General features: G+C 69.2%; 44 protein-coding genes and 1 tRNA gene (2 of these 45 cut by a window edge). 20 read left to right on the forward strand and 25 right to left on the reverse strand.

Going from position 1 to position 57671, the window contains the following annotated elements; all coding sequences use genetic code 11:
- Positions 1–187: the beginning of an aminoglycoside phosphotransferase family protein gene (locus tag IF11_RS0121860; RefSeq protein ID WP_037728261.1), read on the reverse strand. Its footprint begins 740 nt before the window's first position; the window shows 187 of its 927 coding nt (coding positions 1–187); it begins with the start codon at positions 185–187; the stop codon falls past the left edge of the window.
- Between IF11_RS0121860 and IF11_RS0121865 the strand changes: the two genes are divergently transcribed.
- The 3 genes from IF11_RS0121865 (at position 186) to IF11_RS0121875 (ending at position 3552) form a co-directional block, all read left to right on the forward strand.
- Positions 186–923, forward strand: a complete 738-nt coding sequence (locus IF11_RS0121865; RefSeq protein WP_240627498.1) for a rhomboid-like protein — start codon at positions 186–188, stop codon at positions 921–923. The two genes, IF11_RS0121860 and IF11_RS0121865, sit on opposite strands and share 2 nt — an antisense overlap.
- Entirely contained in the window at positions 920–2374 is a 1455-nt protein-coding gene (locus tag IF11_RS0121870; RefSeq protein ID WP_051746123.1) for an NAD(P)/FAD-dependent oxidoreductase, read from the forward strand. Before IF11_RS0121865 ends, IF11_RS0121870 begins: the two co-directional genes overlap by 4 nt.
- 155 nt (positions 2375–2529) lie before the next feature.
- Positions 2530–3552, forward strand: a complete 1023-nt coding sequence (locus IF11_RS0121875; RefSeq protein ID WP_030353372.1) for an alcohol dehydrogenase — start codon at positions 2530–2532, stop codon at positions 3550–3552.
- Between the two features lie 48 nt (positions 3553–3600).
- Here IF11_RS0121875 and IF11_RS0121880 read toward each other — a convergent pair whose 3' ends face one another.
- From IF11_RS0121880 to IF11_RS0121905, 6 genes are all read right to left on the reverse strand, one after another.
- A complete protein-coding gene (locus tag IF11_RS0121880; protein WP_030353373.1) occupies positions 3601–4794 on the reverse strand; it encodes a cytochrome P450 in 1194 nt (397 codons plus the stop codon).
- Positions 4748–6481 carry a phytoene desaturase family protein gene (locus IF11_RS0121885; RefSeq protein WP_420894549.1) on the reverse strand — a complete coding sequence of 578 codons (1734 nt, stop codon included), beginning with the start codon at positions 6479–6481 and terminating at the stop codon, positions 4748–4750. Before IF11_RS0121885 ends, IF11_RS0121880 begins: the two co-directional genes overlap by 47 nt.
- A 14-nt stretch (positions 6482–6495) precedes the next feature.
- Positions 6496–8157, reverse strand: coding sequence for a phytoene desaturase family protein (locus tag IF11_RS0121890; RefSeq protein WP_030353375.1), 1662 nt, complete (start codon positions 8155–8157; stop codon positions 6496–6498).
- Positions 8147–17638, reverse strand: coding sequence for a non-ribosomal peptide synthetase/type I polyketide synthase (locus IF11_RS36865; protein ID WP_051746124.1), 9492 nt, complete (start codon positions 17636–17638; stop codon positions 8147–8149). The genes IF11_RS0121890 and IF11_RS36865 overlap by 11 nt, the downstream gene beginning before the upstream one ends.
- Before the next feature lie 117 nt (positions 17639–17755).
- The gene (locus IF11_RS0121900; RefSeq protein WP_030353377.1) at positions 17756–18583 is read right to left on the reverse strand and encodes a sterol desaturase family protein; all 828 of its coding nucleotides are present in this window, start codon (positions 18581–18583) and stop codon (positions 17756–17758) included.
- A 389-nt stretch (positions 18584–18972) separates the two neighbouring features.
- Positions 18973–19046, reverse strand: a tRNA-Thr gene (locus IF11_RS0121905).
- Positions 19047–19251: 205 nt separating this feature from the next.
- Here IF11_RS0121905 and IF11_RS0121910 point away from each other — a divergent pair.
- From IF11_RS0121910 to IF11_RS0121920, 3 genes are all read left to right on the forward strand, one after another.
- The gene (locus IF11_RS0121910) at positions 19252–20376 is read left to right on the forward strand and encodes an ABC transporter ATP-binding protein (RefSeq protein ID WP_030353378.1); all 1125 of its coding nucleotides are present in this window, start codon (positions 19252–19254) and stop codon (positions 20374–20376) included.
- A 233-nt stretch (positions 20377–20609) separates the two neighbouring features.
- Positions 20610–21032, forward strand: a complete 423-nt coding sequence (locus tag IF11_RS0121915; RefSeq protein WP_030353379.1) for a hypothetical protein — start codon at positions 20610–20612, stop codon at positions 21030–21032.
- Between the two features lie 38 nt (positions 21033–21070).
- Positions 21071–21814, forward strand: a complete 744-nt coding sequence (locus tag IF11_RS0121920) for a nucleotidyltransferase family protein (protein WP_030353380.1) — start codon at positions 21071–21073, stop codon at positions 21812–21814.
- A gap of 133 nt (positions 21815–21947) precedes the next feature.
- On the opposite strand, the gene IF11_RS0121925 is transcribed toward IF11_RS0121920, so the two are convergent.
- The 7 genes from IF11_RS0121925 to IF11_RS0121955 all read right to left on the reverse strand — a co-directional run bounded on the left by IF11_RS0121925 (position 21948) and on the right by IF11_RS0121955 (position 29077).
- Positions 21948–23738, reverse strand: a complete 1791-nt coding sequence (locus IF11_RS0121925; RefSeq protein ID WP_030353381.1) for a DoxX family protein — start codon at positions 23736–23738, stop codon at positions 21948–21950.
- A 103-nt stretch (positions 23739–23841) separates the two neighbouring features.
- Positions 23842–24792 carry a 23S rRNA (guanosine(2251)-2'-O)-methyltransferase RlmB gene (gene rlmB / locus IF11_RS0121930; RefSeq protein ID WP_030353382.1) on the reverse strand — a complete coding sequence of 317 codons (951 nt, stop codon included), beginning with the start codon at positions 24790–24792 and terminating at the stop codon, positions 23842–23844.
- Positions 24793–24925: 133 nt separating this feature from the next.
- Entirely contained in the window at positions 24926–26341 is a 1416-nt protein-coding gene (gene cysS, locus IF11_RS0121935) for a cysteine--tRNA ligase (RefSeq protein WP_030353383.1), read from the reverse strand.
- A gap of 122 nt (positions 26342–26463) precedes the next feature.
- Complete coding sequence (locus tag IF11_RS0121940; protein ID WP_030353384.1) at positions 26464–26868, reverse strand: PPOX class F420-dependent oxidoreductase; 405 nt, start codon at positions 26866–26868, stop codon at positions 26464–26466.
- Positions 26869–27037: 169 nt separating this feature from the next.
- Positions 27038–27547 carry a 2-C-methyl-D-erythritol 2,4-cyclodiphosphate synthase gene (ispF, locus tag IF11_RS0121945; RefSeq protein ID WP_030353385.1) on the reverse strand — a complete coding sequence of 170 codons (510 nt, stop codon included), beginning with the start codon at positions 27545–27547 and terminating at the stop codon, positions 27038–27040.
- Positions 27537–28283, reverse strand: coding sequence for a 2-C-methyl-D-erythritol 4-phosphate cytidylyltransferase (gene ispD / locus IF11_RS0121950; protein ID WP_030353386.1), 747 nt, complete (start codon positions 28281–28283; stop codon positions 27537–27539). The genes ispF and ispD overlap by 11 nt, the downstream gene beginning before the upstream one ends.
- 311 nt (positions 28284–28594) lie before the next feature.
- A complete protein-coding gene (locus tag IF11_RS0121955) occupies positions 28595–29077 on the reverse strand; it encodes a CarD family transcriptional regulator (protein WP_003953493.1) in 483 nt (160 codons plus the stop codon).
- A 691-nt stretch (positions 29078–29768) separates the two neighbouring features.
- On the opposite strand from IF11_RS0121955, the gene IF11_RS0121960 reads away from it, so the two are divergent.
- A complete protein-coding gene (locus IF11_RS0121960) occupies positions 29769–30422 on the forward strand; it encodes a copper chaperone PCu(A)C domain-containing protein (RefSeq protein WP_030353387.1) in 654 nt (217 codons plus the stop codon).
- Positions 30423–30598: 176 nt separating this feature from the next.
- Here the strand turns inward: IF11_RS0121960 and phoP are convergent, their stop codons facing one another.
- Together phoP and phoR are read right to left on the reverse strand one after the other, a co-directional pair.
- Positions 30599–31270: a two-component system response regulator PhoP gene (gene phoP / locus IF11_RS0121965; RefSeq protein ID WP_023540733.1), complete on the reverse strand. Its 672-nt coding sequence runs from the start codon at positions 31268–31270 to the stop codon at positions 30599–30601.
- Positions 31271–31275: 5 nt separating this feature from the next.
- Positions 31276–32538: a two-component system sensor histidine kinase PhoR gene (gene phoR / locus IF11_RS0121970; RefSeq protein ID WP_030353389.1), complete on the reverse strand. Its 1263-nt coding sequence runs from the start codon at positions 32536–32538 to the stop codon at positions 31276–31278.
- 206 nt (positions 32539–32744) lie between these two features.
- Between phoR and phoU the strand changes: the two genes are divergently transcribed.
- Positions 32745–33425 (forward strand): phosphate signaling complex protein PhoU, encoded by a 681-nt coding sequence (phoU, locus tag IF11_RS0121975; protein WP_030353390.1) that lies wholly within the window; start codon positions 32745–32747, stop codon positions 33423–33425.
- A 504-nt stretch (positions 33426–33929) separates the two neighbouring features.
- Here the strand turns inward: phoU and IF11_RS0121980 are convergent.
- Positions 33930–34691, reverse strand: coding sequence for a phosphoglyceromutase (locus tag IF11_RS0121980; RefSeq protein ID WP_030353391.1), 762 nt, complete (start codon positions 34689–34691; stop codon positions 33930–33932).
- 155 nt (positions 34692–34846) lie between these two features.
- Here IF11_RS0121980 and IF11_RS0121985 point away from each other — a divergent pair, with 155 nt between their 5' ends.
- Entirely contained in the window at positions 34847–36226 is a 1380-nt protein-coding gene (locus IF11_RS0121985) for an MDR family MFS transporter (RefSeq protein ID WP_051746125.1), read from the forward strand.
- An 18-nt stretch (positions 36227–36244) separates the two neighbouring features.
- Here the strand turns inward: IF11_RS0121985 and IF11_RS0121990 are convergent, their stop codons facing one another.
- The 4 genes from IF11_RS0121990 to mshA form a co-directional block, all read right to left on the reverse strand.
- The gene (locus IF11_RS0121990; protein WP_240627497.1) at positions 36245–37948 is read right to left on the reverse strand and encodes a N,N-dimethylformamidase beta subunit family domain-containing protein; all 1704 of its coding nucleotides are present in this window, start codon (positions 37946–37948) and stop codon (positions 36245–36247) included.
- Positions 37949–38051: 103 nt separating this feature from the next.
- Positions 38052–39755, reverse strand: coding sequence for a glycosyl hydrolase family 28-related protein (locus IF11_RS0121995; RefSeq protein WP_030353394.1), 1704 nt, complete (start codon positions 39753–39755; stop codon positions 38052–38054).
- 132 nt (positions 39756–39887) lie between these two features.
- Positions 39888–40451 (reverse strand): type III secretion system chaperone family protein, encoded by a 564-nt coding sequence (locus IF11_RS0122000; protein WP_051746126.1) that lies wholly within the window; start codon positions 40449–40451, stop codon positions 39888–39890.
- A gap of 94 nt (positions 40452–40545) precedes the next feature.
- Entirely contained in the window at positions 40546–41889 is a 1344-nt protein-coding gene (gene mshA / locus IF11_RS0122005; RefSeq protein ID WP_030353396.1) for a D-inositol-3-phosphate glycosyltransferase, read from the reverse strand.
- Between the two features lie 189 nt (positions 41890–42078).
- Here mshA and IF11_RS0122010 point away from each other — a divergent pair, with 189 nt between their 5' ends.
- From IF11_RS0122010 to IF11_RS0122020, 3 genes are all read left to right on the forward strand, one after another.
- Positions 42079–43005, forward strand: coding sequence for a class I SAM-dependent methyltransferase (locus IF11_RS0122010; protein WP_244888239.1), 927 nt, complete (start codon positions 42079–42081; stop codon positions 43003–43005).
- A gap of 186 nt (positions 43006–43191) precedes the next feature.
- The gene (locus IF11_RS0122015) at positions 43192–44337 is read left to right on the forward strand and encodes a C40 family peptidase (RefSeq protein ID WP_030353398.1); all 1146 of its coding nucleotides are present in this window, start codon (positions 43192–43194) and stop codon (positions 44335–44337) included.
- A 267-nt stretch (positions 44338–44604) separates the two neighbouring features.
- A complete protein-coding gene (locus IF11_RS0122020) occupies positions 44605–45873 on the forward strand; it encodes a PP2C family protein-serine/threonine phosphatase (protein WP_037728266.1) in 1269 nt (422 codons plus the stop codon).
- Here the strand turns inward: IF11_RS0122020 and IF11_RS0122025 are convergent.
- The 3 genes from IF11_RS0122025 to IF11_RS36870 form a co-directional block, all read right to left on the reverse strand.
- The gene (locus IF11_RS0122025) at positions 45870–46211 is read right to left on the reverse strand and encodes a DUF2516 family protein (RefSeq protein ID WP_030353400.1); all 342 of its coding nucleotides are present in this window, start codon (positions 46209–46211) and stop codon (positions 45870–45872) included. The two genes, IF11_RS0122020 and IF11_RS0122025, sit on opposite strands and share 4 nt — an antisense overlap.
- A gap of 124 nt (positions 46212–46335) precedes the next feature.
- Complete coding sequence (locus IF11_RS0122030) at positions 46336–46992, reverse strand: hypothetical protein (RefSeq protein ID WP_030353401.1); 657 nt, start codon at positions 46990–46992, stop codon at positions 46336–46338.
- Positions 46993–47010: 18 nt separating this feature from the next.
- Positions 47011–47523 (reverse strand): helix-turn-helix domain-containing protein, encoded by a 513-nt coding sequence (locus IF11_RS36870; protein WP_051746127.1) that lies wholly within the window; start codon positions 47521–47523, stop codon positions 47011–47013.
- Positions 47524–48228: 705 nt separating this feature from the next.
- Here IF11_RS36870 and IF11_RS0122045 point away from each other — a divergent pair.
- From IF11_RS0122045 to IF11_RS0122075, 6 genes are all read left to right on the forward strand, one after another.
- Entirely contained in the window at positions 48229–49413 is a 1185-nt protein-coding gene (locus IF11_RS0122045) for an outer membrane protein assembly factor BamB family protein (protein WP_030353403.1), read from the forward strand.
- A 123-nt stretch (positions 49414–49536) separates the two neighbouring features.
- Entirely contained in the window at positions 49537–50280 is a 744-nt protein-coding gene (locus IF11_RS40985) for a hypothetical protein (protein WP_133243304.1), read from the forward strand.
- Between the two features lie 326 nt (positions 50281–50606).
- Positions 50607–51383 (forward strand): TnsA-like heteromeric transposase endonuclease subunit, encoded by a 777-nt coding sequence (locus tag IF11_RS0122060; protein ID WP_030353406.1) that lies wholly within the window; start codon positions 50607–50609, stop codon positions 51381–51383.
- Entirely contained in the window at positions 51349–53463 is a 2115-nt protein-coding gene (locus tag IF11_RS0122065) for a Mu transposase C-terminal domain-containing protein (protein ID WP_030353407.1), read from the forward strand. Before IF11_RS0122060 ends, IF11_RS0122065 begins: the two co-directional genes overlap by 35 nt.
- A gap of 95 nt (positions 53464–53558) precedes the next feature.
- Positions 53559–54440 carry a TniB family NTP-binding protein gene (locus tag IF11_RS36875; protein WP_240627841.1) on the forward strand — a complete coding sequence of 294 codons (882 nt, stop codon included), beginning with the start codon at positions 53559–53561 and terminating at the stop codon, positions 54438–54440.
- 63 nt (positions 54441–54503) lie between these two features.
- On the forward strand, positions 54504–55442 hold the full coding sequence (locus tag IF11_RS0122075) for a hypothetical protein (protein WP_133243305.1): 939 nt from the start codon (positions 54504–54506) through the stop codon (positions 55440–55442).
- A gap of 29 nt (positions 55443–55471) precedes the next feature.
- On the opposite strand, the gene IF11_RS42735 is transcribed toward IF11_RS0122075, so the two are convergent.
- A complete protein-coding gene (locus IF11_RS42735; protein WP_276311363.1) occupies positions 55472–55606 on the reverse strand; it encodes a hypothetical protein in 135 nt (44 codons plus the stop codon).
- Between the two features lie 277 nt (positions 55607–55883).
- Here IF11_RS42735 and IF11_RS37880 point away from each other — a divergent pair, with 277 nt between their 5' ends.
- Entirely contained in the window at positions 55884–57554 is a 1671-nt protein-coding gene (locus IF11_RS37880) for a CBS domain-containing protein (RefSeq protein WP_133243306.1), read from the forward strand.
- Between the two features lie 85 nt (positions 57555–57639).
- Positions 57640–57671, forward strand: partial view of a hypothetical protein gene (locus tag IF11_RS0122090; protein WP_240627843.1) — the 5' portion only. The gene runs 985 nt beyond the window's last position; the window shows 32 of its 1017 coding nt (coding positions 1–32); its start codon is at positions 57640–57642; the stop codon falls past the right edge of the window.

Raw genomic sequence — 57671 nt, forward strand, 5'->3', positions numbered from 1 at the left:
ACATGCCGTACATCGAGGGGCCGGTACGGCGCAGCTCCCACCGCTCCAGGAAGTCCGCCGCCCGGCCCGGCAGCGCCGCGATGAAGGCGCGGCCCGCCTCGCCCAGGAACTTCGACTGTGTTTCCGCCAACTCCACCGGAATGTCAATCACGTCACCGATCCTACGGGCGTGGGTGAATCGGCCCATGCGCCGTTTCCTCCCCCGGGCACACCAGGCACACCAGGCACCCCGGGCACCCCGGGCCCGCCGCCAGGCCCGCCGCGCGGTCCGCGCCGGAATCGTCTGGATCACGAGCGCCCCCGGCACCTATCTCTGGCTGGCGGCCCTCTTCGTCACCACCGTCGCCCTGCACCGCATGTCACCGGGGTTCGAAGAGGACTTCCTGCGCCAGCGCTCCACCAACATCCATGAGCTGTCCACCGACCCGGTGCGGGTCCTCATCGCCAGCGCCTTCTGGATCGACGGCGGCCGGTGGGCCCCGTACGCCGTGCTCTACACGGTCTTCCACGCCCCGGCGGAACACTGGCTCGGCACGGCGCGCTGGCTGGCCGTCGTCGCCCTCGCGCATGTCGGCGCGACGCTGATCAGCGAGGGCGTCCTGGCCTGGGCCATCCGCCATGGTCACGCCCCGCAGTCCGCCGTGAACACGCTGGATGTCGGGGTCAGCTACGCGCTCGCCGGCGTCGTCGCCGTCCTCACGTACCGCGTCCCGAAGCCCTGGAATCTGCCCTATCTGGGCGCTGTCCTCATCTTCTTCGGCACTCCCCTGATCGCCGACCGCAGCTTCACGGACCTCGGCCACTTCGCCGCTGCCCTGATCGGCCTCGCCTGCTACCCGCTCGCCCGGGGCCGGGGCCGGAACCGGGGCCGCCGCCGAAACCTGGACAGACGTACGGACAGCGGTGTACGAACACCCTCATGACCAGCGCGAACAACGGCGGCAGCGGCAGACGCGGCGGCGACGCCCCAAGCCATGACTCCACGAGCAACGGCGGCATCTCCTTCTGGTACGCGAGGGACGGCATCCCCGCCCCCCGCGAGCCGCTCCCCGGCGACGCGAGCGCCGACGTCTGCGTCGTCGGCGGCGGCTACACCGGCCTGTGGACGGCGTACTACCTCAAGAAGGCCGTCCCGTTCCTCAACATCACGGTCCTGGAAGGCAAGTTCTGCGGCTACGGAGCCTCCGGACGCAACGGCGGCTGGCTCTACAACGGCGTCGCGGGCCGTGACCGCTACGCCAAGCTGCACGGCCACGAGTCCGCCGTACGCCTCCAGCAGGCCATGAACGACACCGTCGCCGAGGTCATACGCGTCGCCGACGAGGAGAAGATCGACGCCGACATCCACCGGGGTGGCGTCCTTGAAGTCGCCCGTACGCCCGCGCAGCTCGCCCGCCTCAAGGCGTTCCACGCCGTCGAGCTCGCGTTCGGCGAGACCGACCGCACGCTCCACGGCGCCCGCGAGACCGCCGAGCGCGTCCGGGTCACCGGAGCCGTCGGCTCCAGCTGGACGCCGCACGGCGCCCGGCTGCACCCCGTCAAACTGGTCAAGGGCCTCGCCGCGGCCGTCGAGGCGCTCGGCGTCACGATCCACGAGTCGACGCCGGTCACCGAGATCAAGCCGAAGCACGCCATCACCCCGTACGGCACGGTCCGCGCGCCCTACATCCTGCGCTGCACCGAAGGCTTCACCGCGACCCTCAAGGGCGCCCGCCGCGCCTGGCTCCCGATGAACTCCTCGATGATCGCCACCGAACCGCTCCCCGCCGAGATCTGGGACACCCTCGGCTGGGACGGCCGCGAAACCCTCGGTGACATGGCCCACACGTACATGTACGCGCAGCGCACCGCCGACGACCGCATCGCCCTCGGCGGCCGCGGCCACCCGTACCGCTACGCCTCCAAGGCGGCCCGCCTCGGCCACCCTTCCCGCACGGAGCCCGCCACCATCGAGGCCCTCCGCGACATCCTGGTCGACTTCTTCCCCACCACCGCGGGCGTCCGCATCGACCACGCCTGGTCCGGTGTCCTCGGCGTCCCCCGCGACTGGTGCGCCACCGTCGCCCTCGACCGCACCACGGGCCTCGGCTGGGCCGGCGGCTACGTAGGCTCCGGCGTGGCCACCACCAACCTCGCGGCCCGCACCCTCCGCGACCTGATCCAACAGGACTCCGGCCAGTCGGGCCCCACGGACCTGACCACCCTCCCCTGGGTCAACCACAAGGTCCGCAAATGGGAACCGGAACCCTTCCGCTGGCTCGGCGTCCACAGCATGTACGCGGCCTACCGCACGGCCGACCGCGAGGAATCCACCACCTCCGCCCCGGAAAGCCACCCCATAGCGCGCGTGGCCAACCGCGTCTCGGGCCGCTGATCGCGAGATACCGCCGGCCGATTCGACGGCCGATTCGACGGCCGATCCCGCACTGACCTGCCCAACGCGCGGGATCGGTCCGGAGCTGGTCCCCTGGAAGGAGGGGGTTGTCGTTATTCCAGTACCCGTCGGCACGCCAGAACCCGGGGAGCGAGATGAGCACCTATCGAGTCGCGCAGGTGGCCGCCGCGGGCGGGCCCTTCGAGATCACCGAGCGCGAGACAGCACGGCCGGGCCCGGGCCACGTACGGATCGCCGTGGACGCGTGCGGGATCTGCCACAGCGACGCCATGTTCGTCGACGGCCTGCTGCCGGGCGTCCGGTTTCCGCTGGTTCCCGGGCATGAGATCGCCGGGCGCATCGACGAGCTGGGCGCGGGGACGGAGAACGCCTGGCAGGTGGGCGACCGGGTCGCGGTGGGCTGGTTCGGTGGCAGCTGCCACCACTGCACGCCCTGCAGACAGGGCGACTTCATGGTGTGCGACAACCTGAAGGTCCCCGGTTGGACCTACGACGGCGGCTTCGCCGAGTCGACGATCGCCCCCGCCGACGCCCTGGCCCGGATCCCCGACGCCCTGGCGGCGACCGACGCGGGACCCATGGCCTGCGCGGGGGTCACCACGTACAACGGACTGCGCCGCAGCTCCGCCCGGCCCGGCGACCTGGTCGCCGTACTCGGCATCGGCGGCCTGGGGCATCTGGGGGTGCGCTACGCGGTCGCCATGGGCTTCGAGACCGTGGCCATCGCCCGCGGGGCCGACAAGGCCGATTTCGCCAAGCAGCTCGGCGCCCACCACTACATCGACAGCACGGCGGACACCACCGTCGCCGAGGCGCTCCAGTCGCTCGGCGGCGCCAAGGTCGTCCTGGCCACCGCGGCCAACTCCGACGCCATCACGGCGACCGTGGAGGGCCTGTCCCACCGCGGCGAACTGGTGGTCATCGGCGCGTCCGCCGAACCGCTGGGAATCACCCCGGCCCAGCTGCTCATGCGCGGCAAGATCATCCGCGGCCACCCGTCCGGCACCGCGCAGGACGTGCAGGACACCATGGCGTTCAGCGCCCTGCACGGCATCCGCCCGATGACCGAGACGGTCCCGCTGGACAGCGCCACCGAGGCATACCAACGCATGCTCTCCGGCGCCGCCCGCTTCCGCATGGTGCTCACCCCGCACTGAGTCCGGCGGGGGTCAGGCAGGTGAGGGGCGGCCGGCCCACACGGCCGGCTACCAGTCGACCGGCAGCTCGTGGAGGCCCTTGAGCATCGCCTCTGTCTTCCAGCGCAGCTCGCCGTCGGACACGGTCAGTTTCAGCGCGGGCATGCGGTCCAACAGAGTTCCGAGTGCGACTTCGAGCTCCAGCCGTGCCAACCGCGCTCCGACGCAGAAGTGCGCGCCGTGCCCGAAGATCAGGTGCGGGGCCTCCGGCACTCGGTCCAGAACGAGCGTCTCGGCGTCGCGGAAGACCGCCGGATCCCGGTTGGCCGCCGACAGGTCGACCAGTACCGGTTCCCCCGCGCGGACGAGGACTCCACCGACTTCGACGTCCTCCGTCGCGTACCGGGGGAAGCCGAGGCCGTTGGGCATCGGTACGTACCGCAGCATCTCCTCGACTGCCGCCGGGATGTCCGAAGGGTGCTCACGCAATCGCGACAGCCACTCGGGACGACGCAACAGCAGATAGCAGAAGTTGGGGATCTGGTTGTAGGTGGTGACGAACCCCCCGGTGAGCAGCTCGACGGCGAGCTTGACCACCTCGTCGTAGGAGAGCCGCCCCTCGTCGTGCGCGCGCACGAGGCAGGTGAGCAAGTCATCTCTCGGCTCACGGCGGCGCAACTCCACCAGATCGGTCAGGTAGGCGAAATACGCTCCCGATTCGGAGGCGAGCTCCTCTGTGTCCACGACGTGGGCCAGCATGACTTCGAGCCACTTCCGGATGCGATGGCGATCCTCTACCGGGACGCCGAGCAGATCGCAGATCATGGCGATCGAGAGCGGGAAGGCGAAGTCCTGCACGAGGTCGCCCGGTGGTCCCGACTCCTGCAACCGGTCCAACAGCCCCTCTGCGACCTCGCGCACCTGGACCCGCATCTGGTCGATACGGCGCGCGCTGAAGTGCCGGGCCACCACACCGCGCAGCCGGAGGTGCTCGGGCCCGTCGGTGGAGAGCAGCCCGTCGCCGCCCGGTGCGAGTGCCCTCATCCGGGGCTGGTCCCGTTCCACTCCGGCGGCCAGACTGAACCGTGGGTCGGAGAGGACGAACCGCGCGTCGGCGTACCGGGTGACCAGCCAGGCGTCCTCTCCATAGGGCAGCCGGACCTTCGGCGGCGGCCCGGTCCGCAGTTCGGTGTAGAGCGGTGAGAGCTCCAGGGGCTCAGCGGACGTGAACGGATACGGGAGCGGCTCCGGTTGTGTGCTCATCAGGGTTTCCATCCTTCCCATGGGGTCCTACGGGGATGACGACGTGGGTCGGGGGTGGCCCCGTCTCGTCGTTATGGGCGGTGAACGTTCTGCCGTCGTCGCGGCAGACGAACTGCATGACGTGCCGGCCCGCGGCTGCCGCGCGGATAAGGCCACCGGTGGTGGCCCAGACACCGGAGATATAGAAGTTCTCCAGGCCCGGGAGGGTCGGCCCGTACTTCTTGACGGCCTTTTCCATTGCTTCGCCGCCCTCCACGAACGGCTGCCAGCCGAGAACGGTCCCGTCGTAGTTCCCGGTGTAACGGACCTGGGTGAGCGGGGTCGACAGGTCCCGCACCGCGACGGAATCCCTCAGTCCGGTGAACCGCCGGTCCAGGAAGCGCAGCAGCGCATCGCGCACCTGGTGCTTGGCGTCGTAGTACGCCCGCCCGCGCCGCACTGGCAGGGTGTGCAGTTCTTTTCCGCCACGGCTGCGGGTGTGCTGTTCAGGGCCGGCGCTCAGCGCGCGCCAGGGATCGATGTCGCTGAAGTAGGTGGCGTAGATGACGGTCGTCCGCTGCGGCGACAGCTCCGGGTAGTGCTGGCTGCGGAACTGGACGTTGATGCTCGGATGGCGGATGCCCACGAACTGAGCTGCCTCCTCTTCGGTCAGCAGATAGGTCGTGCACGGATCGCCTTCGGGAAAGGGGTGCCGCAGCCCGAGGAAGAGGGCGACGTAGCCGGGGAAGACCATGCCTGGCTCGTCGATGACCGTGGTGTAGAGCCGCCGGTACTCGTCGTTGAGGTAGCGGCCTCCCAGGAGCTTCATCGTGGTGGCGTGCCCGTCGCACGCCGAGACCACGATGTCGGAGCGGAACTCCTGCCCATCGGTGAGCCGTACGCCCACAGCCCGGTCGCCCTCGACGAGGATCTCCTCCACCTTCGCGTTGTACGTGACCTCGCCGCCGAGCCGCAGATAGCGCTGCTCGATCGAGGTCGCCAGCCCGAGTGACCCGCCCTCCGGCACCCCGGCCGAGAGATTGGCATGCGCGGCCAGCTGGAAGTAGAACGGCAGTACAGGAAAGGCGGAATGCTTCTCGTAGAGGACGAAATTGAACGCCTCACGCAGCAGCGGGTCACTGAACTCCGCGGAATAGTCGGTCATGAGGGTACTGATCGACTTACGGATGACGTTGAAGTAGGGGACGAAGGATGCCAGCATGCGCCAGCGCTCGGCGTGCCCCATCAACCCGACCGGTTTGAGGAAGGGATACGAGGCCAGGCACTTACGGAATTTCCGTAACCCCGAGCAGAATTGGCGAATCAGCTTGGCGTCGGCCGGAGAGATCTCCAGCAGATGGGCTTCGAGCCGGTCGGGGTCGGAGTAGAAATAGACCGCTCTGCCGTCCCGCCCGCGCACGATGTTGAAGACGTCGAAATGGCGCATCTGCTTGCCTTGGAGCGCGCCGAGCTCCAGCCAGATCTGGTGCATCTCATTGCCGGGCCCGTTGCCGAGCAGCCAGCTGACGCAGCAGTCGAAGGTGAAGTCTCCGCGGTCCCACGCGGTGCAGCAGCCGCCCGGGGTTTCGTGCATCTCGAAGATCTGGGTCCGGTAGCCGTTCATCTGCGCGTAGCAGCCGGTGGACAGCCCGCCCAGACCGGCCCCGATGATGATCATCGTCTCCCGGTCGCGGCCCTTTCGCGGCATCGTCACGCCCCTCCTCACGTCATGCTCTTGTCGAGCTGGGGCAGCGGGCCCAGCTTCCCGGGGTGCCACGCCTCGCCGTCCGTGCTCTCCCACGCCCTGAACTCCAGGCCCAACTCCTCGCAGATGTACTGGGTCACGAATCGACCGCCGACGGCCACACGAATCAAGCTGCCGCCTGTGAACCACTGACCTGCCAGGGAGAAGCCGTCGAGTCCCGGCAGCCGCAGACGGTCTTCGTTGATCAACCCCTGCAGCAGGCTGTCGGCGTCGGTGAAGGACTTCCAGGCGATGATGCTGCCGTGCAGATTGCCCGTGTAGCGCTCGGTGGTCACGGGGGTGGCGACGTCAACGACCTCGATGCGGTCGGCGATCCCCGGATGGCACCGCTCAAGGAATTCCCGGACGAACTCCCCGACCTCTCGTTTGCGCTCCCAGTACTTCCTGCGGTCGGTGCGGCGCAGCGTCTTCCAGGAGGCGTAGTCGCTGAAGTAGTTGCAGTAGATCACCGACTTGCCGGCCGGTGCGACCTCCCCGGAGTAGCGGGAGCGCAGCTGCACCACCAGGCTGTTCTGCATGACTCCTGGCAGCCGGGCGCTGTCGGCCTCGGAGAGGAGATGGGTCGTGCTGTGGGGGACGTCCGGCTCGACGTCCCCCTTGTAGCCGACGAACACCGACACCACGCCCGGGTGGACCACCTCAGACGTGTCCAGCACCAGCTTGAAGAGCTCCTTGACCTTGGGGCTGGAGTAGCGGCCGTCCAGCAAGCGCTCCATGGTCGCGGCGCCGTCGCAGGCCGACACGATGTGGTCGGCGTAATGCCGCTCGCCGTTGCGTAGCTCCACGCCGACAGCGCGGTCGTCCTCGATCAGGATCCGTTCCACCCGGGCGCGATAGTCGATCCGGCCGCCGAGGGCGGTGTAGCGCTCCTCGATCGAGCGGGCCAGACCCAGCGACCCGCCTTGCGGGAACCCGGCGTTGGACCGGCGGGCCCCTGCCATGTGCAAGAGAAAGGGCAACAGCGGGAAGTCGTGGTCCTGGTAGAAGATGAACGGCAGCGCGCGGCGCAGCAGCGGGTCCTGGAAGCGTGCGGCGAAGGATGCCATGGAGGTCCCGACGGTGCGCTGGAGCAGTTCCTGCACAGGCAGCGTCTTCCGCAGGGCCGCCGTCCTCTCTTCCGCCGTCTGCAAGGGCGCGGGCTTCAGGGACGGCTCAAGATTGACGTCGGCGAACCGCCGGAGATCACGGCAGAACGAGCGGATCACCGGCGCGTCCACCGGTGAGAGACGCAGCAGGTGCCGCTCCAGTCGGTCGGGATCGTTGTAGAAGGCCACCGAGCGGCCGTCTTCGCCGGCGACCGTGTTGAACATGTCGAAGTTCTGGACGGTCTTTCCGTTGAGGGCGCCCAGCTCGCGCCAGATCTGGTTGGCGTTGTTGCCGGGGGCGGTGCCGGTCAGCCATTCGATGCAGTAGTCGAAGATGTAGCCGTCGCGAGACCACGATGTGCAGCAGCCCCCGGGCAGGACGTGTTTCTCGAAGATGCGGGTTTCCATGCCGCTCATCTGGCCGTAACAGCCGGTGGACAGCCCGCCGAGACCTGCTCCGACGATGATGACGCGCGGTGCGGACCCGGAGAGGCGTTCTCGGGCACTCCACTGCGCCCTGGCACTACGCCCCATGTGGGGCTCCTTCCATCGCGGGGGAGCGCGTCAGGACACCGCGCACCAGCTGGGCGTTGTGCTCGATACGTCCTGGGTCGAGCATGTCGGCGTGGACGCCGGCGCCGCGGAGCACCTCGTTACGGGTGGTCGAGGCACCGTGCCAGCTCCCGCTCTCGCCCGCGGCGTAGAAGGCGGCCTTCTGTTCGTCGGAGATAACGGCAACAAGTGCGTCCACCGTCCCGAGGTTGGGGGTGCGGCCGCAGAAGTCGAGGTAGTCCTTGGCCTGGTCGAGGGTCTCCTGAGCGACGGTGTCGGACCCGGTGTGCTTGTGCAGGTGCTCACGGAGCTCCCGCCCGAAGGCCTCAAGGTGCTCGGCGCCCGGGGTGTAGGAGGCCTGGTTGCGGTAGGAGTCGACGATGACGACATCGCTCACCTCCCGCCCGCGCCGTTCGAGTTCCTTGGCGACCTCGAAGGCGAGGTTGCCGCCGAGGGAGTAGCCGAGCAGCGCGCAGGCCCCCTCGGGCCGGAGCGAGCCGATCAGGTCGGCATAGCGGGCGACCTTGTCGTCCCCGGCGACGTAGTTGAACGCCACGAGCTCGCACTCCGGCAGGTGCTCGGCGAACCGCCGGTAGATCAGGCCGTGTCCGCCTGCGGGCGGGAAGCAGAAGACCGTTGGTCCCGCCCCGCGGTTGAAGCGGAGGTACGGCTGAGAGCCCGGCAGGCGGCCGGTGATGATGTGCTCGACCGTCCTCGCCATCCCGTGCAGCGTCGTGACCTTGAAGAGCTGGCTGACCGGGATGCTGATGTTGAACTCGCTCTGCAGTCCGTGGATCAGCTCGATCAGCTTGATCGAGCTGCCGCCGATCTCGAAGAAGTCGTGCTGGAGACTGACCTCTTCCACACCGAGCAAGGTCGCCCAGTGGTCGGCCATCCGCGTCTCGTAGATCGTCACCGGAGGCTCGTATGCTTCCTGGCCGGCCGCGAATCGCGGCTCGGGCAGTGCGGCGACGTCGACCTTGCCGCTGGGAGTGAGAGGCAGTTCCCGCAGTTCGGTGAAGGAGGCGGGAATGAGATACGTCGGCAGGTGCTCGCCGAGGAATCGACGTAGCTCTCGCCAGTCGAGCGTCGCACGTGGTCCTGCGACGCCGTACGCGCAGAGCGTTTTGTTGCCGCGACCGTCCGGCCGGGCGACGACGACCGCCTGGGCGAGGTCGGGCCATTGGGCCAGCTGCGCTTCGATCTCACCGACCTCCACCCGATGGCCACTCACCTTGACCTGGGAGTCGGCGCGGCCGAGAAGCTGGACCCGGCCGACGGCGTCCCAGCGGGCCAGGTCTCCGGTCCGGTAGAGGCGTACGGGTGCTGCGCCGCCGTCACCACCGAGGGTGCGGCTGATGAAGCGCTCGGCGGTGTGCTCGGGTTCGGAGAGGTAACCAGTGGTGACCCCGGTGCCGCCGATCCACAGCTCGCCCGAGACGCCCGGCGGTACCGGTTCGCCGTACTGGTCGAGGATGTATACCTCGGTGCCGGGGAACGGTCGTCCGATCGGCACCATGCGGCCCGGTTCCAGATCGTCGGTCGGACCTTCGAAGTAGGTGCTGTCGATGGTGGCCTCGGTGAGGCCGTAGGAGTTGACCAGACGGGTGTCCGGGCCGCAGAGGACGCGCAGCCGGTCGTACTCCTCGACCTTCCAGGTGTCCGAGCCGACGACCAGCAGGCGCATGAAGTCGAGGCGGGCATCGCCGCGCTCACAGTGGGCCATCAGGCCGCGGACGACGGAGGGCACGAACTCGGCGCAGTCGACGCGTTCGGCGCGCATCGTCTCGTACAGCCGAGCCGTGTTGAACAGCAGCTCGCGGCCGATCAGCACCAGGGTCCCGCCCGAGCACAGGGCACGGACCAGGTCGCCGGTGAAGACGTCGAACGACGGGCTCGCCAGCTGCAGATGGACGCGGACATCGGTGTCGAGGCGGTACTCCGCACGCCAGGCAAGGTTGGCGGACGCGATGTTGCGATGGCTGACCCGCACAGCCTTGGGACGGCCGGTGGACCCTGAGGTGTAGATGACATAGGCCGGGCCGTCCATGTCAACCCTCGGCTCGGTCGCCTCGGGCGGTTCAGTCGCCGTGTCGGACAGCTCCGCCAGGGTGAGCACGCCCGGGTGCGCGGCGAAGCGCTCGCGGCCGGGGCCGTCGACGACGACGTGCGCGGCCTCGGCGTGGGCGACCATGTATGCCAGCCGGTCGGCCGGGTTGTCGGGATCGAGCGGCAGATACGCGCCGCCCGCCCTGAGGACCGCGAGCAGCGTGACGATCAGCTCGGTCGACTTCTCCATGCAGACGGCGACCACCGAACCGTCGCGGACGCCCAGCTCCCGAAACCGCCGCGCGCGGGTGCGGCTTCGGTGTTCGAGCTCGGCGTAGGTCATGCGCCGAGTCGCACCGTGCTCGGTGGGGACGCGGACGGCGGTCGCCTCGGGATGCGCGGAGGCGACTCTGCTGATCAGCTCGTGCACCGGCACGTCGGGATCAACGACCTGGCGTGCGGCGCCGCTCCAGTCGCCGAGAATCCGCCGGCGTTCCCGGGCGCCCAGCAGCTCCAGTCGGTCGGCCGGGGAGGTGGCGGGCACGCGCGTCAGGGCGTCGAGGAGGGAGACGTAGTGCGCGGACAACCGCCGCATCGTCTCAGGGAGGAAGAGGTCGGTGTTGTACTTGAAGACGCAGTGGAATCGCTGGTCCGCCTCGTCCTCGTACACCGACAGCGTGAGGTCGAACTGGCCCTCCTCCTCGGGCAGCTCGATGTACTCCAGACGGTATCCGTGGTTCTCGGTGGCCACCTTGTGGGTGAGCAGGATGAACATGGCCTGAAAGACCGCGGACCGGCTCGGGTCGTGCTGGAGGCCCAGCTCCTCCACGAGCAGCACGAACGGGTACTCCTGGTTGTCCAGGCCGCCGAGCACGGCGTCGCGGACGCGGGCGAGGAGCTGCTCCACCGACGGCTCGTCGCCCAGGTTCACGTGAAGCGGCAGCGGGTTGACGAAGTAGCCGTAGACGGAGGCGAACTCCTCCTGGGTGCGGCCCATCACCGGGCTGCCGACGACGATGTCGTCCTGCCCGGAGTAGCGGTGGAGCAGGACGTAGTAGGCGCTGAGCAGCACCATGAAGACGGTCACGTTGTGCTCGCGGGCCACATCGTGGACGCGGGCGCTGAGCTCGGTGTCGAGCACGAAGAACTCGGACGCGCCGTTGTGCGTCTGGACAGCTGGGCGGGGCTTGTCGGTGGGCAGGTCCAACACCGGGACATCGGCCGGCAGATGGGCCTTCCAGTAGTCGAGCATTCTGCGCGCCTCGGGCCCGGCGAGGAACTGGTTCTGCCAGTTGAGGAAGTCGAGGTAGCGCGCGGGGACGGGCGGCAGCTGGGCGGCGCGGCCCTGGCGCAGCGCCTCGTAGACCGCGAGCAGCTCCTTGATGAAGGTGAAGGTCGAGATCGCGTCGGAGACGATGTGGTGGACGGCCTTCATCAGCACCCAGCGGTCGGGGGCGCGCTGGAAGAGCCGCAGCCGGACCAGCGGATCGCGCTCAAGATCGTACGGCTTGCGGTATTCGCGCACGATCATCGAGTGGACGACATCCCACTCCACGCCCTGGACGTCGAAGTGGGCGACATCCTGCCGCAGAGCGGCGTCGGCGGCGGGAGCGACCTTCTGCACCGGCTGCCCGCCCTCGTGGGTGAAGTTGGCGCGGAGGCTCGGGTGGCGCTCGATCAAAACGCGGAAGGCATCGAACATCAGCTCGGGGTCGAGCTCCACGCGCACCTCGACCGCTCCGCCGATGTTGTAGGCGAAACCGTCGGGGTTGAGCTGCTTGAGGAACCACAGCGCCTTCTGGTTCTGGGTCAGCGGGTGCCGTCCCTCGTCGTGGAACAGCTCGACCGCAGCGCCGGCGGCGGATTCGCCTCCGTCGGCCGTCACCAGCTCCGCCAGTCCCTCGTACAGCTGGTCGATCAGTTCGGTGACCGAGGCACCACTGAGCAGCGTGACGACGGGCAGGGCGAGGCCCAGATCGGCGTAGACGCGGGAGCGCAGCTCCATCGCGAGAAGCGAGTCCAGGCCGAGCGCGCCCAGGGCGGAGTCGAGGTCGATCTGCTCGGCCCCCACCCGCAGCACGCTTGCGACCACCGCCGAGAAGCGCTCGGTCAGCAAGGCTCGACGGGGCGCGTCGCCCGCGTCGCGGAACGAGTCGAGGAAGCTGCTCTGTTCCACCGCCGAGGCGGTCGGACCGCCCACGGCGGCGGCCAGCTCGCGCACCAGCGGTGGCGGGGATACGTACCAGGCGAGGAAGACCGGCCAGTCGACGACGGTGGCGACGAGCAGTTGCGCGCGATCCTGTCCGATGACGCGTTCCAGCACGGCCATCCCTGCCTCGGGCGACAGCGAGCTCATGCCGCGGCTGCCGCGGTAGTGCTCGATGAGCCCGAGTTCCTCGATCATGCCGGTCGCCCAGGGGCCCCAGTCGAGGCTGAGGCCGGGCAGGCCGCGGGCGCGGCGATGGTGCGCCAGCGCGTCCAGGAACGCGTTCCCCGCGGCGTAGTTGGTCTGCCCGGCGGTCGTCAGCAAGGAGGCGATCGACGAGAAGAGCACGAAATGGTCGAGTGGTTCGTCACTGAGGTGCCGGTGAAGGAGGTACGCGCCGAGAACCTTGGGGTCGTGGACGGCCTCGAACGCCTCCCCGTCCATCTCGGGCAGGAGAGTGTCACGGACCTGGCCGGCCAGATGGAAGACGCCACGGATCCGCGGCGATTCGAGCCGCCGGTACTCCGCCAGCCAGGCTGTCAGGCTCGCCTCGTCGCAGATGTCGAGGGGCGCCAACATGGGCTGGGCGCCGAGTGTCTCCAGCTCCTTGACGAATCGGATGGCCCGGCCGGCAGCCGAATCGGCAGCGACCTCGCGCCACCGCCCTCGGTCGGGCAGCCGGGTCCTGCCGACGAGAATCAGACGCCGTGCGCCCCAAGCGACGAGGGCGCGGCAGAGCAGCCGGCCGAGCGCCCCGAAGGCGCCGGTCACCAGATAGGCTCCGTCAGCGCGCAGCCGCAGCGGCAGCGGACGGGTAAGGCCGGCGGCCGGCATGAGCCGGCTGGTGTAGCGACGGCCGCCGCGCAGCGCGATCTCGTCCTCGTCGTCAGCCGCGCCGTGGGCAGCCATCACCTCCCGCAGCAGCGCCTGGGCTTCTGCCGTGCGGGCGGCGCCGTCACGGCCGGTGGCGGGATCGAGATCGATCAGTTTCCCGCGGTGGGCGGTGAGCTCCTGCTGCCACAGCACACGCCCGATACCCCAGGCCGGAGCTGACAGCGGCTCGACCGGATCTCTGGTCGCGACGGCCTGGCTGCCCCGGGTGACGATGTGCAGTCTGACGCCCGGCAGCGCGGATCGCAGCGTCTGGGCCAGAGCGATCAGGGCGTAGCCCCCGACGCCGGAAAGCTCGCGCAGTTCGTCGGCGGTCGACACCGCGTCGACCGCGGGCAGATCAAGGTTCCACAAGTGCACGACGTGGTCGTACGGGCGGGCGCCGTCGGCGCGCAGTTCGGCGAAGAGGCGGTCCAGGTCGGCGGCCGAGCCCGGTCGGACCGTCGACTCCCGCAGGTCGTCGGCGATGCGGTAGGCGGTCCCTGGGCGCACCAGATGGCAGTCTCCGCCGCGGGTGGCGATCAGTGCCGCGAGCTCGTCGGCCACACCTTGGGCGTCGGCGAGGACCAGGCAGTGGGGCACGGCCGTCGCGCTCGGCGCGGCGGTCTCTGTCGGGTACGGCGTGTCGATCCAGGAGACGTCCGCCAGCCAGGAGTCCACGGTGCTCAGGCTGACGGTGGCGGAGGCCTTCTCGACATCGGCGGCCCGGAATCCGCTGACACGGCCGAGGGATGCGCCGTCGTCTCCGTATACGGCGATGTCGCCCGTGACTTCACCGTCCCTCTGGCGGGTGACGGTGGCGTGCGCCCACAGTGGACGGTCGCCGACGGCGGCCATCCGCACCTCGTCGATCGACAGCGGCAGCCGAATGCCCCCCACGCTCCCTGTCGTGTCTTCCGCTTGCAGGAGCTGCGGGGTCAACAACGTCTGGAAGCAGGCGTCGAGCAGGACCGGGTGCATGTGATGGTGGGCAGCGTCCGCTTCGATCGGCTCCGTCGGACGGATCCGGGCCAGCGCCTCGTCGGGGCCGATCCACACTTCTTCGATGCCCTGGAACGCGGGGCCGTAGTGGTAGCCGAGCGCCGCCAGGGCGGCATAGCAGTCAGCGCCGTCGAGGTGGCGCAGGCTGCGCGCGCGCACCGGGTCGGCATCGAGCCGGTCCATGCCGGGAGCGTGCTGCCCGGAACGGACGATGCCGCGCGCGTGCACGGCCGGCTCCCGGACATCACCGGTCGGCACCGTGGCGACGGTGAACGCGGCGTTGACCGCGGAGAAGGAGAGCTGCACGGTCGTGGTGTCGCCGCCAGCCCCGTCGACAGCGTTTTCACCGTCTGCTCCCGCCGACAGGAAGAGCGCCTTGCGCAGCTCGATGTCGGCGAACACGGCCTCGCCGCCGGTCATCGCGCGCACCGCCTGTGCCGCCATCTCGACATAGCCCGCCGCCGGGAACAACGCGCTGCCCTGGATGCGGTGATCGCGCAGATAGGGCAGAGCCTCGACGTCCAGCTTGGCCTCCCAGGCCGGTTCCGCCGTGGCCAGACGACGGCCCAGCAGCGGGTGCTCGCGTCGACCGAGCCGGATCTGCTCGACGGACTTCGGCTCCGTCCAGTACCGGTCCCGCTTCCAGGGATAACGAGGCAGCGTCACCGGCCTGCCCCGCGGGTGCAGCACCTCCCAGGCGATATCGACACCGACGTTGTGAAGAGCCGCGAGGGAGAGGACGAACTGAAGTCGCTCGTCCTCCTGGCGACGGATCGAGGGGATACTGCGTCCCTCGGCGCCTTTGGCGGTCAGGCATTCATCAATCGAATGCCCCAGAACGGGGTGTGGGCCGATCTCCAGGAAGAGGCGGTGGCCGTCGTCGACGAGGCGGTCGACGGCGTCGTGGAAGCGAACGCTGTCGCGCACGTTGCTCCACCAGTAGTCCGCGTTCAGCTCGGAGCCGTCGGCCGGCCCGCGGGCCGCCGCCTCCCGGCCTCCGGTCAGATAAAGCGGCACCTGTGCGGCGCTGGGCTTCAGCCCGGCGAGTGAGGACAGCAACTCGTCCTTGATCGGGTCCATCCGGGGGCTGTGGTAAGGCACCCGCACAGCGAGGAATTTGGCGAAGACCTCTTCCGCCTGGAATTGATCGGCGAGCTCCGCGAGCGCCTCCTCGTCTCCAGCGAGGGTGATCGCCGTCGGGCTGTTGACGGCGGCCACCGACACACGGTCGGCATACGGCCGCACGCGCCGCTGGGCTTCGTCCTCCGAGAGGCTCACGGCCAGCATCGAGCCGGTGTCCACGAGCTTCTGCTGGAGGCGGCTGCGGTGGACGACGACCGTGACCGCCTGCCGCAGGGTGTACACGCCCGCCTCATAGAACGCCGCGGCCTCGCCGGTGCTGTGGCCGACGATGGCGTCCGGACGGACGCCGCGGCTGCGCCACAAGGCCGCGAGACCGACCTGGACAGCGAAGTTGGCCGGCTGCGCCAGCCAGGTCTCGCTCATCTGCGATTTCACTTCGTCGGCGAACAGCTCCTCCACCAGCGACCAGCCGGCGAGTTCTTGGATCTCGCGGTCGCAGCGCTCGACCGCCGCGCGGAAGACCGGCTCGGTCGCGAACAACTGCCGCCCCATTCCCCACCACTGCGGCCCCATGCCGGTGAAGACCCAGACCAGCCGCCGCTGCCGGTCCTCGCGCCGCTGGCCGAGCACGACATGAGGATGCGTTTCGCCACGCAGATAAGCGTCGAGGGCCTCTTGCAGCGACGCACGCGAGTCGTAGACGATCGACAACCGCGATTCGAGGTGCTGCCGACGGCGTGCCAGGGTGTAGCCGATGTCGATCAGCGACACGGCCCGACCACGAGCACGTGCGGACAGCTCCTCGCGGATGCCCGCGGCGACTTCCGGCAGGAGCGCCGGGTCGCGCGTGGTCAGCGGAAGGATCGAATATCCGGGTACGGCGGAGTCCGCGTCCCGCACTGCCGCCTCCGCGCCCTGCGCGGCGCCATAGCGCGTCGGCGCGGCTTCGAGCAGAACGTGCGCGTTGGTACCGCCGAAGCCGAAGGAGTTGACTCCGGCGCGCGCGGGCCCGTCGTGCTCCGGCCAGTCGACCGCCCGGGTCGGGATCTCGTAGGGCAGCGCGTCGAGGTCGATCGCGGGATTGAGCCGGTCGAGGTTGATGTGGGGCGGGATCTTGCGGTGCTTCAGGCAGAGAGCGGTCTTGATCAACCCGGCGATACCGGCTGCTGATTCCGTGTGCCCGATGTTGGTCTTGACGGAGCCGACGTAGCAGGCAGCGCCGGGTTTCCTCCCGATCGACAACGCCCGCCCCAACGCGGCTGCCTCGATCGGATCGCCGACCGGGGTCGAAGTGCCGTGGGCCTCGACGTACTGCAGGCTGCCGGGCTCGATGCCCGCGCCGGCGCAGACCCGCTCGATCAGGGCGACTTGGGCGTCGGCGTTCGGCACGGTGATGCCGCCCGTGCGGCCGTCCTGATTGACGCCGCTGCCGATGATCACCGCATGGATCGGATCGCCGTCGCGCAGGGCGTCGTCCAGGCGTTTGAGCGCGACCAAGCCGACGCCTTCGGCACGAACGTAACCGTCTGCCGATGCGTCAAAGGCGCGGGAGCGGCCGTCCGGCGAGAGGAAGCCGCCCTTGGTCTCCGCGATGGTGTACTGGGGCGCCATGTGCAGCAGCGTGCCCCCGGCGAGGGCGAGGCTCGTCTCGCCACGGTTCAGGCTCTGGCAGGCCAGGTCAACCGCCACCAGCGAGGAGCTGCACGCCGTATCGAGGGAGACACTGGGGCCGCGGAAGTCGAAGCAGTAGGAGACGCGGTTCGACACCATCGTCATCATCGTTCCGGTCGCGGTGTGGGCGGCCAGCGTCTCGAACCCCAGGTCGGCGAATTGCAGGATCTTGTAGTCGAGCGTGAACGCGCCGACGAAGACACCGACGTCGTGCCCCGCCAGCTCGGCCGGCTTCTGCCCGCCGTCCTCCAGCGCCTCCCAAGCCACCTCCAGCACCTTGCGCTGCTGCGGGTCCATGTGCGCGGCCTCGCGAGGGCTGATGCCGAAGAAAGCCGGGTCGAACTCGTCAAAGCCGTCGATGTAGCCACCGCGTCCGCCGACCAGCCGGCCGGGCTTGGTCTTGTCCCGGCTCCCGAGGGTCGTGATGTCGTACCGGTCCCCCGGCGTCATCGTGATGCAGTCCCTGCCGTCGAGCAGGTTCTGCCAGAACGTCCGGTAGTCAGAGGCGCCACCGGGCAGCCGGCAGCCGATTCCGATAATCGCGATCTTGTCGCGGGAGACGACGTTGCGTGGGGCCGACATGGCCGAATCCTTGAGTTGTCGTGACGTGGCGGTATGCGTAAACGGGCAGCGCTATGGCCTGACCGTGGCGAAGGCCGACCACTGCCAGGCGGGCAGGGCGTGGGAGGTGGTGCGTCGTTAGGTGGTGGGACTTCTCCATGCCTGGAGATGGCTGGCGAAGACGGCCTCGGTGCTCGGGAAGGAAGCGGGGTCATGCAAACCCACTGCGACCGGTTTTCGGCCTGGATACCAGGTGTAGCTGCGGAACACTCGGTCCCAGACAGTCAGATCGGAGCCGAAGTGGCCGGCCTCTGAGAGATTCGTGCTGTGATGCAGACGATGCTGTTCCGGGCCGGCGAACACGTAGTTGAGCCTGCCGATGCGCACGTCGATGTTCGCGTGGGTGAAATAGCCCTGGGTGACGACGAAGAGGCCGATCACGAAGACGCTTTCCCGTGAAAATCCGAGCAGGCTCAGCGACAACTGCACCCCGCCCTGCGACAGCAGGACGTCCAGGACGTGGTTGACGCCGTTGTTGGCGACGTTGACCTTCTCCGGCACGTGGTGGACGCCGTGCAGCCGCCACAGCCAGGGGTTGGTATGGCACCACCGGTGCACCAGATAGCTGGCCAGCGAGCCCACCAGCAGCGCCAGCGGGATCTCCGCCGCCAGGGGCAGCGCCGGCTCGGCCGGGGACACGACGGCGACGAGTGCCGCCACCAGTAGTTGCGCGGTGATGGCGCCGAGGGCGGTCAGCAGGAAATAGACGCCGTACCAGCCCCATTCACGGCGGTCAGGGTGCCAGGCGCGGTCATAGGGGATCACCCGCTCCAGGATCAGCAGATAGGCGATGACCCCGAACTGGAAGCCGAAGGTCGCCAATCCGGGATCGAGGCCGTGGTGCAGAGCCACTGCAGCCACGACGACCGTCGCCAGAAGCAGCAGGGGATAGGCCGTACGACGCATCCACACGACGACCGCTCCCTCTCTCCAAGTCCCGGTGTTCCACGCTTCGTAACCGCCCCACACGACATTCCGTAACGCCATGACGACTAAAAGTGATGAAGCGACATTCGTAAGGAGCGCGCGAGGTCTCGTGACCGTTTTCGAGATCGTGAAGCGAATGCCGGATGATCACGCCCACTCTTTCGGGAGGGCGGAGTGTGCTCCCGGCGGCTGGATCCTGACCATGCGCCGTCAAGAGCGGTACGTGGCTGTTCACTTTCACAAAACGGGCGTCCTGGTCTACGGGTGGGACACCAACGCCACCATGACCGCACCTTCCCGCGGTCGGTCGAGCCGGCAAAGGAAGGCCAGGCCGAGGAGCAAAACCCCCCTGACCTGGCCTTCGCCGGAGCCCCCTGTCGGATTCGAACCGACGACCTACGCATTACAAGTGCGTTGCTCTGGCCAACTGAGCTAAGGAGGCGTGCCCGAGCAGTGTAACCGGCTTCGATCACCACCCCGCCCAGGAATTTCGTTCGGGCAGGACTACTGACAGATCAGTAATGGACAGGTACCGTCACCTCAAGTTCACCCAGGTGGACTAGACCCATCCTTCGCCCCCCGGCGGAGGACCCACTCCTTTACTCGGATCGTCCGGCACGTTCCTGCCGGTGAGGGGACACATCGCCATGGCAACTGTCTCGTTCGACAAGGCAACCCGCGTATACCCGGGTTCCACCAAGCCCGCTGTCGACCAGCTGGAGATCGAGATCGAGGATGGCGAGTTCCTCGTCCTCGTCGGTCCGTCCGGCTGCGGCAAGTCGACCTCCCTGCGCATGCTCGCGGGTCTTGAGGACGTCAACGGCGGCGCCATCCGGATCGGTGACCGCGATGTCACGCATCTGCCGCCGAAGGACCGGGACATCGCCATGGTGTTCCAGAACTACGCGCTGTACCCGCACATGTCCGTCGCCGACAACATGGGCTTCGCGCTCAAGATCGCCGGTGTGAACAAGGCGGAGATCCGCAAGAAGGTCGAAGAGGCCGCGAAGATCCTCGACCTCAGCGAGTACCTCGACCGCAAGCCGAAGGCGCTCTCCGGTGGCCAGCGGCAGCGTGTCGCGATGGGGCGCGCCATCGTGCGTGAGCCGCAGGTGTTCCTCATGGACGAGCCGCTGTCGAACCTCGACGCCAAGCTCCGTGTCTCGACCCGTACGCAGATCGCGTCGCTCCAGCGCCGCCTCGGCATCACGACCGTGTACGTGACCCACGACCAGGTCGAGGCCATGACCATGGGCGACCGGGTGGCGGTTCTCAAGGACGGTCTGCTCCAGCAGGTCGACTCGCCGCGCAACATGTACGACCGCCCCAACAACCTCTTCGTCGCCGGCTTCATCGGCTCCCCGGCCATGAACCTGGTCGAGGTGCCGATCACCGACGGTGGTGTGAAGTTCGGCAACAGCGTCGTACCGGTCTCCCGTGACGCGCTCGCCGCCGCCGCGGACAAGGGTGACAAGACCGTCACGGTCGGTGTCCGTCCCGAGCACTTCGACCTCGCGGAGGAGAGCGGCGCCGGTGGCGCGCTGTCCAAGGACGCTCCGGCCGGTCTGGCCGTGACCGTCAACGTCGTCGAGGAGCTGGGTGCCGACGGTTACGTCTACGGCACCGCCGACCTCGGCAGCGAGAAGAAGGACCTCGTGGTCCGCGTCAACGGCCGCGCCGTACCGGACAAGGGCGCCAAGCTGCACGTCGTCCCGCGCGCCGGTGAGACGCACGTCTTCTCGACCTCGACCGGTGAGCGGCTGACCGACTGACCGGGGCAGACAGGCCGGGCGGCTGACGCGCCCGCAGGGGCCTCCCGCCCGAATTCGTCCGCACGGCCCCGCACTCCGGTGCGGGGCCGTACGCGTGTGTCGACAAATACCCCGGCAGACAGGCCATTTCGGACAGGTCACGTCAACACCCGATTCGAAAAGTCCGGTCGAACCATCCCTCGCACGAGTGACTAAATGTCGCCAAATCATCACTGACCGCTACGCTCGCCTGCGTGACCCACACAGCCCGCCGTATCGGCCGAACTCTCGCTCTCGTACTGCCCGTCGTCCTGGTGCTCTCCGGGACCCTCGCGGTCGCCCGTGTTCCGTGGGCGGCCAGCAACACCGAGTCGCAGGTCCTGACCGCCTCTTCGGACACCGCCTCGGTCCGGGCCAAGTCCCGTACGCCCCAGGATATTCTGCGCGACCAGCTCCTCGTGGAGCTTCAGGAGAAGGATCCGGGCATCGCCCTGACGCACCTTCAGCGGCAGGTCGAGGAGCGCCCGTCGCTCGCCAAGCACTGCATGTCGATCGCGCGGGCCCTCGGCCGCGCCGCCGTGGCCTCCTACGGCCCCACGCGCGCGCAGTCCTTCTCGCGTCCCGTGTGCGACACGTCGTTCGCGTTCGGCGTCTCCCAGCAGACCGCGGGGAGCTGACCGCCGGCTCCCTGCCCGGCCCGCCTATCGTTCACGGCATGCATACGTATCCGACGCAGGCCGTGGTTCTCGCGGGCGGCCAGGGGTCGCGGCTGCGCCCGTACACCGATGACCGGCCCAAGCCGATGGTCGAGATCCCCGGAACAGGGACCCCGATCATCGGCCATCAGCTTTCCTGGCTCGCCGCCGAGGGCGTGACCGATGCCGTCATCTCGTGCGGCCATCTCGCCGAAGTCCTCCAGGAATGGCTGGACTCGGCGGATCTTCCGCTGCGTGTCACCACCGTGGTGGAGCCCGAGCCGCTGGGGCGCGGCGGCGGCCTCAAGTACGCCGCCGCGCGTCTGCCCGCCCCCGATCAGCCCTGGTACGCCACCAATGGCGACATCTGGACACGTTTCTCGCTGCGCGACATGGCCGCGTTCCACTCCGAGCGCGACGCGACCGCGACGCTCGCCCTCGCCCGGCCGCGCATCCCGTGGGGAGCCGTCGAGACGGACGAGTTCGGGCATGTCCTCGACTTCATCGAGTCGCCCCCGTCGCCGTATCTGATCAACGCGGGGGTGTACGTGTTCTCCTCGGGCTTCGTCGAGTTGCTGCCCGACCGCGGCGACCACGAGCGGACCACCTTCCCCCGGCTGGCGCGGCAGCGCCGGCTGGCGGGCTTTCCGCTGCCGAACGGGGCGTACTGGCGGGCCATCGACACCGCCAAGGACCTCACCGAGGCGGCCAAGGAGCTCGCTTCCGGCGGCCCGGGGCGTCCCGGGAGCCCTGCGGGGGTCTGACAGCGTCTGAGACCCGCCTCTGAGGCACGACGGGGGGCACGACGGGGGGCACGACGGGGGGCACGACGGGGGGCACGACAGAGGGGCGGCCCCGCCCAGGTGGGGGCCGCCCCTCCGGCGTCTCCGTACGGCGTCAGCCGAGCAGGCCGCCGATCGGGTTGCGGTTGCCGCCGCCCGACGACGAGCCTCCGGTCCCGGATCCCCCGTCGCCGCTGCCGCTGCCGCTGCTGCCGCTTCCGCTGCCTCCGCCGCTGCCGTCGCCCGTACCGCCCGTCGAGGACGGTCCCTGGCTGCTGGACGGCGGCGGGGCCTGCTCCGCCGTCTGCGGGGGCCGCTGGACCGTGCCCTGCGTCTGGCTGGGCTGCTGCGTCCGTCCCGTACCCGTCGTGGCGCCGCCGCTCTCGCGGACCTGCCCGTCACCGCCGGGCGCGGTCTGCGGGGCCGTGGGGCTGCCCGAGCGGGTCGCGGACGGTTCGGATGATGTGCCGCCCTTGGCGCCCCCGCTGTCGGGCGTGCCGGACGCGCTGCCGGCCCCTCCGCCGCGCTTCTGCGGCAGCGGGACGCCCGGCAGCTGGTTGACCGGGTCCACATTGGGTCCCGGCACGGTCACCATCTCGGAGGACCGTACGGCGCCGCCCAGGACCGAGCCGACCAGCAGCGTGAGACCGATGACGACCGTCGCCACGACCGCGCCCCGGCGCAGCACCCTGCGCCGCAGCTCCCAGATCTCCGAGCGCGGCCCGAGCCTGCGCCATGCCTCGCCCGCGAGCCGCCCGTCCACGGAGTAGACCGGGGCGCCCGCGATGATCAGCGGGGACCAGGCGGCGAGGTAGATGATGTCGGGCGCGTCGTACGCCGGGACGGTCCGCCAGCTGACGGTGAGCAGCAGCGCCGCCGAGAGCAGCGCCCCCACAGAGGCGGCGACCCGCTGCCAGAGACCGAGGACCGTCAGTACGCCGACCACGATCTGGAGGAAGGCGACGCTGAGGCCCGCGCCGACGGGGTGGGAGAGCGCGAAGTCGCGCAGCGGCTCCGCGAGGGCCCAGGGGTGCAGGGAATTGAGCCACTTCACCATCGAGCCGCGCTCGCCGCCGTCGAAGTAGACGGGGTCGCAGAGCTTGCCCATGCCGGCGTAGATCGAGATGAAGCCGAGGAAGACGCGGAGCGGGAGCAGCACCACGCCGAGGTTCATCCGGCGGCCGGGGTAGTACGCGTGCCGCACGCCCGCGTCGGCGGCGCGCGCGCCCTCCGCGCCGTGCCGCAGGGAGCGCTCGTCGGGGTCGAGGCCGAGTTCGTACGGCTCCTCGTCGGGCGCGTCGTACGCGGAGTCGTAGCCCGAGTCATAGCGGGAGTGGTAGCGCGAGTCGGTGTCGTAGGCCGTGTCGTACGCGCCGACCGCCTGCCGCATGGGCGGCAGCAGTGGCGTGGCGGCGGTACGGGGGGCACCGGCCGGAGCCGGTACGGTCGCGCGCGAGCCGCCGACGACGGGCGTCGGAACTGTCGTCTCGCCTTCGATATCGATCCGCGGGATGACCTGGGTGGCGCCGCTGTCGTACCCCCTTCCGGGTACTTCTGGCAGGCCGGGCGTCTCGCGGTACGCGCCGCGCGCAGGCAGGGCGGAGGAGTTCCGTACGGCCTGGAGGAGTCCGCTGGCTCCGGGGTCCCCCGGAGCGGACTTTCCGCTCCACACGACGGGCGCCCTGCGGCGCGCTCCCCCACCGCCCCCGCCGCCCCCGCCGCTCATGGCGGGGATACGCGCGGTGTCCGCGGCGCGCGCGGCGCCGGGGCGCTGGGGCGTTGCGAGCTTCACCCGGAAGCTGGCGTGGTTCACGATGACCTGCGCGGGGTCGCAGTCCACTTTGAGCATGCTCAGCGGGGGCTGATCGTCGAACCCGGGCCGGGGCGTTCTGGTGTCCACACTCATCTAACCGAGTGACTTGTGTTTAGGACACTGCCTTGACGCGCGGGAAATGTCCGAGACCCGTCAAGATCACCAAGCCGCCCCGTTCAAGGGCCCCCAGGAGGCCTCAGGACCGGCGGCGCGACGCCTCGTACAGCACCACTCCCGCGGCGACCCCGGCGTTCAGCGACTCGGCGCCGCCCGGCATCGGGATCCGGACCCGGAAGTCGCAGGTCTCGCCGACCAGCCGGGACAGCCCCTTGCCCTCGCTGCCGACGACGATCACGACGGGACCGCCGAGGGCTTCGAGGTCACCGACCTCCGCCTCGCCGTCCGCCGCGAGGCCGACGACGGTCAGGCCCGCCTTCTGGTACGCCTCCAGCGTGCGGGTCAGGTTGGTGCAGCGGGCGACCGGCGTACGGGCCGCCGTACCGGCCGAGGACTTCCAGGCACCGGCCGTCATCCCGGCGGCGCGCCGCTCCGGTACGACGACGCCGTGTCCGCCGAAGGCGGAGACGGAGCGGACGACCGCGCCGAGGTTGCGCGGGTCGGTGACCCCGTCGAGCGCGACGATCAGCGGGTCCTCGCCGTCGTCGAAGGCCGCGGCGGCGAGGTCGTCGGGGTGGGCGTACTCGTACGGCGGGACCTGGAGGACGAGACCCTGGTGGTTCAGGCCGTTCGTCATCCGGTCCAGCTCGGGCTTGGGGGCCTCCATCAGGTGGATGCCGCCGCGGTCGGCCGCGAGCTGGAGCGCCTCGCGGACACGCTCGTCGTTGTCGATGAACTGCTGTACGTAGAGCATCGACGCGGGCACGCCGTCGCGCAGCGCCTCGAAGACCGGGTTGCGGCCGACGACCATCTCGCTGGTGCCCTTGCCGCCGCGACGTGCCACCTGGCGGCGGGCGGTCTGCTTGGCCTTGGCGTTGGCGGCGCGGTTCTGGACATGGCCCTTGCGCGCGGACGCGGGCGGCGTCGGGCCCCTGCCCTCAAGCCCGCGGCGTCGCTTGCCACCGCTGCCGACCTGCGCGCCCTTCTTGTTGGACGTGCGGCGGTTCCTGCGCTGGCTGTTCCCGGCCATGACCTACCTGTTTCGTTGCCTAAGTGCGTCAGATGTTCTTCAGACGTGGGGATGCGTCAAGTTTTATGTGTCAGCGTACGCAAGTGTGCCGCCCGGACGCCCTCGAAGCCCCCGGGCGGCACATATGCCCAGGTCAGCGCGGTCCGAGCGTCCAGCGCGGGCCCGAAGGACCGTCCTCGATGACGAGTCCGGTCTGCTGGAGCTGGTCCCGGATCGCGTCGGCGGAGGCCCAGTCCTTGCGGCCGCGCGCCGCCTCGCGCTGCTCCAGTACGAGCCGTACGAGCGTGTCCACGACGCCGTGCACGCTTTTAATGGACCCAGTTTCGCCGCGGTCCGCCTCGCCGGCCCAGTGCGGATCGAGCGGGTCCAGACCGAGGACGCCGAGCATGGCCCGTACCTCGGCGAGCCGGGCGACAGCCGCTTCCTTGTCGTCGGCGGCCAGCGCGGAGTTGCCCTGCCGGACGGTGGTGTGGACGATCGCCAGCGCCTGCGGGACACCCAGGTCGTCGTCCATGGCCTCGGCGAAGGCGGGCGGCACCTCATGAGCCGCGGCGACGGCCTTCCCGGCTTTTTCGGTGACCCGCTGGACGAAGCCCTCGATGCGCGCGAAGGCGGACTCCGCCTCGCGCAGGGCCTCCTCGCTGTACTCGATCATCGAGCGGTAGTGCGGGGTGCCGAGGTAGTAGCGCAGCACGATCGGACGCCAGTGCTTGACCATCTCGGAGACCAGCACCGAGTTGCCGAGCGACTTGGACATCTTCTCGCCGCTCATGGTGACCCAGGCGTTGTGCACCCAGTACTTGGCGAACTCGTCGCCATACGCCTTGGCCTGCGCGATCTCGTTCTCGTGGTGCGGGAAGATCAGGTCGATGCCGCCGCCGTGGATGTCGAAGACGGTGCCCAGGTACTTGTGGGCCATCGCCGAGCACTCCAGGTGCCAGCCGGGCCGGCCGCGCCCCCAGGGCGTCTCCCAGGAGGGCTCGCCGGGCTTGGCGGCCTTCCACATGGCGAAATCCCGCTGGTCGCGCTTGCCGGTCTCGCCCTCGCCGGAGGGCTGGCGCAGATCGTCCAGGTCCTGGTTGGACAGCTCCAGATAGCCGGGGAAGGAGCGGACGTCGAAGTAGACGTTGCCGTCGGCCTCGTACGCGTGACCGCGCTCGATCAGGCCGCGCATCATCTCGATCATCTCGGTGATGTGGCCGGTGGCGCGCGGTTCGTAGGTGGGGGGCAGGCAGCCGAGAACGTCGTAGCCCGCGTTGAAGGCGCGCTCGTTCTCGTAGCCGATCGCCCACCACGGCCGGCCCTGGGCGGCGGACTTGGCGATGATCTTGTCGTCGATGTCCGTGACGTTGCGGATGAACGTCACGTCGTAGCCGCGGTACTCGAACCAGCGGCGCATGATGTCGAAGTTCAGTCCCGACCTGATGTGCCCGATGTGCGGGGCGGCCTGCACGGTGGCGCCACACAGGTAGATCGAGACGCAGCCCGGCGTGAGCGGGGTGAAGTCACGGATCTGCCGGGCGCCGGTGTCGTACAGCCGAATAGTCACGCGACAAGGGTAGTGCGCTTGGGGTAGTGCCCCGCGACCCTTTGGGCCACGGGGACACCGAAGCGTGACAATTATGACCTCGACCGGCTCAGACGCGGCCGGCTCAGCCGCGGCCGACGTGCTCAGATACGGCCGACGACCTTGCGCGGGGTGATACGGACGACCACACGCTCGGCGTCGTCGGCGGAGGCCGGGTTGAACTCGGCGTACGGCTTGCCGGTGTACTTGAGCGACAGCTCGTTGATCAGCTCCTGGCCGCCCTCGGTGGTGAGGTCCGCGGTGCCGCGGATCTCCGCGTACGTGTACGGGGCGTTGAAGGGCTGTGCGACAACCGTCACCCGGGGGTCGCGGCGCAGGTTCTGCTCCTTGCGGCGGCCCACCGTCGTCGAGATGAGCACGTCGTTCCCGTCGCGCTTCACCCAGACCGGCGACACCTGCGGGCTGCCGTCGGGCTGGATGGTGGCGATGTTGACGAAGATCGGCTCGTCGAGGAGGTGCTTGAGGTCTTCGGAGAGTTCCGCTGACATGACTGCCTTCCTGATACCTGAGTCCTGATGCCTGGCACATGGGGCGACCGGCGGGGCGGACGCCGGTTCGCGTACCGGTCGATGTTCCCTCAACCCACGCCCGCCGAGCGGTATTTCAGGCCGGTCGACGGCGGGCCGCCGGCTGCGGGCAAGTCAACCGCAGGCCGGGTCAGCCGCCACGTACCACCAGCGCCGTGGCGATCGCGGCCAGCCCCTCGCCCCGGCCCGTGAAGCCGAGCCCGTCGGAGGTGGCGGCGGAGACCGCGACCGGCGCGCCGACCGCCGCGGACAGGACCTTCTGCGCCTCTTCCCTCCGCTTGCCGATCTTCGGCCGTACGCCCACGACCTGTACGGCGACATTGCCGATCGTGAAGCCCCCGGCCCGGACGATCCTCGCGGCCTCCGTGAGGAGGGTGATCCCGGACGCGCCGGACCACTCGGGGCGGCCGGTGCCGAAATGGGCCCCCAGATCGCCGAGGCCGGCGGCGGAGAACAGCGCGTTGCAGGCCGCGTGCGCGACGACGTCCGCGTCGGAGTGACCGGCGAGCCCGGGGCCCTCGCCCTCCCAGAGCAGGCCCGCGCACCACAGCTCGCGGCCTTCCTCGAAGGCGTGGATGTCGGTGCCGATACCGACCTGCGGCAGCGCCACGGCCACCGGCGGCCGAATGTCAGAAGCCATCGTTGGCCCTCCTCCGGGCGAGTACCGCCTCGGCCAGCACCAGATCCAGCGGCCGGGTCACCTTGAACGCCTCCTCGTGTCCCGGTACGACCACCACGGGCGCGCCGAGCCGCTCGACCATACCGGCGCAGTCCGTCGCGCCCTCACCGACCGCCGTCTCGCTCCGATGCGCGCGCTGGAGCGTCTCGCGGTCGAAGCCCTGCGGGGTCTGTACGGCGCGCAGCAGCGCGCGCTCGGGGGTGGCGACGACCGGCTCCGGCTCGCCCTTCTCCCGGGGCTCGACCTGCTTGACGGTGTCCGCGAGCGGCAGCGCGGGCACAACGGCCGGCGCTCCGTCGCGTACGGCCTCGACCACGGCGTCCACGGTGTCGACGGGCACGAGCGGGCGGGCCGCGTCATGGACCAGGACCGTGGTGATGCCGTCGGGCAGGGCCTCGATACCGAGCCGTACCGACTCCTGGCGGGTCTCGCCGCCGGGTACGACGAGATAGTCCGTGCGCTCGGGCAGCGCGTGTTCGTCGAGGAGGTTCTTCACCTCGGGGGCGCCCTCGGGCGGCGCGACCACGACGACGAGCGAGACGGCACGGGACGCGGCCATCGCGCGGACGGCGTGGATCAGCATCGGTGTGCCGCCCAGGGTGCGGAGCGCCTTGGGGGCGCCGGGACCGAGCCGTACGCCCCGGCCTGCGGCGGGGATCACCGCGGCGGTGCGGTGGGGCCTGGCTTCCTCTGACATCGGTTGCACTCCGGCAGGTTTGTTTCCTCGGCCGACATGGGTATGGCCACAGCGTGCCGGGCGCGACGCCTTGACCGGGACCCTTCCGTGACACCGGGTCGAGACGTACCGCGCCGGCCGCGGGGACATGACGCGACGCGATACATGCGTGTTGCGTGCATCACGACAAGTGAATGTGTACGGGGGATGCATACGGAATGTCGGACGGGATGCGGGTATACGGACATGCCGCAGCGCCCGGCGACGCAGCCTTTTCCTCATAGCTGGTCAGCGGGCACCACGGCATTCAGTGCTTCACTGCGTCAAGATATTCAGGACGCGAGGACCTCGTCGAGCAGAGCCTCGGCCTTGTCTTCATTCGTGTTCTCCGCGAGAGCCAGCTCGCTGACAAGAATCTGCCGCGCCTTGGCGAGCATGCGCTTCTCACCCGCGGAGAGTCCGCGCTCACGTTCCCGGCGCCACAGGTCACGCACGACTTCGGCGACCTTGATGACATCGCCGGAGGCGAGCTTCTCGAGATTTGCCTTGTAGCGACGGGACCAGTTCGTCGGCTCCTCTGCGTACGGTGCCCTGAGCACCTCGAAGACCCGGTCCAGCCCGTCCTGACCGACCACATCGCGCACGCCGACGAACTCCGCATTGTCCGCCGGTACACGCACCGTCAAGTCGCCCTGGGCGACCTTGAGCACCAAGTAGGTCTTGTCCACGCCTTTGATCTGGCGAGTTTCGATGGCCTCGATCAGCGCGGCCCCGTGATGGGGATAGACCACGGTGTCGCCAACCTTGAACGTCATGTGACAGGTACCCCTTCCGTGGCTATCCAGGGTAACACGAGAATGGCATCTTCTGAATGGCGTTTTCGCAGGTCAGGGCGCATCTCGGGGCTTGACAACAGCGCCAGGAACGTGCTGCGAGCGGCTTCCGGAACGAGGTATTCGCAGGTCGGAGCGGCTGCACGGGCACCCGGAAACACGCGCGTCACCTGTCGCGGAACGCCTCCCGAAGAGGTCGAACGTCCCGATTTGCCGGATTCCAGGGGTCGGACTTCCTGTACTCCGTTCGGATGTCGGGCACTCGTACGACGGGAAGTGCGACGGAAGTACAGCGGAAGTACGAGGGATTCTGAATTTGATCACCATGGCCTCCCACTGGGTATTCGTAAGGAATGTGTGGCGGCCGGAGAAATTGATCACCGGCATTATGTGAACGGCATGCGAAAGACCGCGATCACGTGGCCGATCCGGGGGGCGATCAGAGGGTGATCCGGGGCGTGATCCGGGGCATGATCCGGGCTGTGATCAGCAGGATGATCCGGTGCGCTCGGCGCGGTAAGGACCGGGCGGAACCGGTAGGGGGCGGGTCGGGTGCGAGGCCGCGACAACGGCTCGGTAACCTGAGGGCCGCTGACGCTCCTTTAGCCCGATCTCAGGTTGGTCAGCTCGTCCTCAGCCCCTCCGTCCGTACGTCCTAGGAGTTGCCGCCGCCGTGAGCCGCAGCCTTCGACGCGGCGCCCTCGCCGCTACCGCCCTCGTGTTCTCGCTCGCCACGCTCTCCGCGTGCGGTGCCGGCAACAACGCGCAGACCCTCGGTGTCAGGCCGGACAACGCCGCCACCTCCGTCGACGCGATCACCATCCAGAACGCGACGGTCGTCACCCAGCCCGAGGCCAACGCGGCGGGTCCAGCGGTCGTCACCGGCACGGTCTTCAACAACGGCGGGATCGCGCAGACCCTTGACTCGGTCACGCTGCCCGGCACCAGCGCGACGGTGAAGCTCTCCCCGGCCAAGGGCTCCGGCCCGGTCACCGTGCCGTCCCACGGCTCCGTCCAGCTCGGTGGCGCGGGCAACGCCTCCGCCGTGATCGAGAACGGCCACGAGGCCACGAAGAACGGCGACGCGCAGCAGGTCGTCTTCACGTTCAGCAGGACCGGCGACGTGGGGCTGCGCGCCTTCGTCTGGCCGGCGAACAGCTTCTTCAAGGACGTCGGCCCGAGCACGTCCCCGACCCCGTCCGGGACGCCCTCGGGATCCTCGTCAGGGACGCCCGCCGCGGGCGCCGAGGGCGAGAGCGGCCGGCCGGGCGGTACGGCGGACACGCCGTCGGACACGCCGTCGGACTCCGCGTCCGCCTCACACTAGGCATGGCTGTGGCGCCCTGTCCGGGATCCGGGCAGGGCGCCACACCACAGCCACGCATGACACATCACGTGAACCCCGCTCCATCCGCGCCCCTCGCACCGCTCGGCCCCAGGGGGCCCCACGGGCTTCGGAGCGCTGCGCCGGACTCCGTCCGGACGGGGTCCGGCGGGGCCGGTTTACGGCTCGAACTTGTAGCCCAGGCCCCGGACCGTCACCAGATACCGCGGGGCACCCGGGTCGGGCTCGATCTTGGCGCGGAGCCGCTTGACGTGGACGTCCAGGGTCTTGGTGTCGCCGACGTAGTCCGCGCCCCACACCCGGTCGATCAGCTGCATCCGGGTCAGCACCCGGCCCGCGTTGCGGAGCAGCATCTCCAGCAGGTCGAACTCCTTCAGCGGCAGGTCGACCTTGCCGCCGGAGACCGTCACGACATGGCGGTCCACGTCCATCCGGACCGGACCAGCCTCCAGAGCGGCCGGGGTCACCTCTTCCGGCTCGCCGCGACGGCGCAGGACCGCGCGGATACGGGCGACCAGCTCCCGCGAGGAGAAGGGCTTGGTGACATAGTCGTCAGCCCCTATCTCCAGGCCGACGACCTTGTCGATCTCGCTGTCCTTGGCGGTCACCATGATCACCGGGACATTGGACTTGCCACGCAGCTGGCGGCAGACCTCGGTGCCCGGCAGGCCGGGCAGCATGAGGTCGAGCAGGACGAGGTCGGCGCCGTTGCGTTCGAACTCGTCGAGCCCCGCGGGCCCCGTGGTCGCGATCGCGACCTCGAAGCCTTCCTTGCGGAGCATGTAGGAAAGGGCGTCGCTGAAGGATTCCTCATCCTCGACGACGAGCACTCGGGTCACGGAAGGACCTCCGGGGCAGGAATCACGGTCGGGGGATCCAGCTCGATGCTGGGGTCAGTGTCATAGCGCCGGTCGTCTTCGTCCGGGCCGGTGGATGTACGGTCCCGTCCGGCGCCCGCCTCGGGCAGCCTCAGGGTGAAGGTGGAGCCCTGGCCTTCGGAGCTCCATACGGTGACCTCCCCGCCGTGCGAGGCGGCCACGTGCTTGACGATGGCGAGGCCGAGCCCCGTACCGCCGGTGGCCCGGGAGCGGGCCGGGTCCACGCGGTAGAAGCGTTCGAAGATCCGCTCGCGGTCCTTCTCGGAGATACCTATGCCCTGATCGGTCACGGCTATCTCAATCAGGTCCCCGCCCGTGGCGGAGACGCGGTGCGCGGCGATACCGACGCGCGTGCGGGCCGGGGAGTAGTTGACAGCGTTCTCGACGAGATTGCCGAGAGCGGCGGCGAGCTGGCCGCGGTTGCCCCATACATGCAGATCGGCCGTACCGCCCGAGGCCATGGTGATCTGCTTGGTGGACGCGGGCTGCCGGGACCGGTCAATGGCCTCGGCGACCAGTTCGTCCACCCGTACGGACTCCGAGTCCTCCAGCGGGTCGTCGTTCTGCACCCGCGAGAGGTCGATGAGTTCCTGTACGAGATTGGTGAGCCGGGTCGCCTCGATCTGCATGCGGCCGGCGAAGCGGGTGACCGCTTCGGGGTCGTCCGAGGCGTCCATCACGGCCTCGGAGAGCAGGGAGAGCGCGCCGGTGGGAGTCTTGAGTTCGTGGCTGACATTCGCCACGAAGTCGCGCCGTACCGCTTCGATACGGCGGGCTTCTGTGAGGTCCTCGACCAGAAGGAGGACGAGGCGGGAGCCGAGCGGGGCGACCCGGGCGGAGACGGCCAGGGCCTCGCCCCGGCCCGTACCGCGCCGGGGGAGATCCAGCTCCACCTGTCTTATCTCGCCGTCGCGCCGGGTGTCGCGCGCCATGTGCAGCATCGGTTCGACAGCGAGCTTGCCGCCCCTGACCAGGCCCAGCGCATACGCCGCCGAGCTGGCCTTGACCACGGAGTCGCTCTCGTCGAGAACGACCGCGGAGGAACGGAGCACGGACAGTACGGTGTCGACGCCCGGGGGCAGTACGGCATCCGTGTGCAGGGACGTACGGGTCGGTCTTGCCTGGTCGCGTTCGCTCCAGCGAAACGCCAGCATGGCGATCACGCCGGTGCACACCCCGGCGATCGCTGCCAATGCGGCGACCGCCGCGTTCACGTCCATGTATCCCAGGTTATGCGCGGCCACGGACACTCTCCCAGCCATCGGGGTGTCTCCTCCGACACTCGTCGCCCAGAGTTCACCGAGGAGAAAGTGCCGGTTCATTTGGGAGGGAGGAGCACGACGCGTAGTGGCCGGAACGTGGGAGCGTGGGGGCACGGCCCCCGGCCCCCGGCCCCGGGCAGGAACGTGAAGAGAGGGACAACCCTATGCGGGACGCGTACCACGAGGAACTGGACTCGATAGGCGAGGACCTGGTCGAAATGGCCCGGCTGGTCGGTTCCGCCATCGGGCGGGCCACCACGGCCATGCTGGACGCGGATCTCAAGCTCGCCGAGAGCGTGATCGCCGCCGATCAGCGGGTCGACGACCTGCAGCACGACCTGGAGGCCAGAGCCATCGCGCTGCTGGCACGACAGCAGCCGGTCGCGACCGATCTGCGGATCGTGGTCACGTCACTGCGGATGAGCGCCGACCTGGAGCGCTCCGGCGACCTGGCGCAGCATGTCGCCAAGCTGGCCAGGCTCCGCTTCCCGGTCTCGCCCGTGCCGCACGATCTGCACGCGACGATCCTGGAGATGGGTCAGCTGGCGCAGCGCCTGATGGCGAAGGCGGCCGAGGTGATCATCACCAAGGATGTCGAGCTGGCGCTCCAGCTGGAGCAGGACGACGACGAGATGGACCTGCTGCACCGCACGCTCTTCCAGCACTTGATGGACGACCGCTGGAAGCACGGCATCGAGACGGCGGTGGACGTGACGCTGCTGGGCCGCTACTACGAGCGGTTCGCGGACCACGCGGTGGCGGTCGCCAAGCGGGTCGTCTTCCTGGTGACGGGCGAGCACGCGGACGAGATCCAGCCGGTGGACACGCCGGTCGAAGGGGCGTAAGCCCTGTCCGACGGGCACGGGGGCGACGTGGAATCGGAGGCGGTGAACGTGGAATCGGCGCCGGGAAGCACTGAGCGGCGCTCGGGACAGAGGAACGGCGCGAAGGAGCGCGCGGCAGCGCCTGCGCGCATGCGCCGTTGATGCGCCCGCCCCTCTGGGCATGCAATGGGCTGGACGAGTAAGTCCGAGCGTCGTCCGCCCCCGGGCAGACGGGACTTCGGACTTACTCGTCCAGGCGCCATCCACGCACGCCTTCGAGGAGGATCCCATGGCCGATTCCCCTACCCACGTCCCCCAGCAGGAAGCCCCCGCGGCCCCTGCCCCAGTGACCCGTCTGCCCGTCCTCGGCGCATGCGGCTGCGGCTCGGGCTGCGGCTGCGGCTGCCAGTCGGGCGGCTCCTGCCAGTGCGGCGGCGGCTGCGGTTAGGCCGAAGGGCCCCGTCCGGCGACGCATCGCGGACAGGGCCCTTTCGCGCGGTGCTCACGCGGAGCGCGCGGGGTGGGCTACTTCTTCTTGCCCTGGTTCTTCACGGCCTCGATCGCGGCGGCCGCCGCGTCCGCGTCCAGGTACGTGCCGCCCGGCGTGACCGGGTGGAAGTCGGCGTCCAGTTCGTAGACGAGCGGGATGCCGGTCGGGATGTTCAGGCCCGCGATGTCGGCGTCCGAGACCCCGTCCAGGTGCTTGACCAGCGCGCGCAGGCTGTTGCCGTGGGCGGCGATCAGGACCGTACGGCCGGTCAGCAGGTCCGGGACGATCGCGTCGTACCAGTACGGCAGCATCCGCTCGACGACGTCCTTGAGGCACTCGGTGCGCGGACGCAGCTCGCTCGGGATCGTGGCGTAGCGCGGGTCGTCGCTCTGCGAGAACTCCGTGCCGTCCTCCAGCGCCGGCGGCGGGGTGTCGTACGAGCGGCGCCACAGCATGAACTGCTCCTCGCCGAACTCGGCGAGCGTCTGGGCCTTGTCCTTGCCCTGGAGCGCACCGTAGTGGCGCTCGTTCAGCCGCCAGGAGCGCTGGACGGGGATCCAGTGGCGGTCCGCGGCCTCCAGCGCGAGCTGCGCGGTGCGGATGGCGCGCTTCTGGAGGGAGGTGTGCAGTACGTCGGGCAGCAGGCCGGCGTCCTTGAGCAGCTCACCGCCGCGGACCGCTTCCTTCTCGCCCTTGTCGGTGAGGTTCACGTCCACCCAGCCGGTGAACAGGTTCTTGGCGTTCCACTCGCTCTCGCCGTGGCGGAGGAGGATCAGCTTGTACGGTGCGTCGGCCATGGGCCAAAGCCTAATGGACCCGCCGAACGGGCTTCGATTGACGTCCGCCGTCAATTGAGTGGCGGTCTTGGAGCCGCGGTACGTAAGTTGCCCTTGGCCGATCGGCCGCTTACCGGGCCGTCCGGCCGCTACCGCTGTTTCCGGGGGGATTCCGCATGTCCTTCGCCACATCGGCCGCCGCGTCGGCCGCCGGTATGAGACGCGCGGTGAGGGAGAGCGTCTCGGGGCTGCCCCGGGAGTTCTGGTGGCTGTGGACCAGCACACTGGTCAACCGGCTGGGCGCCTTCGTCGCTACATTCATGGCGCTCTATCTCACTCTGGACCAGGGCTACTCCGCCTCGTACGCGGGTCTGGTGGCCTCGCTGCACGGGCTCGGCGGGGTCATCTCGTCGCTGGTCGCCGGGGTGATGACCGACCGGCTCGGCCGTCGGCCCACGCTGCTGATCGCGCAGTCGTCCACCGCCGTGTCCGTCGCGCTGCTCGGCTTCATGCGGGAGCCGGTCGCGATCGCGGCCGTGGCGTTCCTGGTCGGCATGACCTCCAACGCGTCGCGCCCCGCCGTGCAGGCGATGATGGCCGACATCGTGAAGCCCGAGGACCGGGTGCGGGCGTTCTCGCTGAACTACTGGGCGATCAACCTGGGGTTCGCGATCTCGTCGGCCGGCGCGGGGTTCGTCGCGCAGTACAGCTATCTCGCCGGGTTCCTGGGCGAGGCCGCGATGACGCTCGTCTGCGCCGTACTCGTCTTCCTGAAACTGCCGGAGTCCCGACCGGAACGGGGGCCGGCCGGGGCTCCGGCGCGCGCCACTGCCGGGAAGAGCGCGGGGGCCGGAGCGGGGACTGGAGCGGGCGCGGCGTCCGAGGCGGAGACCGGGATGGGGACGGTCCTGCGGGACGGCCGCTTCATGAGCGTCGTCACGCTCTCCTTCGTCGTGGCGCTGATCTTCCAGCAGGGTTTCGTCGGGCTGCCGGTGGCGATGGGGGCGGACGGATTCACCAGCGCCGACTACGGCTTCGCCATCGCGGTCAACGGCGTCCTGATCGTGGTCATGCAGATCCCGGTCACCCGCTTCATCCAGCACCGCGACCCGCGCCGGCTGCTGATCGTCTCGTCGGTGCTCGCGGGATACGGCTTCGGTCTGACGGCGTTCGCCGGGTCGATCGCCGTGTACGCGCTGACGGTGTGCGTGTGGACCATGGCCGAGATAGTCAACGCCCCCACCCAGACGAGCCTGGTGGTACGGCTCTCGCCGGTCCATGGCCGGGGGCGCTATCAGGGCATGTACACCATGTCCTGGTCGGTGGCGGCCCTGGTCGCCCCGCTGATGTCCGGCCTTGTGATCGACCGCTTCGGCGCCGCGTGGCTCTGGGGCGCGTGCGCGGTCCTGGGGACGGTGGCGGGCGCGGGGTACTGGCTGCTGATGCGGGGCCTGTCCGATCTGGTAGAGGAGAAGGAAGGGGCAGAAGGGGTGCCGCCGGCGGCGACGGCCGAGGCACCGGTGAAGACGACCGCTCCGGAGGCCGGGATCGCGTAGCCGGTGGCGCTTCGCCCGTCACGCCGTCGCCGTGTCCCCGTACACACTCCGTACGTTGTCCCTCGGCTCCGGCATCGTCCGCCCGGCCGGGCCCTTCGCGAAGGCGCGCAGCACATTCTCGGTCGTGCGGGTGACGAACGCCCCGGTCCGCGCGTCCAGCCCGTGGTTACGTCCGTTCTCCCGCGTCCCGGCCATCAGCCCCTCGACCCAGCGCATCGTCCCGGACGCGAAGACGCCCGCGCCGCTCGGCACGGTGTAGTACGCGGAGTCCGCGTGGCCGGCGCGCCCCTTGCAGACGAGCGGGGAGTGGGCGACGATCTCCAGCCGCGCCGGGGCCGGCTGCCCCGGCGTGACCCGGTCGTACTCCACCCCGACCAGGTGGTCGAAGGACTCGCCCCGCTTCACCCCCGTCCCCGCGAACAGCCAGTGGTCGGCCTGGTGGACGACATAGGGGGCGTCGGTCGGAAAGCCCTCGTACAGGACGCCGGTCAGGGAGGATTCCGGGTCGGCCGCGGGCGGCACCCGGAAGTCGGTGGTCGCCATCTCGGGGTGGGCCTCCAGATAGGGGTCGTCCCGGTAGGCGGTCTTGTAGCAGACCACCGTGCGGACAGCGCCCGTTGAGCCCTTCTCCAGCCTGATCCGGCGGAAGCAGGTGTTGGCGCCGAGGAAGGCCAGATTGGTCCCGGCGTCGCGCGCCCGGGTCACATGCAGGCGCTGCTCCGGGGTCCAGTACTCGTCGTGCCCGAGCGAGACCGCGGCCGTGGCGTCCCGCAGGACGGACGGGGCGAGATGGACGTCCGCCCCCGTGGTGTACGCGAGCGGAATGCCGAGACGCTCCGCGAGGACCACGAGGGCGCGCTCGTAGACCAGGAACTTCTCCGCGCCGCTCTTGTCGTACGGCCGGTCGAAGGAGACGGCGAACGAACGCGTCGCGTACGCGCCGTCGTTGCCCTCGTAAAGGCTGGAGCCGCCCCACAGGTTGTACGCCTGCCAGGTCGCGGGGGCGTGCATCAGCACCGTCCTGCCCGCCGCGCTCGCCGAGCGGACGATCAGCGGGACATAGCGCTGGTGCCCGTTCTCCGCGTCCAGCCGGAGCAGATACGCGCCTTCCGGCCAGCCGTCGGTACGGACCGCGGCGGTACGGTCCCAGTCCGTCCGTACCGTGCGGGTCGCGGCGATCAGCAGCGGGCGGCGCTGGGCATGGCCCGCGATCCGGGCGGAGCGCCAGACCAGCCGCGCCTGGGCCCCGCCGTACCAGCCGATCCGGTACGCCGAGACGCGGAAGCCGGGCGCGGTGGTCGAGACGTACAGCCCGAACTCCTCGCCCGGCAGGACGCTCACCCTGTCCGTATAGCCCTCGACGGCCTCGGGCGGGCCCACCGAGCGGATACGCCAGTCCGGGCTGCCGGGCCGCTTCCGCTCCGCCGCGTCGGCGGCCGAACGGTCCGTACCGCCGGCGCTCGGGTCGGGGGTGGGCGTGCCGCCGGAGACCTCGCCCGCGCCGCCCGTGGAGTCGCAGCCGGCCACCGTGCCCAGCGCCAGACCGGCGGCCCCGCCCGCGGCGGCACCGAGGAAGCGCCTTCGATCCAGCCCGGCCCCGGCCCCGCGCCCGTCTTCACGGTCGCCGTCTTCGGCCTCGCCGTCTTCACCGTCGTCGTCTTCGGCCTCGCCGTCTTCGGCTTCGCCTTCGAGGTGATCGCGGTGCTCTGCGTCGTCGTCCATCGAACCCGTCCCGCGCACGTCAGGCCCACTGTGCTGTCAGAACGATCCTGGGTCGGCGCGGGCCGTCCGGCGACCGCGCGAGGGCCGAACAGGGAGGACGGCGTCAGCGCAGCTCGCGCTGTGCCTCGTACAGATTGCGCGGCCGGATGTCCCCGGGACTGCCGTACGCCTCCAGCCGCGTGTGCAACTCGCCCCGGAAGTCCGGCACATCGATCTGGTCGAACTCCCGCACCTCACTGATCCCGGCCGTCACGCTGTACGGGGCGATCTCGTCGATCTTGATCAGCCCCGCGCGCTCATTGGTGACCGTGACGTTCCAGTGCGCGAACCGCGCCCCGTACAGCGGCCCCGCGATCGCGTCGCCGCCGTGCCGGCCGTCGTTGCTGACCGTGATCTCGGTCCGTACGTTGGCGAAGGGCATCCCCCGGTGCGTGTCGAACGTGCCCATCTCCATCCGCCCGCGCGACCAGACGTTGTAGCTGGACAGCCCCTCGACATTGATGCCGTGCAGCTGCGTGCCCGCCGGCGCCGGGACCGTACGCCGCTCGATCACGAAGTCCTCGATCAGATTGTCGTGCGACCCCTCGCGGCAGTAGTACGGGTGGTGCGAGCCGCGGCCCGCGACCCGGGTACGGCGCAGGGTGCAGGCGGACGCGCCGATCAGTCCGAAGCCGTTGTCGACATGGCGTACGACGACATCCTCGGCCCAGCAGTCGTAGGCGCACTGGAACGCGACCCCGTTGTAGCCCTTGTCGAGGAGGTGCGGGGACTGCGGGGTCTCGACGGCCTCCAGGGTCAGTCCCTCGACTCCCGACCCGGTGAGCGGGGTGACCGAGGTGGTGAACTTCGGGTCCCACTCCGGGCGTATGTCCAGCGGAAGCGGACGTTCCAGGGTGACCTCGCGACCGCGTACGGCGGTGATGCGCACCGGCCACTCGTACGGCATGTACGACGTCAGCTTGGTCATGGCGGCCCAGTCGTACGCCTCGGGGCCGGGGCCGCCGCCCGCCATGTGCTCCAGGAGGGTGTGGTCCGTGTCGTCGGCGAGCTGGAGCAGGACGAACTGGCCGCGCCTGAGCTTCGAGGCGTCCCGGACGGTCACGGACCGGTCGCCCCGCTTGCCCCGGGCGATGGCGGTGAGGGTGCGCCACTCGTCGCGCGCGTTGCCCGTCCAGCCCTCGAAGGGCCAGTTCCGCGCCTTGATGGCGGTGGTGAGCGTGTCCCAACGCTCCTGCGGACAGAGCCAGATGAGGCCGCCGGCCCAGGACCAGCTGGACTTGTCGCCGCCGTAACGGCTGCCGTAGGGGCCGATCACCTCGGTCAGATTCCGGGTCGCGTACAGCTTCGTACGGTCGCTGCCCGCGCCGCGCAGGACGACGCCGCTGTGCGCGATCCGGATCACGTCGTCGATGCGGTAGGTGCCGGGCGGGATGGAGACCGTGCCCCCGCCACGCTCTGCGGCAGCGGCGAGGGCACGGTTGATGGCGGGGGCGTCGTCCACGGATCCGTCGCCCTTGGCGCCGTACGCGCGGACATCGGCCACGACCCGGTAGCGGGGCAGGTTTCGCGCGCCGGCGCGTTGGCCCGCGCGTCCTACGTACGGGATCTGGGGGTGGGTGTACGGCGACTCGGCGAACTCGCGCCAGAGCGCGGACGTCCTCGGCGGCCTGCGCTCACCGGCCGCGGCGGTTCCGGTGAGTCCGGTGAGTCCGGTGGCCATCGATCCGGCCGTGGCGGCGACGGCGATCGCGGTACCGAGCAGCGTCCGTCTGCCGACGGCACGTTGACGCCGGGGCTCCATCGACATGATCCCGCCTCCATGTATGTGAACGACGTTCAGGTCTGCGTCTGGAGGTGAGCATGCCACGGCCCCGGGCGGCCGGGAAGATGTCGAACGCCGAGTCGTTGAGCGGAATTTCGGGCCGGCCGGTCAGGCAGGTCAGGCGGAAGGACCGGAAGGAGCGGAAGGACCGGACGGACCCTGGGTCAGATGGGCGAACGCGTCCAGGTTCCGGGTGGACTCCCCCCGGGACACCCGCCACGCGTACTCCTTGCGGATCGCACCCGCGAACCCCAGCTCCAGCAGGGTGTTGAACGAACCGTCCGCCGCTTCGAGCACCGAGCCGAGCAGCCGGTCGATCTCGTCCTCGGTGACGGCGGCCAGCGGGAGTTTGCCCGTCAGATAGATGTCCCCGAGCCCGTCGACCGCGTAACTCACCCCGTACAGCCTGAGGTTGCGCTCCAGCAGCCAGCGGTGGACGCCCTCGGCGTTCTCGTCGGGGTGCCGGATCACAAAGGCATTGAGGGACAGCGCGTGCCGGCCGACGCGCAGGGAGCAGGTCGTGGAGAGCTTGCGGGTGCCCGGGAGGGTGACGACGTACGAGCCGGGCTCCGGGTTCTCCCACGTCAGCTCGGCGTTCTTCAGCGTCTGCTCGATGACCCGCGCGGCCCGCGCCGCCTGCGTCTGCGAGGCGTCCTGGGAGGTCTGCTGTGCGTCGGCCATGGAGCGAGCGTACGTCAGCGGTGATCGACGCGTGGGCCGGGCGACGGCCGTGGAGGCGGCGTACGCGAGCGGCGCGCTCCGCCGTTCCCGTGCGTCAGCCGTGGTGCGCGCGCCCGTGCCGCCGGTGGTCGTGCACCGCGGCCGTGTAGACCTCCGCCGTCGCCGACGCCGCCGTGTCCCAGCCGAAGGACTGGGCATGGCGCGAGGCCGCCGCGCCCATCCGGTCCACCAGCTCCGGGTGGTCGAGGAACTCGTGCAGCGCCCGCGCGTAGGCCGCCGGTTCATGGCCCCGGACCAGAAAGCCGGTCGCCCCGTCCCGTACCGCCACCGGCAGCCCGCCCACGGCCGCCGCCACCACCGGGGTGCCCGCCGCCTGGGCTTCTATGGCGACCAGGCCGAAGGACTCGCTGTGCGAGGGCATGACCAGCACGGACGCGGCCCGGAACCAGTCCGCCAGCCGGGTCTGGCCCACCGGCGGCCGGAACCGTACGACATCGGCGATCCCGAGCCGCGCGGCGAGCTTCTGGAGCCCTTCCGGCTTGGCCAGACCGCTGCCGCTCGGGCCGCCGACGATCGGCACGACCAGCTTTCCGCGCAGCGACGGATCCCGCTCCAGGAGCACGGCCACGGCGCGCAGCAGCACATCGGGGGCCTTCAGCGGCTGGATACGGCCCGCGAAGAGCGGGATGAAGGCGTCCTGCGGAAGCCCCAGCCGGGCCCGGGCCGCGGCGCGGCCGTCGGCCGGACAGAAACACTCCAGGTTCACCCCGGGGTGGACGACGGCGGCCTTGGCCGGGTCCGCGTCATAGAAGCGGACGAGCTCCGCCGCCTCCTCGTCCGTATTGGCGATCAGCCGGTCGGCGGCGCGCACGACCTGCGTCTCGCCGATGACCCGGGCCGCAGGCTCGGGCCGGTCGCCCTCCGCGAGCGCGGCGTTCTTGACCTTCGCCATGGTGTGCATGGCGTGGACGAGCGGGACGCCCCACCGCTCGGAGGCGAGCCAGCCGACATGGCCGGACAGCCAGTAGTGGGAGTGGACCAGGTCGTAGTAGCCGGGCCGCTGGCCGGCCCATGCCTGCATCACCCCGTGCGTGAAGGCGCAGAGCTGCGCGGGCAGCTCCTCCTTGGCCAGGCCCTCGTACGGGCCGGCGTCCACGTGCCGTACGAGCACACCGGGGGCCAGCTCGACGGCCGGGTCCAGGCCGCCGGTCGTGGCGCGGGTGAAGATCTCCACCTCGATGTCGATGGCGGCCAGCCGCTTCGCCAGCTCGACGATATAGACGTTCATGCCGCCCGCGTCGCCCGTCCCCGGCTGGTGCAGCGGGGAGGTGTGGACGCTGAGCATGGCGATCCGGCGTGGCCGGCGGTGCTGGCCGGGGAGCCTGAGACGGGGTGGTCCCACGAACGTGCCGGCGATACGGGACACGTACTGGCTCACGTCTACGGTCCTCTCGCGCGGAGATTCGGAGCATGGCGAAAGGAGGGTTTGCGACGCCCTCCGAAGGCCCACAACAGCGGAATCCCCTCCCGCATTTCCGTTTTGCCAAATCATTACCGGCGACCGCTCAACCGTTCCCGGCCCCTCGCCGGCCCTGCCGCGCCGCCCGGTGTCGTTACGCTCATTCCCATGGCGCCCGCGACCTCCCGTTCTCCCCGCCCGGTGGGCACGGTGACCCGTGGCACCACCCACCAGAACCGGCTGCGCCGCATGGACCGCTGGATCGCCGCCACGCACGGTCCGGCGCTGCGCCGCTCGGCGGACCCGGTCGTGGTGGATCTGGGGTACGGCGCCGCCCCCTGGACGGCGGTCGAGCTGCTGCGGCGGCTGCGCACGGCGGAGCCGCGTACCGAAGTCGTCGGCGTCGAGATCGATCCGGCCCGGGTCGCCGCCGCGCGCCCGTACGAGCGGGACGGGCTCCGGTTCCGGCACGGCGGCTTCGAGGTCCCGCTGCCCGGGGGCGTACGGCCGGTGCTCATCCGCGCGGCCAATGTGCTGCGGCAGTACGACGAGGACGAGGTCGCCGCGGTCTGGGCGCGGCTGTGCGCCCGGCTCGCGCCCGGCGGACTGCTGGTCGAGGGGACGTGCGACGAGATCGGCCGACGGCATGTGTGGGTGGCGCTCGGTCCCGAGGGGCCGCGGACGGTGACGTTCGCGACCCGGCTCGGCTCGCTGGACCGGCCCTCCGATCTGGCCGAGCGGCTGCCGAAGGCGCTGATCCACCGCAATGTGCCGGGCGAGCCGGTCCACGCGTTCCTGCGCGATTTCGACCGGGCGTGGGCCGCGGCGGCCCCGTACGCCTCGCTGGGCGCGCGGCAGCGGTGGATCAGGGCCGTACGGGATCTGGCGGCCGACTGGCCGCTCGTGGACGATCCGCGCAGGCGGCGGCAGGGCGAGGTGACGGTGAACTGGTCGGCGCTCGCGCCCGGTTCGGGCACGGGTGACGGACGGGGCGGCGCGGACAGCGCGGATGACGGACGGGGCGGCGCGGGCAGCGCGGGTGACGGACGGGGCAGCGCGGGCAGCGCGGGTGACGGACGGGGCAGCGCGGGCTGACCCCGGGAACGCGAACGGCTGCCCGTTCGTCCTCACCGGGGCGGGTGCTTCCTGTGAGATGCCCTGGTCCCTCTGTCCCTTTGACCGAGGGCATGACACGATCGCGGCGTCGGAAGCGGTTGCTGACGGTTCGTCAGATTCGCGCGTGTCATGTCGTGTGGTGGGTTGGCTCGGAGGGGGAGCTTGGTGAACCGACGTCGTAGTGCCGCTGCCGCGATCACCGTGGTCTGCGCGCTCGCCGTACTGGCGTCGCCGGTCATGATGAACGGGGCGTACGCGGCCCCCGGCCCGGACCCCAGCCCCGCATCGTCCGCGTCGGCCGTCGCCCCGCCCCCGGTCGAACTCCCGCCCGGCGCCGCGTCGTCGCCCGCCCCCGGCTCGACCACCGGCCCGGGCAAGAAGTCCCTCGAAGACATCCGCAAGGAGATCGAGGCCCTCTACCAGAAGGCCGCGTCCGCCACCGACGCGTACAACCTCGCCGAGGAAGAGACCAAGAAGCAGTCGGCCGAGGTCATCGAGCTGGCCGAGGACATCGTCAGCGGCCAGCTGCGGATCGACGAGCTGAAGAAGCGCGCGGGCGCCGCCGCCCGCGCGCAGTACAGGGGCGGCGGGCTGCCGCCCGAGGCGCAGCTCGTCCTCGTCGACGATCCGCGGCTCTTCCTGGACGCGGTCGGACGTATACAGCAGGGCCAGAAGGCCACCCACGATCTCATCGCCGAACTCTCCCGGGCGCAGGAAGACCTGAAGACGTACACCGCCGACGCGTCCACGCAGTGGCAGCGGCTGGAGGCCGGCCGGGTCAAGAAGGAGAAGGCGAAGAAGGAGATCACGAAGCAGATCGCCGCCGCCGAGAAGCTCGAAGCCGGCCTGGAGAAGGAAGAGCGGGCGCGGCTGGCGCGGCTGGAGAGCGACGCGGCGCTGAAGGCGCAGACGGCCTGGCTCGGCTCCGGAGCGCTGAAGGACATCAACCGCTCGTCGAGCGAGCGGGGCAAGAAGGCGATCGCGTTCGCGACGGAGCAGATCGGCAAGCCGTACGTCTGGGGCGCGGAGGGACCGTCCTCGTACGACTGCTCCGGGCTCACCTCCCAGGCGTGGGCGGCGGCCGGGCGGCCCATCCCGCGCACCTCGCAGGAGCAGTGGCGGCTGCTGCCGAGGATCGACATCAAGGACATGCGCCCCGGCGACCTGATCATTTACCACCAGGACGCGAGCCATGTCGGGATGTACATCGGGGACGGCGCGATCGTGCACGCGCCCCGGCCGGGGCGGAACGTGACGCTGGCGGGTGCGGGATCGATGCGGATCCTCGGGGTCGTACGCCCGGACAAATAGGGGCGATCCAGGCCAACCGTTCCCGTACGGACACACACCGGCCCTCACGCCTCGGCGGTGAGCCCGGAGCAGCCGTACGTGATGTTTGTCATGGCCGCTGGGCGCCCGATCGCGCCGGATGCGTGACAGGAAGCGGCATATGACGCTGGCTCTTCATCCGTACGCCATTCCGCTGGGGCGGCGGCTAACGCTATGGTCCCCGTCTGGTGAGGCGTCGATCGTCGCCCCACCCGCGCCCTCGGGGGGAGGGAAAGGAATCCCAGACCGATGCCCGTACCCGTACCCGTTCCGCGGCAGCGCACAGGTTCAGCAGTGGAGAGGCAGCCCGCCGCGGAGACCGCCAACGGCGGCGACCTCGTCCTCCTGGTCATCGAGGACGACCCGGCGGGCATCTTCTCCGCTCCCGAGCTGCCGGAGGGGACCGGCACGCGCCTGCGTATCCGTACCGCCCGCAACCTCACCGAGGCCGAGCGGCTGCTCACCGACGACATCCACTGCATCCTGGTGGACCTGGCCCTTCCCGGGACGAAGGACAGCGACGAGCTGGCCCCGCTGAAGCACGTCCTGCGGCTCGCACCGCGCCATGCCGTCCTCGCGCTGGCGGCGGAGGGTGACGCCGAGCGCGCCGCCGCGGCGGTACGGGTCGGCGCCCAGGACTATCTGTTCCGCGACGAGCTGGACAGCCGGCTGCTGAGCCGCGCCATCCGGTACGCCGTCGAGCGCAAGCGGGCGGATGTCGCGCAGCGCCAGCTGACCGAGTCCCGGCTGCGCGCGCAGGAGAACGCCCGGCTGGAGCGCGGACTGCTGCCCACTCCCCTGCTCCAGGGCTCGGACCTGAGCTTCGCGGCCCGCTACCGGCCCGGCCGCTCCAGGGCCCTGCTGGGCGGGGACTTCTACGACACGGTCCGTACGCCGGACGGCACGGTGCACGCGATGATCGGCGACGTCTGCGGCCATGGCCCCGATGAGGCGGCGCTCGGCGTGGAGCTGCGGATCGCGTGGCGCGCGCTGACGCTGGCGGGGCTCTGCGGCGACCAGTTGCTCTCCACGCTTCAGGAGGTCCTGGAGCACGAGCGGGAGAGCGAGGAGATCTTCGCGACGCTCTGCACGGTCGACATCGCGCCCGACGGCCGGCGGGCGGGCCTGTGCCTGGCGGGCCATCCGTCACCGCTGATCACCCGCCGGGGGCGGGCGGCGCAACTGCTCCCGAACGAGGAGGGCGGCCCGGCCCTCGGGCTGCTGCCGCGCGCACGCTGGCCACGCCGACAGGTCGAACTGGGCGGATCGTGGAGTCTGATGATGTACACCGACGGGCTGATCGAGGGCCGGATCGGCCCGGGCGCCACGCAGCGTCTCGGCCAGGAGGGCATGGTCGAGATGATCAACCGCCAGCTGGCCGAGGGCCTGACCGGCGACGACCTGCTGGAGGCGGCGGTAGCCCGGGCACGCGAACTGAACGGCGGGGAGCTGACCGACGACGTGGCGGTACTGCTGCTGGGCCGGAGCGGCTCTGCCGGCTCTGTCGGCTCTGTCTAGCGCCCGCCGTTGTAGGGCCCGTAAGGACCGTCACTGCTGGAACCGCCGCCCCGGCGCCCGCCGCCGCCACCGGAGATCGCGTGGATGGCCGGCCGTACGTCGACCATGAAGACGATCGTGGCGACAAGCCCGGCGATCTGCAGGAACAGCATCGGTACGAAGAGGTTCACGGCGACCGTGACCCCGAGAATGATCAGCCAGAACTTCTTCGTCTGCTTGTCCGCCGCGCGATAGGCGTCCTCACGAGCCGTGGCGGAGAGGAACAGCGCGATGATGGCCAGGACGAGCATGGCCAGATTGAGCAGCCAGAGAAGAGTGCCGAATCCTTCGAGCAACATGCGGAGCACCGCCTAAGGGGTGGAGGAGACGTCGCGGCCCGTACGCCAAGGTACCTGCATAACGGGCCGGACACCCCCGAGGTGCCCGGCCCGCCTCCGTCGCGGGTGTGCGGTTCGCGGTCGGTTACTTGCCGGCCGGCGGGGTGGTCTTCTTCGCCGTCACCTTGCGCGGGGTGGTCTTCTTCGCGGCGGCGGTCTTGGGCTCGGCCTTCGGCGCGGGCTTGACGGCGGACTTGAACGCGGGCTTGCCCACAGGCTTTACGGCGCCCCTGGTCTGGGCCTTCGTCTCCGTCTTCGGAGCCGGCTTCGGGGCGGCCTTCCGCACCGGCTCGGGCTCGACGGCGACGGCGATCTCGGTGATCTCGTCCGCGGCCTCACCGCGCCAGGCCCGCACGGTCTGCTCGCCGCGCTCGGCGACCTTCTCGTACGTCTCGCGGGCCTTGACCGCGTACTCCGCGGCGACGCCCACGCTCCGCAGCGCCAGGTCCTGAGCGGTCTCGCCCAGCTTCTTCAGATCGGTGTCGAGCGAGCCGATCACTTCGGTGACCTTGGCCTGAACGGTCGCCTGGGCCTCCTTGGCCTGGACGGAGACCCTCTCCTGCACGGCCTTGGGGTCGGAGTTCCGCACCGCCTCGAACCGGCCGGGGGCCTCGGCCCGCAGCTGCTCGATCAGACCGGGCACCTTCTTGGCCTGCTCGACGGCGATATCGGCGGTGCCGGCCGCGAAGTAGAGGGGCGTCGGGTCGGTGAGGGTCTTACGCAGGTCATCGGTGATGGCCATGACTGTGGTCCTCCCGGATCAGTTTGAGGGTGGGGTGGCAGCACTGCCGTCTGTCGCGCCGGAGGAGCCGGAGGAGCCCCGGGAGCTTCCGGAACCACCGGCGTCCGCACCGGCCTCTCGTTCGGAGGCTTCCGTTTCGGGGGCTTCCGTTTCGGGGGCTTCCGTGTCCTCCGTACTCTCCGCGTCGAGTGCGTTCTCCTTGCGGAACGACTCGTAGATCTGGAGAAGCACCTGCTTCTGCCGCTCGTTTATCGAGGGGTCGGCGAGGATGACGGCACGCGTCTCCAGCTCCTCCCGCTCCCGCTCGTCGAGCATCCCGGCCTGCACATACAGCGTCTCGGCGGAGATCCGCAGCGCCTTGGCCAGCTGCTGCAGAATGTCCGCGCTCGGCTTGCGCAGCCCGCGCTCGATCTGGCTCAGATACGGATTGGACACCCCGGCGGCATCGGCGAGCTGCCGCAGCGACAGCCGCGCGCTGCGCCGCTGCTCGCGCAGATACTCACCGAGATTGCCGACGTTGAGTGATGCCATACGGCCATCCTGCGTCGCCCCGCTAACTATTGCAAGCGCATGCTTGCAAAAGTGTTCCAAGCAACAGTCGACCCTGCGTGAGCCTGAGCACGTGTCCTGTCTCGGCGATGTCCGGGCAGTCTCGGAGATCTCCGGGCATCCGAGGTGGCGTCTCAGTCATCTCCGGGCATTACTGACCTGCGATGGCTTTGAGGTCGTCACCCCGGACGGTGGTTCTTGGCAGCGGGAGTGCTGGACGGGTTGCTATACAGGCCACTTGAGCGGGCGAATGGTTGCAGCGACATCTGGGGGAGGTGTTTACCGGAGGCCGATCAGTGATCCGCAGGCCTTGTGCCGCCCGAGTACGACCACGTCGCCCGCGACGGCAGCGGCACCTGGGTCCAGCAGCGCGACGACCTCCTGGGCAACATCTAGATGCCTGACGTACCGTAAGCCGCGGAGAAGTTTACGCATACGTGCAGTGCGCCTGCCAAGCCGACGGCCGACTAGCTGCGCGCGTGTATCGGGGGAGCACTCATGGCTGTTGTCCGTGCCGCGTTACATGGCATCTCGCGGAGGTCGTTCGTGGCCTGGGCGGCTGTCTCAGTGTGTTCCGCAGGTGGGACCTCCGCCTGCGTGGGAGGCGGTAATGGAGATGCTCGCGGCAGACGGGACTGCCCATCGTGGCCCAAGCCGGATCCGTCACCCGGGTCGCTGGTGTGGCCCGTGCCGTCTTCCGTATTGATGCCTAACTCGCTGGTTCTTTCCGGCGAGTGGCTCTACGGGGCAGATGCAGACCTCGTTGTGTGGTTGCGTGACGCACGCACAGGGCACCTGCGCTGGCGCTACTCGTTGGAGAGGGTCGAAAAGGGCTCGGAGTATTACCCTCAGCTCATCGTCGCGAAGGGGCAAGTCTTCGTCGGCGGTGGGTTCAACGATGTAACCGGTGAGTTGACGGCGCTATGTGCTGCGGATGGGCGTCGCATGTGGCGTCACGCCTTCCCTGAGAGCATCCATGACATTACGCACTTTCGTGACACCGTTGTAGCAGTGACTAGAACGTCCGTGTGCGGAATGTCCGCGGTGGACGGTGAGGTGCTCTGGCAGACCAGGATCGCCCCAGTCAGGATGGGCTGGGAATGGATGGCACCGCATGGAAGCGCCCTGCTGATGAGCAGTCGCAGTGACGGGGTGTTGGCGTTGGAGGGCAGCACCGGGCAGGAGAAGTGGTCCCTTCCCAACCCGGAGCCGACGGACTACACGGAGAACATCGAACACCATGCAGCCGGTGGGTACATCTACGCGATCGGTAGCCGAATGGTCGAAGCACCCATCCCCCAAAGCGACGGCAGCGTAGTAAACGGTTGGAAATCCATCGATGGGGAAGTGCGCACGGTGTCGGCCGCAACGGGCCACAGCCAGTGGACCCGCACTCTGCCGCCCCTTGGGAGTTCCCTGGCGAACGGCAGCTTTCTCTACTTAGTCTCCGGGGATCTGCTGCTGGCCCTGCATAGCCACAGCGGAGCGACAGCGTGGTCCGTGCCTCTGCAGGGGCCGGAAGTGCATCTGATGGTGCACGACGGGCTCCTTCTCGTCATCCTTCCCGTGCCGGACAAGGGCGACCGCTATCCCATCCTCGGACTCGACCCTAAGACCGGCGAAGAACGGTGGCGGTTGGGGATGGAGCACCCGACCCACCCCCCTACTGCCGGCCCCCCGGGAATGGCGCTTCTCACGACCATTCACCAGAGCGCCAAGCTGATCGCGGTCGATACCAGCGTCGGCGAGGTGATCTGGTCCACCCCTGTGAAGAAGGACGTAGCCCTGATCGCCGGAGGCGATCTGGTTTATACCTACGACGGGCACATTGCTGCCTACGACATCTCCACCGGAAACTCACTTTCCGGATGAGTACGCCCACAACGGGGGCCCAAACATCACCAACCGGAAGCGCTGCTCGCCCGAGATTCACCGGAAGAAAGGACCAGCTCCGTCGTGCCACAAACAGAATCCTGGCGGACCCCTAGCACGATCATGTCTACCGCTGCACTGATCATCAGCATCATCGCCCTGGTCCCATCAATCGACTCCGCAATCAGCGGCGACAGCCAGGCGAAGACAGCAAAGACAGAGGCCGAGCGCAAGGGGCTGCTGGAAGTGACGTCAGTGAGCGCGCACTTCACTGACACGCTGAAGGGAACGGAAAGAAGCAGCGATTCCACGAAGAAGGTGACCGGGCTCAGCGGCCCCGTAGTCGACATCGCGGTCCGCAACCGCGGCAGCGGCGCAGCGTTCATCAAGAAGGTAAGCGTGAACGTGACAAGCTCCGAAAGCCTCACAAGCTGTAAGGGCGTGGGCGGGGACCTGCAAACTACAGCGAACTACGCTATTGAGATCCCGCTGTCGAGGAAGCCTCCCTTCACCAAGACGACAGAGGACATCCACTTCGATGTGAAGTCGGGCGAGAACGACCGGTTCACCCTGGCCATCGGCCCGGACTCGCAGGAGGCTGGCCACGCACCGTGGATAGGCGTGGTCACCATCCGACTCCACGACGAAGACGGTAGCGACCTCGACATCGGCCCCATCGCCCTGGTCGACGCTGGCGAGGACCCACACATCCGCCCCACCGGCCTCTCCTGGAAGATCGATAAGCCCGACAGCCCAAGCTGCATGCGCAGCAACGCCCGTGCGGTTGGGGAGGTGATGCAGATCCCTGGCATCTCGCCGTCCAACGAGTTCTCCGCCCTTCACCGCGCGCTGCGCCCGTACCGGTGAGGGCCACATGGGCACGCTGTGATCAGCAGAGCCTGGCGGGGGACTATCACAATTGCGGCTGCCCGGACTTGAGTGAGACCGGACCGTGGCTCCGGTCTCACTCAAGTCCGGGCACCACAGGTCAGCGCATCACCGCGCCCGGACCTTCCTGAGATCGGACAACGTGTCTCGCTGAAGATGAGCCAGTCTTGGTCTATCTGAACTATCTGGTCGCTCGTCTCAGTCAACCTTGACCATCTTTCGATCTGTCTCGCTCTTCTTGACCCACTGCCGCACCGGGGTCCCTACGGTCTTCGTATCGGGTGGGTGGCGAGCGGGGGTGGCTGATGGCTGAGGAGGACTTCTGGCTGGAGTACGTAGACGCCTGCGGCGAGCCGCACGGCGGGCCGCTTGAGGTGATGTGGCCGACCCGATTCGAGGCAGCCGGGCAGGTACGCGGGTTCCCTTCGTACCGGGGGCAGCGGAACTTCCCGGGCTGGTACTGGGCTGCTACAGGTGGTGACCTGGTGGGCTATGAGTCGTGGGTGGAACTCGGGCACCTGATGAGGCTGGACGCCGAGCCGGATGTGGTGGCGGTGGCCTCGCAGCCGTTCCGGCTGTCGTGGCGGTACGGCGACCGGGCCCGGCGGACCCGCCATACACCGGACTACTTCGTACGCCGTCGGGACGGCACCGCTGTGGTGCTGGACGTACGTCCGGACGATCGGATCGAGCCAGATGACGCGGCGAAGTTCGCGGCCACGGCCGCGGCCTGCGCCCGGGTTGGCTGGGGCTTCGAGCGGGTCGGGATACTCGATCCCGTGCTGGCGGCGAATCTGCGCTGGCTATCGGGCTACCGGCACCCGCGGGTGCGGCGCGAGCCGGTCGCCGATGCCCTGCAAGCGGTGTTCGCAGAGCCGCAGGGACTGCTTGCGGGGGCCCGGGAAGTCGGGGATCCGATCGCCACGCTGCCGGTGCTCTTTCACCTGTTGTGGCGCCGAGTGTTAGCCGCTGACCTGGGGGGCGAGTTGCTGGCGGGGGCCACGCGCGTGCACCTCGTTCCTGCGGTGGCGAAGGAGGTGGGCGGGGATGCCGGCGCGTCCGCAGCTGCTGTCGCTGGGTGATCGGGTTCGCTACGACGGGCGCGAGCACACCGTGGCCGCCTTGCACGGCACTTCGGTGCGGCTGGTGGATGACGCCCTGGCCGCCTGTGTGGTGCTGCTGGGGAACTTGCTGGCCTCTGAAGGGTTCACCGTGCTCAGCAGTGCGCCGAGCCGCCCGCCGCTGCCCGATGCGGGGGTCCTGGAGGGGCTGCCCGAAGACGCCGCAGAGCGGGCCGAGTGGTGGCGAAGGCACCTGACCGAACTGCTTACGGGCCGTCCAGACGTCGATGCCCGCACCCCGGTGAAGGCCGAGTACGACCCGGCCGTGAACTCCTTGCGGCAGCGGGAGTTGGCCAAGCTCGCCGAACTACGCGAAGCCGGCGAGGAGGTGGGACTGAGCACGCTGCGCCGGATGCGCTCCCGCTTCGAGCGCGAAGGGATGGCGGGTTTGGTGGACGGTCGGCAGCGCAAGCCCGCCACCGGCACGAGCCGGGCCGATCAGCGGGTGGTCGAGGCCATCGAAAAGATCGTCAGCAGCCGGACCGACGAGCCGACCGTGTCCGCGCAGGTGCTGCGGCGCAAGGTCGAACGCCTGCTGGCTGCCGAGCACGACACGGGAGCGGTTCCGATGCCCTCCAGGGCGACGTTCTACCGCTTGGTGGAGGCAGTCTCGACCGGGCAACATCTGCTGGGCTCGGCCCGCACCCGCCGCTCGCTGGGCAAACAGCCGAAGCGGATGTTCGGGCAGCTGACGACAGCACGACCAGGTGAAGTGATGGAGATCGACACCACGCCACTGGACGTAATGGTCGTCCACGATGACGGGACAGTGGACCGCTGCGAGCTGACCGGACTGGTCGATCTGGCGACGAGGACACTGGCTGCGGTGGTGTTACGGCCCTCGACGAAGGCGGTGGACGCCGCCCTGCTGCTGGCGCGGGCGATGGCGCCCGAGGTGGTGCGGCCGGGCTGGTCGGACGCGTTGCGCATGTCCCGGTCGGTGCTGCCCTATGCCTCGCCGCTGACGCTGGACGAACGGATGGCCAAAGCCGCTGCGAAGCCGGTGATCGTCCCGGAGATGGTGGTCAGTGACCGCGGGAAGGCGTTCGTCTCGGACAACTTCTGTAATGCCTGCCGCCACTTGGGGATCTCATTCCAGCCCGTGCATCCGGACACCCCGACCGACAAGCCGCATATTGAACGGACCTTGGGCTCCGTGGCAACGATGTTCGGCCAGGATTTGCCCGGCTACACCGGCCGGAGTGCCGAGATGCGGGGCAGGGATCCGTCCGCGCGAGCGGTTTGGTCCATCCACGAACTCCAGGAATTGCTCCAGGAATGGGTCGTTTCGACGTGGCAGGTCAGGCCGCATGGCGGGCTGCGGGACCCGTTGATGCCGGATCGCCCGTTGAGTCCGAACGAGAAGTACGCCGCGCTGGTGGCGGCGGCCGGATACGTGCCGGTCGCGCTGAGCCCGGAGGAGTACATCCAGCTCATGCCCCGCGAATGGAGGGTCATCGGTCCCGGAGGGGTGCGGATCAACAACCGTACTTATGATTCCCGCGACCTTGTCCCCTTTAGGCGCCAGCCCTCCGGGGCGGGTCCGGACGGGAGGCTCTGGGAGGTCCACTACGACCCTTATGACATCTCCTGCGTCTGGGTACGCAACCACCGTGGCACGGGCTGGATCACCGCGACCTGGCGTCATCTACGCACTTCGCCCGTCCCAATGGGTGAACTGGTCTTCGACCGGGCCCGCCAGGTGCTGGCCGAACGTGAACGGCGCAAGCCGGACGAGGAAGCGGTCGCCCAGACTGCCGCCGAGCTGCTTGACCGGGCCGCTGACGGTCCCGAAGAACGCCCCGCCCGACGGCGCACGAGCACGGGCCGAGCCGCCGAGCGGCGCGACCGCAAGGTCGTCGGCCGCACCCGTGCCGCCAGCCAGCCAGGCTGGCCTCGTCCCGAAACACCCGCAGCCTCGCAAGCACTTCCGGCCGAACCAGCCCAGGACTCCGATGCCGCCGATGAGGGCGAGGAGTTGGCGAAAGTGGTGCCGCTGGGGATCTTCGACGCTCGCGAGGAGGCGAAAAGATGGTGGTGAGCCCCTCCGGAGAAGACCGCTCTCACTGGCTGGCGGCGGTTCGTGGAGAAGGACCCGAGACCCTTCGACTTGCTTCCCGCCCTCGATGGGAGTCGATGAACGACGAGGAACGCACCGACTACGACGAAGCTCGCATCGACTACCACCCAGAGCTACAAGTGGTACGCACGTCCACAGTTAAGGAAGTCGCTCACCAGGGACGCCTTCTGACCCTGCTCAACCGACGCGAGCACGGAGCTCGCCGCGGCCTGATCATCTCTGGCGACCGCACCACGGGCAAGACCACTGCACTCCGACAGCTCGGGCGCCTTCATGAACTGCGCGTTCGGCAGAGATCCGGCGAAGGCCAACGCATCCCGGTGGTCTATGTCACCGCACCGCCGAAAGGATCGCCCCGGAAGCTCGCCTTGGAGTTTGCCCGCTTCCTCAACATCCCGACCATCACCCCGCGCCACAACACCGCCGACATCACGCATTCCGTCTGTCAGGTGCTGGCAGAGGCCCGCACGGACCTGGTGCTAGTCGACGAGATCCACCTCATGAACTTGGGCACGATTGCCGGAGACGAGCTCTCCGACCATCTGAAGTACTTCACCGCGCACCTGTCGGCCACGTTCATCTATGCCGGCATCGACGTCGAACACTCCGGGCTGTTCACCGGCATCCGCGGCGGCCAGATCGCAGGTCGCCGCACCCTCCTGCACACCGGGCCCTTCCCGCTGGGCCATGAATGGGAAGGGCTGGTCGCGACCATGGAGGGCACCCTTCGCCTGCACAGGCACGCCCCCAACACATTGACCAAGTTGCACAAATACCTCTACCAGCGGACCGGTGGAATGATCGGCAGTCTCTCCCATCTCGTTCGGGCCGCAGCCATCTCCGCGATCCTGGACGGCAGCGAAAGCGTCACCCGGCGACAACTGCACGCCATCCACGTGGATCACGCCAGCGAGAGCGCCTACCGGGCATCCGCATGATCGGGGTCACGGCCCCGGCCGGGCCGGCACGACCACTGCCTCTGACCTCCCCGCCCTTTCCGAATGAGACTGTTCGATCCTATGCAGCACGACTCGCGCTGCTCAACGGAATCCCCCCCGAAGCACGTGCTTCGCCGCTTCTACTCGGCGGAGAGGCCCCTGGACAGGCTGGATCTCCTCGCCGTTCGCAGCGGTCAGACACCGAAATCCCTGAAGAAGGCTCTGCCCGAACTGACCACCGCCACGGCATGGCACCAGCCGGGCTACCCGTTGATCAACCGGACCTGGGCCTGCGACTTCTGCGCGGCCGCACATACCGGAAAGACCACCTGGCGGATCGAAATATGGGGGCTTCAAGACCTCAACCACCTCTGCGTCAAGCACCGCCGCTGGACAGGCATTGGCACCGCCTACGACTCGTACTTTGAGCGAAGCATCGAGATGGCTTCGAGCGGACAGTGCAGCGTGGCGAAGGCGCCCGAGATCGTGGACGCTCAACGCCGCCTCCACCGGCTCTGCCGTCACGGCAGATACCGCAGGATCCTGCCCGCCTACCAGGAATGCTCCACGTTCTGGCGCGACCTGGCCAAACACGGCTACGCAGCAGACCGCACGGAGCGCAGACTCCGCTTGATCCATCCGGACGAGATCAGGCGACACCGGCCATACCCACACGCCGAGGCCGCCGACTTCCCCGACGTCGTCCAGGTCGCCAATCTCTTCGCCTCCCACTACTGGCGAGAACAAGGCCTCGGAAGCCAAGGAGAGGTTCAGCACTTCCGCAGAGAGTTCGACAGGCGACTCCCCGCGGAGCGGCAACTAAGAACAACCGCCATCCCATGGCTCCAAGAAGAGATCGTGCGGCTTGCCCAGCGTGTCGACGAGGCCGTCCGGCAACGGGAGGCCAGCGTCGACGGGCTCATAAACATCCACCCGCCCGACCAGTTCCCTCCCCTTCTCATCCGAAGGATCTTGAAGCGTTCCCCAGCACACGCACGGTGAACTGCCCCTGCCCTCACCTCTCGGACTGATCACTTCTCGACGATCAGCGGCAGCGGGAACATGACCGAGAGCCTCGGCCGGATCTTTGCTGCCTTGCCCGAGTAGTCCACATCCCACCGCTCACCTCGCGGTTCGAACCCCGCCCCTCCATCGCCTGCTTCCACTTGAGACGTGTCCATAGGTGTCGTCTCTGCGGGACATCTGTCGTGCGGTTGCGGTCATGCCGCTGATGCAGTGCTAGGCGATCCGGGAACACAAGATGGTCATCGCTGGACCGCTGCCGACAGAGACAAGGAACCTTTGTTGGCGCGCTGACCCGCCGCTCACGTGCGCCAGGCAACCGGTGTGCAGGCTGCATCCGCAGCCCGAGTACCCTCCCCCTGACCAAGCTCGCGATACTCAGACGAGTACGTGTGCCAGTGACCTGCCTGAGGGGGCTGCGTGGTGAAGGCATGGATGATCCGGGCTGGGGCCGACGGCGAACGTGAGGACGCCTCAATCAGTGAAAGTCTAACTATCGCTGGCTGGCCCGAGGTCGGTGACCTCACCCACTGCTCATCCTGGGACGACCTCCGCACAGAGATCGACAAGGCTTACCCGCGCGAAAACCCGCGGGTCCTGAGCAACTGGCAAGGCCAATTGTGGCGATTCCGTTCCGTTCTAACTCCTGGCGACATCATCGTGCTCCCGCTGAAGGCCGGCAGCGTTGCGATCGGGTACCTCACCGGCGACTACCAATACCGGGCGGACTCGCCACCCGGGCTGCGCCACGTACGCACCGTCACCTGGAGCCGTACCGACGTGCCACGCTCCGAATTTCGTGCGGACCTGCGTGCCACGCTCGGCTCGCTCCTCACTGTGAGCGAGCTGCGCCGTCTCGACGCAGCGTCCCGGCTCGCTGCCCTTGCCGATGGCAGCCCGGACCCGGGAAACCCCGACGCCCCCAAGCACTTGAGGCTCCTGGAAGGCCCGGCCGCCCTGGCCGAGAAGGTGGCTGAGGCAGCCAAGGGCCGCCCCGTAGAACTTGCCGTACGCGACTTCCTAAGCATCTGGGACGTCGTGAGCCGCTCGTCCAAGGCCATCGCCACCATCCGGCGTGATCTGGCTGAGTTCGGCCTCTCGACCGTCCCGCCGTTTACCGAGGTCCCGATCGACCACACCATCCGTGTCATCCCCATCGGGCAGGCCCCGGAAGCCGAGCGGCAGCTCCTGGGGCAAGAGACGGGCGCCCTCGAACTGGAAACCGTAGAACCTGACGATCCAGGACCTGAACTCCTCGACGTTCCCGACGAGGACACAGCAACCGACGCTGAGACGGCGACCGGCGCTGAGGAGGAAGGGGATGAAGACGAGCCGCAGGCTCCGCGAACAGTCCCGGTGGTGGTGACGGTGGGCCGGCTTCCCTCGGCCCGCAGTCACCTGACGTCGGTCCGTCTGTCCGACCCACTGAACCTCGCCATAGAGCTTATGTCCGAGCACTCCTTCGATCAGCTACCCGTTCTCGACGATGACGGTCACCTGCGCGGCTCCATCACCTGGCGGGAAATCGGCGCGACGAACCGCCCCACGAACGCGCTCGTCAAGGATGCTGCCGTTCTGAAGGTCCGGTCAGTACGCACTGACGACCCTCTGGTGGACTGCCTGGTCAACGTCGCGGACCACGGCTGCGTGTTCGTCGTCAACCCGGACGGAACCCTGTCGGGCATCGTGACAGGGCACGATCTAGCCCACCGATTCGAACAGGAACTACGGCCCTACGCACTCCTGGAGGAACTGGAACGCCGGCTGCGCCGCGCCCTTATCCTCGCCCTGCGCCGGATCAAGGAGACGACCGGCGAGTACGGCCTGCCGGGCGACCCGACCAAGATCCAGAAACTCGCCACGAAGGGGATGAACTTCAGCGATTACGTGCAGTTGTTGAACCGTTCCGATGTGTGGGAGGCAACGGGCTGGCAGTTCCCTCAGACGCGCTTTACTGAGCGCTTGGACCGAGTCAGAACGATCCGCAACAAGACGATGCACTTTCACGAGATGGATGACGACCGCGCCAGCGCGGTCGAAGAAATCCGTGTCGCCCTGCAGATGCTCAAGACGGTTCAACCGCAGGCCTGACCGCCACGGAGCTCGCCATCCACCGCGACAGCGGAGCAACAGGTTGGGCAGGAAATCGGGACATGACTCAGCAAGGATCCAACCCGTGATAGTTAACCCTGGGGCCGGCGAGGGCGA

Origin of the sequence: Streptomyces scopuliridis RB72, assembly GCF_000718095.1 — a bacterium.
Lineage (GTDB): Bacteria > Actinomycetota > Actinomycetes > Streptomycetales > Streptomycetaceae > Streptomyces > Streptomyces scopuliridis.

Coding starts and splice junctions, on each gene's coding strand:
- IF11_RS40985 (WP_133243304.1), top strand. CDS start 49,537: ATGTCTACCGCTGCACTGATCATCAGCATCATCGCCCTGGTCCCATCA.
- IF11_RS0121870 (WP_051746123.1), top strand. CDS start 920: ATGACCAGCGCGAACAACGGCGGCAGCGGCAGACGCGGCGGCGACGCC.
- IF11_RS0121985 (WP_051746125.1), top strand. CDS start 34,847: ATGTCCTTCGCCACATCGGCCGCCGCGTCGGCCGCCGGTATGAGACGC.
- IF11_RS0121990 (WP_240627497.1), bottom strand. CDS start 37,948: ATGGACGACGACGCAGAGCACCGCGATCACCTCGAAGGCGAAGCCGAA.
- IF11_RS0121865 (WP_240627498.1), top strand. CDS start 186: ATGCGCCGTTTCCTCCCCCGGGCACACCAGGCACACCAGGCACCCCGG.
- IF11_RS36875 (WP_240627841.1), top strand. CDS start 53,559: ATGAACGACGAGGAACGCACCGACTACGACGAAGCTCGCATCGACTAC.
- IF11_RS0122060 (WP_030353406.1), top strand. CDS start 50,607: ATGGCTGAGGAGGACTTCTGGCTGGAGTACGTAGACGCCTGCGGCGAG.
- IF11_RS0121995 (WP_030353394.1), bottom strand. CDS start 39,755: ATGTCGATGGAGCCCCGGCGTCAACGTGCCGTCGGCAGACGGACGCTG.
- IF11_RS0121900 (WP_030353377.1), bottom strand. CDS start 18,583: ATGCGTCGTACGGCCTATCCCCTGCTGCTTCTGGCGACGGTCGTCGTG.
- IF11_RS0121885 (WP_420894549.1), bottom strand. CDS start 6,481: ATGCCGCGAAAGGGCCGCGACCGGGAGACGATGATCATCATCGGGGCC.
- IF11_RS0122020 (WP_037728266.1), top strand. CDS start 44,605: ATGCCCGTACCCGTACCCGTTCCGCGGCAGCGCACAGGTTCAGCAGTG.
- IF11_RS0122065 (WP_030353407.1), top strand. CDS start 51,349: ATGCCGGCGCGTCCGCAGCTGCTGTCGCTGGGTGATCGGGTTCGCTAC.
- rlmB (WP_030353382.1), bottom strand. CDS start 24,792: ATGGCCGGGAACAGCCAGCGCAGGAACCGCCGCACGTCCAACAAGAAG.
- IF11_RS0121890 (WP_030353375.1), bottom strand. CDS start 8,157: ATGGGGCGTAGTGCCAGGGCGCAGTGGAGTGCCCGAGAACGCCTCTCC.
- ispD (WP_030353386.1), bottom strand. CDS start 28,283: ATGTCAGAGGAAGCCAGGCCCCACCGCACCGCCGCGGTGATCCCCGCC.
- IF11_RS0121880 (WP_030353373.1), bottom strand. CDS start 4,794: ATGAGCACACAACCGGAGCCGCTCCCGTATCCGTTCACGTCCGCTGAG.
- IF11_RS0121875 (WP_030353372.1), top strand. CDS start 2,530: ATGAGCACCTATCGAGTCGCGCAGGTGGCCGCCGCGGGCGGGCCCTTC.
- IF11_RS0122025 (WP_030353400.1), bottom strand. CDS start 46,211: ATGTTGCTCGAAGGATTCGGCACTCTTCTCTGGCTGCTCAATCTGGCC.
- IF11_RS0121910 (WP_030353378.1), top strand. CDS start 19,252: ATGGCAACTGTCTCGTTCGACAAGGCAACCCGCGTATACCCGGGTTCC.
- phoU (WP_030353390.1), top strand. CDS start 32,745: ATGCGGGACGCGTACCACGAGGAACTGGACTCGATAGGCGAGGACCTG.
- IF11_RS0121940 (WP_030353384.1), bottom strand. CDS start 26,868: ATGTCAGCGGAACTCTCCGAAGACCTCAAGCACCTCCTCGACGAGCCG.
- IF11_RS0122075 (WP_133243305.1), top strand. CDS start 54,504: ATGAGACTGTTCGATCCTATGCAGCACGACTCGCGCTGCTCAACGGAA.
- IF11_RS0122000 (WP_051746126.1), bottom strand. CDS start 40,451: ATGGCCGACGCACAGCAGACCTCCCAGGACGCCTCGCAGACGCAGGCG.
- IF11_RS0121925 (WP_030353381.1), bottom strand. CDS start 23,738: ATGAGTGTGGACACCAGAACGCCCCGGCCCGGGTTCGACGATCAGCCC.
- IF11_RS0121920 (WP_030353380.1), top strand. CDS start 21,071: ATGCATACGTATCCGACGCAGGCCGTGGTTCTCGCGGGCGGCCAGGGG.
- IF11_RS0121955 (WP_003953493.1), bottom strand. CDS start 29,077: ATGACGTTCAAGGTTGGCGACACCGTGGTCTATCCCCATCACGGGGCC.
- IF11_RS0121980 (WP_030353391.1), bottom strand. CDS start 34,691: ATGGCCGACGCACCGTACAAGCTGATCCTCCTCCGCCACGGCGAGAGC.
- IF11_RS0122030 (WP_030353401.1), bottom strand. CDS start 46,992: ATGGCCATCACCGATGACCTGCGTAAGACCCTCACCGACCCGACGCCC.
- IF11_RS36870 (WP_051746127.1), bottom strand. CDS start 47,523: ATGGCATCACTCAACGTCGGCAATCTCGGTGAGTATCTGCGCGAGCAG.
- IF11_RS0122010 (WP_244888239.1), top strand. CDS start 42,079: ATGGCGCCCGCGACCTCCCGTTCTCCCCGCCCGGTGGGCACGGTGACC.
- IF11_RS36865 (WP_051746124.1), bottom strand. CDS start 17,638: ATGTCGGCCCCACGCAACGTCGTCTCCCGCGACAAGATCGCGATTATC.
- phoR (WP_030353389.1), bottom strand. CDS start 32,538: ATGGACGTGAACGCGGCGGTCGCCGCATTGGCAGCGATCGCCGGGGTG.
- ispF (WP_030353385.1), bottom strand. CDS start 27,547: ATGGCTTCTGACATTCGGCCGCCGGTGGCCGTGGCGCTGCCGCAGGTC.